The organism is Sandaracinaceae bacterium (genome assembly GCA_016706685.1).
Taxonomy (GTDB): Bacteria; Myxococcota_A; Polyangia; order Polyangiales; family Houyiibacteriaceae; genus JADJJE01.
The window spans coordinates 114,429-172,099 of record JADJJE010000016.1 but is presented as its reverse complement, the minus strand read 5'-3'; the positions used below and the strand labels follow the sequence as shown (position 1 = coordinate 172,099).

Below are 57,671 nucleotides of genomic sequence, written 5' to 3'. Positions count from 1 at the left end.
AAAGGTCATGTGCGTCATTGGTCTGTTCCCGGTGCCGCGAATCGTGCGAGACGGCCCCTCGGGCGCGGTCACGCAAGGTGCGTGCCAGGGTTGCTGGCACAAGGTGGCACTGGCGTCCCCAGCCCCGGTGGTCGGAGCGACACGCCGTGCCCCGGCGTGTCCAGGAAGCGCAGCAGCGCCCCCTCGCTGGTGTAGCCGCCCTCGAAGGGGTCGCTGGCCAACAGGAACGCGGTGTCGAGGTCGGCGAAGTCCACGCCGCCGAGGGCGCAGACAACGTGGCCCATGGCGGTCATGCCGAGGCGGGTCTCCACCATGCCGCCGCACATGATGGCGAGGCCGGCTTCGCGGGCGCGTTGACCGATGCGCAGGGCGGCGAGGGGGCCGCCGCACTTGACCAGCTTGAGGTTCACGCCGCTGGCGGCGCGGGCGTCGATCACGCGCTCGAGCTCGGTCAGGGTGCGCACGGACTCGTCGGCCACCACGGGGACGCGGGTGCTGGCGGTGACCCGCGCCATGCCGCTGAGGTCGTCGCGGCCGCAGGGCTGCTCGAAGCACTCGAGCTGGAGCTCGTGGGCGTGGCATGCGTCCAGCACCCGCAGGGCTTGGTCGGCGCTGAAACCCGCGTTGGCGTCGAGGCGAAAGCGCGCGCTGGGGACGGCGTGGGCGATGAGCGCGAGGGCGCGCAGGTCGTCGTCGATGGCCTTGCCGATCTTGACCTTGAAGATGTTGAAGCCTTGCGCCGAGTAGCCGCGCGCGAGCGCCGCCATGTGCGCGGGGTCGGCGATGGGCAGGGTCATGTCGGTGATCACGTCCCGTGGCGGGGCGCCCGTGAGCCACGTGCACAGCGGTTGGCTGGCCAGCTGGGCTGCGGCGTCCAGGAGCGCGCACTCCATGCCCGCACGCGCCACGGGCTGGCCCTCGAAGCACTCGTCCAGCAGGCCCTGCACCTCATCGGGCGTGTCCAGACGGCCCAGCTCCACGTCCGTCATGCGTGCGCTGGCGATGCGCAGCTGGGCCAGCAGCTCGGGCTGGTCCTCGGCGGTCACGGGCGGCAGCGCGGCCGCTTCACCCAGGCCCACCGCGCGGCGGCCATGCGCGTCCACCAGCGTGGCCTGCACGAGCGCGGCGCGCGTTGTGTCGATACGCCCCGTGGCAATTACGAAGGGCTCGATCAACGGCACGCTCAGGGGCGAGATGGACAGGTGCTGGATGCGCATTCGGAGGAGTATAGAGAACCCGGCACGCGCACGCGCTTCGACGCGGTCTGGAGCGAGACCGTCAGACCTCGCGCTCACGCATCGCGGCCGCGATCACGTCCTCGTCCACATCCCCTTCGCTGCCAGCTTCGAGCGCGATGCGCACCCGCGGGGCGTGCTTCGGCTACCGGGCGGACAGCGCCGCGGCCGGTCCCGCTCATCCCACGCCCTCCGGCCCCACGCTCAGGCTCACCCCGGGCGGCAGGCTGGCGCGGACGGCGTCGACGAAGCGCGTGAGGGTGGGCGTCTCCACCAGCAGGATGTCGACGGTGTCGATGCCCACGTTCGCAGCGCGCTGGATGGCCACGGCCGCCGCACGCAGCGAGCCGAGCGCCGTGAGGCCCAACGCCACCCGCAGCCGTTGCTGTGGCTCGAAACCCTGGTTGATGGTCGCGAGCTCGCTCAGCGCGCGGCGCGTCTCGTGCGCGGAGTTGAACGCCGCGGCGGTGGTCAAGATGGCCAGGTCCGTGATGCCGGCGCGGCGCAGCACCGCACCGTCGCCGAGCCGAAGGCTGGAGGTCATGAACCAGGTCGTGGGGGGCGCGGACGTCAGCGGTTCCCCCGCGTCCCTCGACTCGGCGACCGGAAGCTCGCCGGGAGAGCGGGCCGCCACGATGCGCTGGCCCGTGGCCTGGCTGGCGCCCCTGCGCCACGGCTCCACACGGGCGAGCGGCGGCTCGATCCCACTCCCACCGCGCACTTCCCAGTAGGCGTTCCAGGCGCCGCCGCAGCGGGTGCGGAGGGCACACCCGCGGCATGGCTCGCCGTGGCGCTTGTTCTGGCGGTTGTCCACGCCGAACGCCTGCTGCGAGCGCTGCTCGAGGGCTTCCACGGCCTCCACGCTGCGCTCGGCGGACTCTTCCCAACCCACGCACAGCGGGAGCCCGCAGTACGGGTTCAGCAGACGAATCCCGTTGGCGTTCGCGCGCTCCTGGGCGAGGACCACCTGCCCCTTGAGGACCCGGTAGTCTGGGAGCAGGTCGGGGTTGTCCTTGGCTCGACCGTGTGGCTGCACCGCGGAGAGCGAGATGGCCCGGACGCGGGGCAGACGCTGGGCGACGAAGGCCACGTAGTCGGCCACGAGCTCCTGCGTGACGTGAGCGGTGACCGGGTTCAGCGTCACCGCGATGCCCGCGTCCAGCAGTGCATCCATGCCACGCAGGCAGTCGGCATAAGCGCCCTCGAGCCCGGCGAGTCCGTCGTGGAGGGCTGGCACGTGCGACAGGAACGACACGAAAGCGGAGGTCACCCCCGCACGGGCCAAGGCCTGTGCGTAGTCGTCATCGAGCAGGACGGCGTTGGTCTGCAGCTCCACGAAGGGAACGCCCGCCGCGCGCGCACGCGCCACGACATCCAGTAAGCGCTCACGCAGGAGCGTGGGCTCACCGCCCGAGATGGTCAGCGTCTGCTCGCCCGACGCGATGAACGCGTCCAGTTCGGCAGCGAGGGCCGCCAGGCTGGGCGTCACGGGCCGGAAGTCCTCCACGGGCACGTTGCAGAAGACGCAGCGCTCGTTGCAGGCCATGGTGAGGCGCAGCAGCCCCTTCGTGTGGTGGCCCGCCTCGCCCTGCGCACCGGCGGCCGGTCCATCCGATTCGTCCTGGATGACCGGGAGTGGGCGTGACACGCAGGAAGTCTATCTCAGGGAAGGGACACCGCAAAGCCATGAACACCGGCGGCCGGGTTCAGCGCTCGTCGATGGTGAATTCGAAGCTCTGGTCGGGCGCGAACAAGAAGCGGTCGTGCAGCGGCGAGTATCCGTGCACGCGCACCGTGTGCCCGTCCGGCAAGAGCTCGAGCAGCCGCAGGTTGGCCTCGCCGCCCTGCTGCACCATCTGCCAGTTCACCAGCATCTGGTGGCAGCGCGTGCCCATGTCGGTCTCGCTCACCAGGTAGCCGGTGCCATCGCCCAGCACGTGCCCGTTGAGCGTCATCACGAACCGGTGGCGCCGGATGAGCCGCTGCCAGATCTGCTCGCCGTCGTTCACGCCCCCGCGCGTGCTGTAGTTGTGCGGGTTGTAGCTCTGCGAGTGCAGCAGGTCGGTGTGATCGTACCGCCTGTCGTTGTTGTTCAGGAACGCGTGCGTCACCAGGATGCCCAGGTGGTCGGGGTGCGCCTCCATCACCTCGTCGGCCCAGGCCAGCACCTCGTCGCGCGGGCCCCACTCGAGCGCCAGGATGATGAAGCGCCGCCCCCACGCTTCGATGGTGTGGAAGGTGTTGTCCATGCGCCCCGGCTCGAACGCGCCGCCGAAGCCGGGCACCTGCGAGAGCGGCTCGTACTCGAAGTAGTCGTTCAGCAGCGTGTCGCGCGTGGAGGCGTCGCCCGACGGGCCGTAGTCGTGGTTGCCGGGCACCATCACGTACGGCATCACGCCGTCCAGCAGACCCATGGCGTTGCGCGCGCGCTGCCACTCCATCGGCGTGTTGTTGTTCACGATGTCGCCCAGGTGCAGCGCCATGCGGATGTTCAGCGGCTCGGCGTTCTGCGCCAGCCACGCCGTCTGCGCCACGAACAGCCCCGGATAGCGCACCGAGTACACCTGCGTGTCGGGCAGCACGGCGATCATCTCGGAGCCCTCCGTGAAGCGCTGCTCGGCGCCCGAGAAGGTGGGCGAGAGCGACACGGTGTCGCGCGCGCAGACGTCGCGGGTGTGGGTGCGCAGCGCGTCGAAGAAGGCGTCCGACACCTGCGCCGCCGCGGCATCCCCCGGCTGGTCGAGCGGCAGCGCGCTCAGCAGGATGCGGCCCTGGCCGTAGGCGCCCTCCAGCAACAGGCCGCGGCGCGCGTCGGCGTCCTCGGCCAGCAGCACCTGGAAGCCGGCCTGCTGCACGAACGCGCCGGGCAGCCCGTGCTCACCGCGCCACGAGAGCAGCCCCTTCGGGCGGTTGCCGAGCAGCGCGTGCTCGTCCTCCACCACGCGGATCTCGCTCACCACGCGGGCGTCACGCTGCGCCGAGTGGGTGGTGGGCAGGAAGCGCGGCGCGGGCTCGTCGGCTGCCGTCTGGGCCAGCTGCACCAGCACGTTGGCGCGGTCCACGAAGTGGTACAGGTGGCTGCGATACTGCTCCATGTAGGCCGCGTATTCGGGGTGCCGCGCGGCGCCGCTGCCGATCACGATGAGCCCGTGCAGGCCGCTCGGCGAGCGGTCGAGCGGCAGCGGCTCCACGGCGAAGCCCAGGCGCGCCAGCCGCAGCGCGAAGGGCGACGCGTCCAGCATGGGGTCGCGCGGATCCAGCACGTACGCCACGGGGTGGTCGCTGCAGGCCACCCGCGTAACGGGAGCGAGGGTGGTGCCGCCCGCGGCGCCGGCGCCTTGCAGTGGGGCGCACTGGGCGACGGTGATCAGGATGAGCGCGGCGCTGGCGACACGGAGCCATGGACGCTGCTGCGCTCGGTGACGTGTGTCTCGGACTTGGTCCATGCGCGCAAGGTTGCGCGCGCCGTGTGCCAGCCCGACGACAGGCGTGTCAGCCTTTCGAAACCGTTTGGGATCAAGCCGGTGTGCTGAATGTGACGCCACGCCACAATCACGCCGATGGTGGCCACGATGAGCCCGAGCGAGGCTAGCGTGGCGGCCTCGATGCCGAGCGTGCCGCGGCCCAGCGCGTGCACCATGCCCGGCACGGGGAACGAACCGTACAGCAGCAGCAGGTGCGCCACGTAGGCCAGCAGCGAGTGCCGCGCCAAGATGGCCAGCGCCCGGTCCAACTTCCCGGGACGGCTGGCCAGCACGCTCGCGAGCGCGAGGAAGAGCGCCACGCCCCCCGCACGGAACACCGTGTAGAGCGGGCTCGAGTGCCAGAAGTCGTGCTCGCCATACGGGTTCACGCGCGCGCGGTAGAGCGCATAGGTCACGCCGCAGGCCAGCGCGCCGGCCATGGCCCAACGCGGACCGCTGCGCAGCCAGCGCCCGCCGCGAGCGGAGGTGCAGGCCACCGACAGCGTCAGCGCACCCAGCACGAACGCGGCCCATGGGAACGCTGGGAACTGTGAGCGCGAGCGGCCGTTGAGGAACGCCAGGACGCCGGGCGCATCGAGCGAAGCGGGCGCGACGTTCCACGCGAAGGGCGCCACCAGCATGACCACCAGGCCCAGCACGAGCGCACCGAGCGCGTGCGCCCGCGGGCTGTGGAACACGCGCGTGCCGAGCTGCGCGAAGAACAGCGTCACCCCGATGAGCTGCAGCGGGCCCACCGCCAGGATGGTGCGCCACACGTCGGGTGACGGCGAAACCAACGCCCGCAGCGAGTGCCCCGGCAGCTGGAGCGCATACCCCAGCAGCACGATCAGCGCGCGCAGCGCCGCAGCCGCGCGCGGTGCTCGGTGCCGCTGGCGCGGAACGCCTCCCAGCGCGGATACGTGGTGATGCCGAACGCCAAGCCTGCGCCCATCAGGAACATGGGCGCCGTGAGCCCGTGCACCAGCTTGTGCATCCGGTACCACGTGCCGCTCGTGGCGGCCGGGTCCAGCAACTCGAAGAAGGCGTGCCCCTGGATCATGAGCAGCACGGCCAGCGCACGCAGTCGGTCGAGCGCCACGAAGCGCCCGGAGGGGGAGTCGGACATGCGCGGGAGAGTCGCGCGCGCGCCGTCCGCAGCAAGCGCCAAGGGAGCAACAATCCCCCTACGAACAAGTGTCGATCGCGCTCGTCACGGTCGCGCCATCGGTGCGTTTCGCCGATGTGACGAGGCCGGAAGCAACGTCACATCGGTGCGCCATGGGTCACTCGAAGAAGTCGCAGCGCGCCCCGGAGGCCTCGTTCGCGTTGTTGTTCTCGTCGCACTCGTTGACGACGTCGTCGACGGCGCCCGCGTCGTCGAAGTCCACGATGACGCGATAGTCTTGGTCGACCTCGAGCGCGGGCGCGTCGAACGTGACCACCTCGGACTGGCCCGGCAATAGCGGCATGGTGGTGGCCGCCGTGCCCAAGAGCGTGACCGTGCCGCCCGTGGTGCGCTCGAAGCGGACCGGCACCCCCATGTACACGCCCAGCGCGCCCAGGTTGGTGACGCGCGCGCGCAGCTGGTGGGTGTCCGGGCACGAGGCCAGCCCCACGGAGAGGTCCACCGCCACGTCGGGCGCGTTGAACACGCCGTCGCCCTGGACGTTCTGGCGCGCGTTGTTCAGCCTCGGCTGCAACCAGTTCGGCAGCTCGTCGAGGGGCACGTTGCCCGCCGAGCTGGCGTTGGTCACGTGATAGGCGTGCTGCGTCCAGACCCGGCGGGTGGGGACCCAAGCGTCGTTCGTGTCGCCATACATGAAGAGACCACGGCGTGTGGGCACCCCCGCGCCGCAGTTCCCGGCCGCGCCGGCGTCGTTGGCCACCAAGAGGATCTCGGAGTTGCCGTCGCCATCGGCGTCTACCACCAGCGGGTACTCGTGGATGGTCGCCGACGTGCTGGGCTCCTGCAGCTGCAGCACGCCGTTGGTCCCGGAGTACACGCGCAAGAAGCACTCGTCGGCGTACACCACCTCGGCGGCGCCGTCGCCCTCGAAGTCGAACACGGACGACCCGGTGGAGTTCGAGGAGGTGTCCTGCGTGGTGCTGGACCACCGCACGTAGAGCGCACCGGGTGCAGGCGCCGGGTCGCCGTTGGGGTAGACGAGATCCTCGCCGGGTCGGTACACGTCGTACACCGAGTAGCTGAAGCCACCGGCGACGCCGATCTCCGCGCGACCGTCACCGTCGAAGTCCGCGATGGTGGGTGGCCCGCCGCGGTTGGTGCTGGCCCCGCCGGGGATGTTGAGCGGCGTGGAGCACTGGCCAGCCGCCACGCACCAGAGGTCGCCGGTCTGGCCGTTCAGCAGGATGACCTGGCGGCTCGCTACCAGCACCACTTCGGGCGTGCCGTCGCCATCCAAGTCCGCCACCGCGGGATACCCGTCGTTCCCGGCAGCCACCCAAAACGGCGTGACGGTGGCCGACGCGAGCACGCCCGTGGACGCCGGGGTCCACGCAACCTGATACGCGTTCCGACCCGAGATCAGCTCGGGCGTGCCGTCCGCGTCGAGGTCGGCGACCACCGCGATGCCGCCGCTGTAGCCCGAGTTGGTGCCGAAGTTGGCGCCGCTGCCGTTGGTCCCGGCGTCCCAGATCAAGCGCCCGTCGTGGTCGAAGATCATGGCGCCCACGACCACCTCGGCCATGGGGTCGTCGTCGAAGTTGGCGAGGGTCACGGCGCCGTTGGCGTCCGCCGCAGCAGCGATCCCGTACGGCGTCGGGGAGTCGCCCGGCGTCGCCTGCGTGAAGGACGTCCAGTGCAGCTCGACGCCCCCCTGGTCATCGAGACCGATGGCGACGACCAGCGAGCGCGAACTCGCGGAGCGCGCGATGTACACGATGTCCGGCCTGGCGTCGCCGCTCACGTCGCCCACGGCGATCGAGGTGCGCCCATGGCTCCCGTAGGTGAGCGGTGGGTTGTGTGGGATGGGAGCCACTTCCTCGAGGAACGTTGCGCCGGGTGACGCGCCATCGAGCACGACGATGCGACCACCCTGAAAGCTCGCGCCGTCCATCTGGGTCGTGCTGACGACGATCTCGGGCGTTCCGTCGGCGTCGAGGTCGGCCACGACCGGAATGGAGATGACTTGCTGGGTCTCCCAACTGCGCTCGATGACCGGGTCGAGGATGCCGAAGGTGGGCGTGTACACACAGGTGGGGCCGCCCACCGGCTGTGGGAGGCAGCGTCCGATGGTGGGCTCGCAGAACTCGCCCGGCTCACAGTCGTAGGAGTCGCCGCAGGTCACGGTGGGGGACGCGCACGCGTTGGACAGGCACACCTGTCCCGAGCCGCAGCACACCGAGGAGTCAGCGCCGCAGCGCACCCCGGTGGCACATGTGGGCAAGCAGGCGCCGCCGATGCACTCGTTCCCGGCAGCGCAGCACATGACGGGGGTGCCGCAGAGCGTCCCACCCGCGCAATTGAGGCCTGTGTCGCGCTGCATGCCCGTGTCCAGCCCGTTGCCGGTGTCGGTGGTCATGGACCCATCGGTCACGGCCCCGTCCGAGTCGGACCCCCGTCACGCGGCCGGGTGGGGCCCGAGTCGCTGCTGCACGCGGCCACGAGACAAGGGAGAGCGAAGAGCAGCGCGAGGAGTGTGTGTTTCATAGTCGTCCCGTTCGTGAGCACGAGAGGACTGTATCAGCCTAGGACCGCCAAGTGCCCAGCAGGTGACAGCGTGCCCCGGCCTCAGCCGAACTCCACTCTGTACACGCAGTAGTCCGCGCCCTCGCGTCGGCAGGCGCCGGGCTCGTGGTGCACCCGCGCGCGCGGGTCGAAGCGCCGCGCCATGGCCGTGACGATGCCCTCGTCGAAGGAGCACGGATACGGGTTCTCGCAGCGGCTGGTGATGACCCGCTGTCCCGGCAGGTGCTCGAAGCCGTAGTTCCCGATGCCATCCAGCATCTTGCCCGTGGTGGGGTCGAACATGACCTTCCCGCCTTTGCGGTGGTTCATGTGGTAGGCGAAGTTGATGGACTTCACGGCCGAGGGCACGTCCACCACCCAGTCCGGGAACTTCGCGTTCGCGGGGATCTTCACGCCGATGTCGTAGAGCACGGCCTGCCCCACCTGCTTCGCGATCTCCTGGAACGTGCTGAGCCACGCCTGCTGCGAGTACCAGCCGTCGAGTGCGATGCGGTACATGCCGAGCCCGTCGCGCGTGCCCACCCCCGCGTTGACCAGCAGGTTCTCCGCCACGCGGCGGAAGCTGCCGAAACCGTCGATGACGGAGAACACCGTCTGACCGTTGACCTGGATGTCCGGTTCGAATGCTTTGTACTCCATGGGAGCCACCTCTCCGTTGGATGATGTTCTTCCCACGATAGCCATCACCCCTGTGGGTGTCTCCTGAACAGAGCGAATTATCTCACTAGGAGGTCACGTCTGAAAGCCGTGATCCGGGCCTTCGGTGGCGGGTGCCCGTGAGCGCTCGAACTCGGCGATGACCTGGGCTCCGAAGAGCAAGATCACTGCGGCGATTTCGAAGCTGAGCAGCGCGACCACGCTGGTCGCGAGGGAGCCGTAGACCACGTTGACCATGGACAGCGTCGCGAAGTACCAGACCAGGACGTGGCGGCAGAGCTCCCACAGCAGCGTGGCTGTCACGCCGCCGATCAGGGCGTGGCGAAACGCGATGCGCCCCACCGGCATCACCAGGTAGATGGCCGTGAAGATGCACACCAGCCCCGACACCCCGAGGGTGTAGAGCAGGGCGTGGCTCAGCCCGCTGAGGCTGAACGGCACACCGAACAGCGTGACGGTACGCCGCCCCACCGCCTGCAGCGCGCCGCTGATGAAGGTGATCAGCACCAACCCGGCGCCCAACAGGGAGATGAACGCAAAAGGGATGACAGCCGATATGGCGAAGTGGCGCCGCTTGACCGCGACCCGGTGAAAGAAGATCACCGACATGGCGTTCTCCAACACCGTGAACGCCGTGGCGCTGAAGAAGAGCAGCACCAGGAAGCCAACGCCGCCCACCACGTCGCGCGCGTCGAGCACCGCGCCCACCTGCTGGCTGAGATCGTCGGCGTGTGCGGGGAGCACCAGCTCGAGGTTCTCCCTCAGGGTCGCCAAGAGGGTCTGTGGGTCCACGACATGGGACAGCGCCACCAGCAGGAGCGCCAAGAGCGGCACCACCGCCAGCAGCGTGTAATACGCCACCGCCCCCGCCAAGAGCATGCCCTGGTTGCGGCGAAAGCCGTGGAACACATTCGCAAGAAACGTCAGGACGCCGCGTGAACTCACCACGCGGGGCAGCATACGCCTCGCGCAGCGCAGCCGTCGAACCGACTCCCGCCCTCGTCGCGTCTGGCACCCCAGCTCCACGGCTGATCCGTCCCGAGCGTGGCATCAGGTTACCACGCGCTCCAACCGCGATTCTAGTCTGGTTCGGGGTCCGATCTGCGGTCCAGACTGGAGTGTGATGGACGCATCCCACGCTCTCGACGAAGCGCGATTCGGCCGCCTCGACGCGCTGGTCGAACGAATCACGCGGCGCCTTCCCGGACCAGACCCCGCGGTGTTCGCGTACATCCGCGTGCAGGGCGAGCGCTCATCACGCGACATCTTCTTCGGGCCACGCGCATCCACGGACGCAGAGCCGTTCGTGCTCGACGCGCGCACGGCGCCGCTCGCTCGACTGCTGTACGACCTCTCCCCTGGGGAGGAGTACGAGCTCGACGTCGACGGGCGCGAGGTGTCCGGTGTGCTCCTGGAGCGTGCACGCTTGGTTCTGGATGGCACCCGGTTGGTCGCGATCGAAGAAGACGACTGCGTCCTTCGCCGCAGCGAGCTCGGAGCGATCACGCGTGAACCGCTTCGTTCGTTTGCGCTGGCTCCGCCGAGAACGACTCCGGTGGGAGGGTTTGGCGAAGGCGTGGTCCTGGACCCGATCCAGCGCGGGGCTGCGGCTGCGCCGGCCGGCGAGCCCATGCTGGTCACGGGCGAAGCGGGAGCCGGTAAGACCACGGTCGCCCTCGCGCGGCTCGTCCACCTGGCGCGCGCCACCACGCCGTTTCGCGGGCTCTACGTCGCGCCCACCGAGGCGCTGGCGCGCTTCGTCGGTCTCTCGCTCGATCGCGCGCGCGTCGAGGGCGTGGAGGTCACTTCCTTCGATGCCCTCGCGGTGCGACTGGCGCGCCGCGCGTTCCGGGGGCTCCCGCGCCGCGTCACGAGCGAGGCGCCCGCGGCGGTGATCCGGTTGAAGCGAAGTGACGCGTTGGCGCACGCGCTCGAGAGCTTCGTCGCGGATCGCCCGCGCCTCGTCGACGATGAAGATCGATCCGGGCAGGCCGCGCGCGAGGACCTGCTCTTGCTGTTCGGCGACCGCGACGGGCTCGACGTGGTGCAGGGCCAGAGCAGCCTCGTTCGCCCCTCCGACGTGGAGGCGACCCTCTTGCGCACGCGCGCGCAGTTTCGGCTGCGGGGCGAAGAGGAATTCGCAGACGTCGTGGACGCCGCCAGGTTGAGCGCGCTCGACGCACGCAGCCTCGATGCGGGCACGCCCGACGACCTCGCCGGCAGCATCGACGTGGAGGACATCCCGGTGCTCTTCGAGCTGGCGCGCCTTCGCGGGGTAGCGGAGCGCAAGCGCGTGCCACTGCCGGAGACGTTCGACGCGGTGGTGATCGACGAAGCGCAGGAGCTCGCGGTGCTCGAGCTGCGCCTCCTCCGACGGCTCTTGTCCGAGGGCGGAACCCTGGTGGTCGCGGGGGACGAAGAGCAACGCACGGACGTGGGCGCGGGGTTCCGGTCGTTCGACGTCACGCTCGCGGAGCTCGGTGCGCCCAACGCCGAGCGCGTTCACCTCGAGACCAGCTACCGCTGCCCGCCAGAGCTCACGGACGTCGTGCGAGAGCTGCGCACGACACCGAGCCTGGTCGTCCCGCACGCTTCGAGCACGATCGTCGCGCATGCGTTCCCCAACGAGCTCCACGTCGTGATGGACCTCGCGGCCTCGATCCGTCGAATCCGAGAACACGACGTCCGTGCCACGGTGGCGATCGTGGCGCGCACCGCTTCGACAGCGCGCAGGATCGCAGGCCCGCTCGCCGCGGCGCTTTCCGTCGAGCTGGCCCTCGACGGGAAGTTCGACTTCCGACGAGGGCTGCACGTCACCACCGTCTCGGACGTGCGCGGCCTCGAGTTCGACTACGTGTTCTTGCCCGACGTGGACGCGGCGACCTACCCATCGGACGACGAGTCGCGTCGTGCGCTCTACCTCGCGCTCACTCGAACATGCGCGGCCGTCAGTGTCGCTTGGGTTGGCAGGGCGTCGCCCATGATCCGGAACATCGCCCACCATCTAGGCGGAGAGTCGCGCGCCGCGCCACGGTGACGTCCTTGCGATTCGTCTTCGCGCGGGTACCATGACCGCATGCCAGAGGGACGCGGTGAGGCACAGCATGGTCAGGGTCCGCGCGGGCGGTTCGGCGTGCCGGTGCGCGTGGGGCTCGTCCTCGCGTCGGTGATCGTCAGTGCCCTCCTAGGGCCTGGCGCCCCAGTCCGCGCGGCGGCGCAGTGGCGCGACACGGAGACACCGCCCGGGCAGGCCACCCGGTCCGCGTACTCTCTCACGCGCGACGCCGAGGCTGGGCATGACGAGCCGCTGTGGATGCGTCGCGTCCGCACCTTCCGGCGCTTCGGGGGCGTGCTGCTGGGCGTCGGTGGGTTGCTCATCATCGCGGGCGAGCTGGCCTTTGCGCGGGGTGGGTCCGTCGATGCGGTATTCGCCACCGATGTGGGAGGCAGCGTGATCGGCGCCGTGGGCCTCTTCACGCTGGTGGGCGCCCAGGTGCGTAGGCGTCGCGTTCAGGTCCACCTCGGGCTCCGCGAGCCCATGCCCGAGCGCCGCCGCCGCGGGCGATTCATCGGGGGAGGCGTCCTGCTCGGGCTCGCGGGGGTCGTGGCGGGCGCCACCGTGCTCGCCGTCACCAACGACTCCGGGTGCGGTGACGGCAGCGAATGTGAAGGATCCGTCGCCGTCGTGATCATCCCGTCCGTCCTCGGGTCGGTATTCACCGTGGCTGGCGGCGCGCTGTTCGTCGCGGGTGGGGCGGCCCGCCTCGGAGCACGCAGACGGGTCCGCATCTCGGTCGGTGCCAACCGCGGCGTCCCCACGCTCATGGCGCAGTTCTGATCATGTCGGGAAGACTCACCGCCCAGGCCATCCTCGAGGAATGCTAGAGAATCGCTCCATGACACGTCCGCTTCGCTACCTTCCGCTCGCCCTCCTGGTGCTCTCTGGCTTCGGCTGCGGCTCCGGAAACGACTCGGGCCCCGGCGCTGACGGCGGCGCTGTGTCGCCCTCGGGTGTGCCCCTGCACATCGCGGCGGGCGGCCGCCACACCTGCGTGGTGATGCCGGACAGGACCGTTCGTTGTTGGGGTGCCGGCAACGCCAGTCAGCTCGGCCAAGGCCGCTCGGGAGACCTGTTGGTCGCGACCGCCGTCCCGGGCCTGACCGGCGTGGGCGAGGTCGCCATGGGCTACGAGTTCTCCTGCGCGCGCATGCAGAACGGCGAGGCCAGCTGCTGGGGTGCGAACCCCGGCGGCGCGCTCGGCAACGGCGGGGACGCGATTCAGGTCTCGCCCACACCCCTCATGCTGGACGACGTGGACCGCTTCGGTGCGTTCACGCTCGGCCACTACAGCAGCTGCGCGATCCACGCAGGGGGCACGCTGTCGTGCTGGGGTGACGCCTCGCGCGGACAGCTCGGCACCGGCATCGTGGACATGGAGGACCACCCGCTGCCGCTCGAGGTCCCCATCGGCGGGGCCGAGCACCTCGCGCTCGGCTACTTCCACGTCTGCGTCGCGCTCTCGGCTGGTGGCGTGTCGTGCTTCGGTTCCAACGGCTGGGGCGAGCTCGGCAACGACGACCTCGGCAGCGAGCCCGAGCCCAGCCCCGTCACGGCCGTGGGCATCGAGGACACCCGTCAGCTCGCGGCGGGGCAGCAGTTCACGTGCGCCATCCTCGAAGGCCGCGGCGTCGCCTGCTGGGGCGACAACCGCAACGGACAGCTCGGTGACGGAACCACGACCTTCAGCACCACCCCGAAGACCATCGCGGGGTTCACGGACATCGCGCAGATCGCTGCTGGCCGAAAGCACACCTGCGCGGTCACGCTGGACGGCGAGCTCTACTGCTGGGGTCGCAACGACGAGGGACAGCTCGGCGACGGAACCACCACGGAGCGCCACGTTCCCACCTTGGTGGCCGGCCTGACCGGCGTTCGGCAGGTGGCACTCGGCGACTTGCACAGCTGCGCGGTGCTCGACTCTGGCGCGGTGCGCTGCTTCGGTTCCAACAGCAACGGTCAGCTCGGTGACGGCACCACCAGCGACTCGGACACACCGACCTTCGTCCTCTGGGAGTGAACTCGAGGGACCACGCCGACCTCACGCGCGTCCGGCTCGGTACGGCGGTGAACTCGAAGCTAAACCACTTGCGGCACAGCCCCACATGGGGCTAAACGCGTCTTCATGGCTCACCGCTTCAAGTTCGTGCGCGCCGGGGGATTCGATCAGGTCCAGATCACGACGGGAGCCGACCTCATGGCGCTCTCGGAGCTGGATCAGAAGCTCTGGGTGGCGTTGGCGTGTCCCACCACCGGCATCGAGTTCGACGAGCGCACGCTGCAGCTGCTGGACGTCGACAACGACAAGCGCATCCGGGCGCCCGAGCTGCTCGCCGCGGTGAAGTGGCTGGGGGCCGTCCTCCGGGACCCCGACGTCTTGGTGGAGGGCGCGAGCGAGCTGAAGCTGTCCGCCATCAACGAGAAGGACAACGAGGGCGAGCTCCTGCTCAAGACCGCGAAGACCATCCTGAAGACACTCGGCAAAGACACGGCCGCGGCGCTCTCGGTGGAAGACGCCAGCAAGGCCAGCGGCGCCTTCGACAAAGACCCGTTCAACGGCGATGGCGTGCTGGTGGCGGCGGCCATCGAGGACGAGGCGCTGAAGACCACCTTTGCCGACGTGCTCACGTGCACCGCGACGCCGGACAAGGACAAGAGCGGCGAGGCGGGCGCCACCGAGGCCACTGTCGTCGCGTTCTTCAAGGAGGTTGGGGCGCACGCCGAGTGGCTGGAGCAGGGCAAGACGGAGGCCATCCGTCCGCTGGGGGACGCGACCGAGGCCGCCTACACCGCCCACGAGGCGGTCCGCGCCAAGATCGCCGACTACTTCGCGCGGGTGAAGGTCGCAGCCTACGACGCGCGCGCCCTGCTGGCCGTGAACGGCGAGGAGAAGACCTACCTCGAGCTCGCCGCCAAGGACCTGGACGTGACCGCGGCCGAAGTGGAGAAGCTCCCCTGGCGCAGGTCGTGGTGGACAAGGGGCTGTCGCTCTCGAAGGGCCTCAACCCCGCCTGGAGCGCGCGCATGGCCACGTTCCAGAGTGCGGTTGTGGAGCCGCTGGTGGGCAAGAAGGATGCCCTCAGCGAGGCCGACTTCGCCAGCATCGAGGCCAAGCTCGCGGCGCACAAGGCCTGGTGGTCCGGGAAGGCGGGCGTCCTCGTGGAGAAGCTCGGCGCTGCACGCGTGAGCGAGCTCGCCAGTAGCGACCACGAGCAGCAGCTCCTGGCGCTCGTCGCCAAGGACAAGGAAAAGGAAGCCGAGGCAAAGGCCATCGAGTCGGTCGAGAAGCTGGTGCGCTTCAACCGTGACTTGATGAGCCTGGTGAACAACTTCGTGGCCTTCCGCGACTTCTACTCGCGCAGGGCGCCCGCCATGTTCCAGATCGGCACGCTCTACCTGGACACGCGCGCCTGCGAGCTGTGCGTCAAGGTGGAGAACGCGGCCAAGCATGCCACCATGGCGCCGCTCTCCAACAGCTACCTGCTCTACTGCACGCTGAAGAACGCCAAGGGCGACACCATGGACATCGCCGCAGCCATGACCGCGGGCGACACCGACAACCTCATGGTGGGCCGCAACGGCATCTTCTACGACCGCAAGGGGATGGACTGGGATGCCACGGTCACGAAGGTGGTCGAGAACCCCATCAGTGTCCGACAGGCCTTCTGGACTCCCTACAAGAAGGTCGTCCGCATGGTGGAGGAGCGCATCGCGCGCCGCGCCGCCGACGAAGCCGCCGCGCAGGACGCCACCCTCGCGACCGGCGTCGACCACGCCGCCGTGGTGACCACCGCGAGTGCGCCTTCTGCAGCCGCGCCGGCCGCCGCTCCCGGCGCGACACCACCGCGCCCGCGGGGCTTCGACGTGGGGACGGTCGCCGCGCTCGGTGTCGCTGTGGGCGGCATCACGGCCGCCTTGGGTGCGCTGCTCCAGGCGTTCTTCGGCCTGGGCATCTGGATGCCGCTCGGTGTCGTGGGCCTCGTGCTCTGCATCAGCGGTCCGTCCATGGCGGTGGCCTGGCTGAAGCTCCGTCGGCGCAACCTCGGTCCCATCCTGGACGCCAACGGCTGGGCAGTGAACGCGCAGGCGGTGGTGAACGTGCCGCTGGGCGCGTCGCTCACCAAGCGGGCGGTCCTTCCTGCGGGGGCACAGCGCAACATGCACGACCCCTTCGCGCAGAAGACGCGCCCGTGGGGCGTCTACCTGTTCCTGTTGGCGGTCGTGGCGCTGGCCGTGGCGTGGTACCTGGGCAAGCTCGACGGGTACTTGCCCGGCGTCGCCCAGAGCGCCTCGGTGTTGGGCGACTACGCGCCCGGTGGCCGGGACGAAGCGGCCCCGGAGGGCCGAGAGGCCGCAGCGCCGGAAGCCGCACCCGCCCCAGAGTGACCCGGGGGAGCGGCTCCGCGTCGCCGCTCAGCCCGCGCCGTTGGCTTCCAAGGCGCGGTCGTCGTTGTAGTGGCAGCTCTTGTACTTCTTGCCGCTGCCACAGTGACACGGGTCGTTGCGGCCGAGCTTCGGGCCCTCGCGCTTGACCGTGACGGGCTCCGCCACGGGAGCACCGGGCACCAGCGAGCCGCCTCGCGCCACCACCGCACGCCGCTCCTTGCGGCTGGCCGGGCCGGGCTGCGACATGCGCTGCTGAGGGGGCTGCGAGGCCCGTGCTTGGGCGTCGCTGCCGGCAGCCTCGCCCGCGGGCGCGACCGTGGCGGCGACACCGGCCGCTGCCGCTGCTGCCGCCGCGCTGTGCTGGCCCTGCATGAGCTTCTGGCGGGCCTCCACGGCCAGCCGGCGCTCTTCGGCCAGGCGCTGCAGCTGCGTGTCGTCCAGCTTCACTTCCTGGAACATGGTGCGCAGCAGCTCGCTCTTCATGCTGCGCATCATGGCCATGAACAGGTCGTAGCCCTCGCGCTTGTACTCCTTCTTCGGGTCACGCTGGCCGTAGCCGCGCAGCCCGATGCCGTCGCGCAGGTGGTCCATGGTCTGGAGGTGGTCCATCCACTGCTTGTCGATCTCGCGCAGGTAGATCTCGCGGAAGAAGCGCAGCATGGAGCCGATGCCCCACTGCTTCTGCTTGCGCAGCAGCAGGCCCTCCACGTCCAGGAACATCTTGCGGGCCAGCTCTTGGCGGTCCGCGATGCCGCGGATTCCGGTGGCGTCCAGGTGGAACTGTGCCGAGTACTCCTCGAGCAGCCGGTCCACCTTCCAGTCCTCGTAGTGCTTGCCCTCGGGGCAGTGGCGCTCCACCAGCGTGACCACCAGCTCGTCCACCACGTCGAACAAGCGCTCACGCTGCTCGGTGAGCGAGAACGCCACGGTGTCCAGCAAGCGCTCGTAGGCCTTCTTCGGGTCGTTGGCCAGGTCGTCCACCTGCACCACACAGCCGAAGTTGCGGTACACGTCCTCCGCCACGTAGGCCACGCGCAGGGTGCCGAGCGCGCTCCACTCGGACTTGAACACCTGGTCTTGCCAGGCCAGCCGGTCGGCCTCGGGGGCGTCTTGCGGAGGCGGAGCCAGCGTGGTGGCGTGCACGCGCACCAGCCGCGCCAGCAGCTCTTCCAGCCACTTGCGAATCTCGGGGTCGGCCTCGGTCACGCGCGACGCGGGCTTCACGCCCTTCTTGCGCTCTTCGGCCGTGGGGATGGTCTTGTACTCACCCCGCAGCACCTGCTTGCGCAGCGCATAGAGCGTGGTGCGCTGCTGGTTCATGACGTCGTCGTATTCCAGCAGGTTCTTGCGGATGTCGAAGTTGCGCTCTTCGACCTTCTTCTGCGCGTTCTCCACCGACTTGGTGACCCAGCGGTGCTCGATGGGCACGTCTTCCTCCATGCCCATGCGGTCCATCATGGCCTCCACGCGCTCCCCCGCGAAGATGCGCATGAGGTCGTCTTGCAGCGACAGGTAGAAGCGTGAGGAGCCCGGGTCGCCCTGACGGCCCGAGCGTCCGCGCAGCTGGTTGTCGATGCGGCGCGACTCGTGGCGCTCGGTGCCCACCACGTGCAAGCCACCTGCGGCGAGCGCGCGCTTCTGGTTGTCCTTGCAGATGCCCTCGTAGCGCTTCTTGGCCTCTTCGAGCGCTAGCTGGACGGCCTCGCGGTCCTCACGCTGCTCGGGCGCGAGGTTCTGCATGACGTCCATCTCGGCCAGCATCTCGGGGTTGCCGCCCAGCACGATGTCCGTTCCTCGGCCGGCCATGTTGGTGGCCACGGTGACGGCGCCCGGCACGCCCGCCTGCGCCACCACGTAGGCCTCGCGGTCGTGCTGCTTCGCGTTCAGCACGTTGTGCGGGATGTTGTTGCGCCGCAGCAGGTTGGACACCACGTCCGACTTCTCCACGCTGGTGGTGCCCACGAGCACGGGCTGGCCACGGCCGTGCGCGTCCTTGATCTCCTCCACCACGGCCTTGAACTTCTCGCGCTCCGACTTGTAGACGAGGTCTTCGTGGTCCTGACGCGCGATGGGCTTGTTGGTGGGGATGACCACCACGTCCAGCTTGTAGATGCTGTGGAACTCGGAGGCCTCGGTGTCGGCCGTGCCGGTCATGCCCGAGAGCTTGTTGTAGAGGCGGAACAGGTTCTGGAAGCTGATCGTGGCGAGCGTGCGGTTCTCGTCCTGGATCTCGACGCGCTCCTTGGCTTCCACCGCCTGGTGCAGGCCCTCGGACCAGCGCCGACCGGGCAGGGTGCGGCCCGTGTGCTCGTCGATGATGAGCACCTCGCCGTCCTTCACCATGTAGTGCGTGTCGCGGCTGTAGAGCGTGTTGGCGCGCAGGCACTGCTGCAGGATCTGGAGCGTCTGCAGGTTGGCCGGGTCGTAGAGGTTGGCCTCCGGCACGTTGCGGTAGTCGCCCGTGTGTCCGCCGGCCAAGAGCCCCTGGCTGGCCAGCAGGCGCTGCGCCAGCTCCATGCCCTCTTCCGAGAGCGTCATGGAGCGCGACTTCTCGTCCAGCTCGTAGTGCTCGTCCTTCTTGAAGCGCGGCACCAGCTCCGTGATGAGCGCGTACTTCTCGCTGGCGGTCTCACCGGGTCCGCTGATGATGAGCGGCGTGCGCGCCTCGTCGATGAGGATGGAGTCGACCTCGTCCACGATCGCGTAGTGGAGCTCGCGCTGCACATAGTCGTAGATGGAGAACTTCATGTTGTCGCGCATGTAGTCGAAGCCGAACTCGTTGTTCTGCCCGTACGTGATGTCGCACGCGTAGGCTCGCTTCTTCATGGCGTTGGGCTGGCGCGGCAGGGCCACGCCGGTGGACAGCCCGAGGAACTGGTGCACGCGGCCCATCCACTCGGCGTCGCGCTGGGCGAGGTAGTCGTTCACGGTGACGACGTGCACGCCCTTGCCCTCGAGCGCGTTCAAGTAGCAGGGCAGGGTGGCGACCAGCGTCTTGCCCTCACCGGTGCGCATCTCGGCGATCTTGCCCTGGTGCAGCACCAGCCCGCCGATCATCTGCACGTCGTAGTGGCGCATGCCCAGCACGCGCTTGCTGGCCTCGCGCACGGTGGCGAACGCGGGGATCAAGAGGTCGTCCAGCGGCGCCCCGTTGGCGAGCTTCTGCTTGAAGTCCGCGGTGCGCGCGCGGAGGTCCGCGTCGCTGAGCTTCTGCATCTTGGGCTCGAGCTGACCAATCGCGTTCACGATGGGCTGCAGCTTCTTCACCTCGCGCTCGTGCTTGCTGCCGAGGACCATCTTGAGAGCCCGTGAAAACATCGTGAAAGTCGCTCCAATAGCCAGGAAAGGCTGCAAGCTAAGTCGAGGCCGGGACGGGCGCAAGGGCACGCCCAAACGCGAACGATTCTCGCTACATCCCTCGGCTCAGCACCATCATCGCGACCAGCACGAAGGCGGCCAGCACGGCCAGCGCCGCGAGCCACGTGCCACGGCTGAGACGCCCGCGTGTCTCGTCGCGCTCGCCCTCGGTGGACCCGGCCTCGCGTAGCACGGCGTCTGCCAGGTTGGCTCCTTCGCGCGCGCGGCGCAGCACGATGGATGCGGCGACCAACCCCATGAGGATGATGGCGATGGCCACCACGATGCGGCTCCAGCTGACGCGCTCGTCCACGCCGTAGGCCACTTGCTCGATGCCACTCGACGGGAAGGGCAGGGCGAAGAGGTCGCGCGCATGCTCGTGGGCGAGGAAGCGAAACGACGTGTCGCGGTCCGCCAGCGTGGCGCCAGCGCGCAGCTGCTCCGCGAAGGCGTCGTTGCGCGAGCGCACGCGCGTGTCGCCCGTGAGCGCGAGGAGGCACGCTTCGGCCGTGTCGCCGGCGGGGTAGGCGCACACCACGGCCACGCCCGAGCCCTGTGGATCGAACGCCGAGGATTGCGCCTGGATGTGGTGAACGCCGGGCTCGAGCGGAGGCAGCACCAGCCCGCCCTCGGGCGCGTCGTCGTCGCCAGCGATGGAGGTGGCCACCACCCAGTGGCCGCCACGGTAGACGTTCACGGCGGCTGGGGCCGGCCCACCCACGCCCGTGACCTCGAGGCGCACGGACTCACCCGCTTGGACGACCGCGCGATCCACCCGGGCCGAGAGCCCGCCGGGCGCCATCGGCAGCTGCAGCGCACGCCGGGCGAGCACACGCCCATCGACCGTGGCGCGCAGGGTGACCGTGGCCTCGAGGCGCCGCACCAGCAGCACCAGGCGGGCCACGCCCGTGGTGGGCTCGGCCGGCTCGGCCACCTCCACCCCCTCGGTGGGCTCCACTGAGATCGCCGCGGGGACCTCGCCGCCCACCCAGACGCAAAGCTCGCAGGGCACCTCCGGCACGCACACACCGGCTGGCACGCGTGCGTCCAGCTGAAGCGACGTGGGTGCGCCGGCTTCGGCGCGCAGCGGCCCAGGCTGATACTCCCGAGCGGAAGTGGTCACGCGCTGCGCGACCGCGCTGGGCGGCGGGGTGCGCGTCACCTGCACGCGGCGCTGCACGCGCGCGAGCTCGCCCTCGTCCAGCGTGGCGGCCAGGAAGAGCACGTGCTCGCCCTCCTCCGCGCGGGCAGGGAGGCCGCCTTCGGCGCCGGCCACCTGGGAGGCCGTCAGCGGCGCACCCGCCTGTGCAGGCGGCTCGATGGCTTGCGACGACAGCGCGATGGGGCGTGAGCCGATGCTCGGGAGCTCCGCGCCGCGGATGCCCTCGAACACGAACGCACGCACCGGAATCGGTGACCCTGGCGACACGTGCGTGGGCGCGTACACGCGCAGGTCCACGTCGCTGGCACCGCGCTCGTACAACAGCACGCCGATGAAGAGCACGGCCACCAGCACTGGCAGCACCACGCGCAGCAACCAGTCCGAGGCGCCCCAGAGCTCCTTGGGCGGCGACTCGGGCTCTTGCTCTTCTCCGGCGGGGCTGGGTTCCATGGTAGACAACTCGGGCATCGTACCGTAGACCGGGGTGAGTCACCGTGCCGAACCGCAACACCGAAGAGCTGAAGGATCGCCTGATCGAGTACATGGACCGCGAGGGCCTGCGCAGCACGGCTCAGCGGCGCCTCGTCTCGGACATCTTCTTCAAGAGCGTTGGCCACCTCAGCATCGAGGACATGCTCGAGAAGGTGCGCGCCATCGACCAAGGTGTGGGGTACGCCACGGTCTACCGCACGCTCAAGCTGTTGAAGGACAGCGGCCTCGCCTTCGAGCGCCACTTCGGCGACGGCATCTCACGCTACGAAGTGGCCGACGAGGGCGAGCACCACGACCACCTGATCTGCCAGACCTGCAACAAGATCGTGGAGTTCGAGGACGACGAGATCGAGCGCCTGCAGGAGGCGCTGGCGCGCAGCTACGGCTTCGAGCTGCGGCGCCACAAGCACGAGCTCTACGGGATCTGCGCGGACTGCAGGGCCAAGTAACTTCTGGCGACTTGGTGGGTGGCGCGGTGCGAGGTGATCGTGAGGCCGGGGCGGGGCAGGGGTCGCGGCGGGCACGGACGCGCTGGCGCGTCCTGTCGGGACTCCCTGGAAAAGCGCACTTCGCTTCGCTCCGTTTCTTTTCCGGGTCCCCCCACGCCCTTGCTGACCCCAGCCCCGCCCCGGCTGCTGCGAGCGCTTGGACTGCGCAGCTGAGCTCGGCGAAGCGCTACTTGGCCCTGCAGTGACCGCTTCGATGGAGGGCGCGCCGAGTCGGACTGGGATCCGAACGAGACGCGCTGGGCGCTCTCGCGGGTGCCAAACCTGCCCCGTCAGACTCTCCAGCACGGTTCAATGCTGTCAGGCACGCTGCGCTCGGAGCTCAACGCGGCTGAGACACATGCGTGTACGGTGCATTCCGAAGGCGGCTGCCTATGGAAGTGGTCGACAGTCTGCGTAGGCCGCGATGTCATCGACGGACTCGAGGTCGAACAGCCGGTTGGGGAGATTGGCCAGCCAACTGTCGACGGCGGCGCATCCCACGGAGTATCGCGCGGGATCACAGCCGTTGGCCTCGACGCATTCTAGACTGCGCTGCTCATTGAGGCCTGTTCGAAGCATCGATGCTACTGCAGAAGGTGAATACACGGACACCGAAGCACACTCCGGCATCACCGTTCTGTAGCCACCTGGGTAGCCGTGACACACCCACTCTTCGTCGTCCGCGATCGCCGTCAGCTCCACGATCCGCGCGGCAGCCTCCTGAATCGTAAGGCTTCCGGGATCGGGAGCCGCGTCGACGGCCTCGAAGAACACCGGAGGCAACGGCGCCGCCGTGTCGACGCCGCTCTCGGACATCGGGTCGGTGGGCTCGTCGACGCACGCAAGCACGAAGAGGAACCCGGTAGTGAAGGACGCTCGTCGTCTCAGGCGCACAGGGGACTCCCACTCTCTGAGGCGGCACCGCTCGGCCGAATCAGCCCCAGTACACTACCCCACGGAGCACCTGTGTTCACGAACGATGAGGCCCTCGTGCAGGTCCCACCCGCCAGATCCAGCGCACCCCCGTCCGTCGAGCCCAGCCGCGCCTCCGGATCCCGACGCGGTCCACGTCGGGCACAGCCGATGCCCCCTGCATGCGCCCGAGACGCGAGCAGCAGCCGGGGCGGGGTGGGGGTCAGCAAGGGCGTGGGGGGACCCGGAAATCAAACGCAGCGCGCAGCGAAGTGCCGATTTCCAGGGAGTCCCGACAGGACGCGCCAGCGCGTCCGTGCCCGCCGCGACCCCCACCCCGCCCCGGCGGATCGATCGCCTGGCAAGACGGACAGCCGGGGCATTGCGCTTTGCTCTGGGTACCGTGAACATGAGGGCATGACTTTGGCTTCGCTTGTTGGTCGCCGCGCCGGGCTCGGGCTCGTGTGGGGCAGTCTCGCTCTCTCGGCGGTGGGGCTCCTGGCCGCACCGGCGCGCGCACACACTTCGTTCCTGGAGGTCACGCGGGACGCTGGCGTAACGGTGCTGTCGTGCACCGAGGCCATCGAGTGCCAGGGGACGATCGACTGCGACGGCTTGACGTGCGCCGCCGTCAACGGCGGCCTGTCGGTGTGCATCGAGCCGCCCCGTCAGCTGCCCTTCGAGATCTTCTGCTGCGACACAGACGACGATTGCCCGGTCCGCGATAACGCGTCGCCGCGGAACTGCAGCCCCGTGTTGGGGGACATCCGAGTCTGCACGTGGTCGTCGACGGTGCCGCGCGCCTACAACTTCTGCACCCCCAACACCACGCCCACGTTCCAGTCCGTGCTCGGGTGCTTCAACACCAGCGTGTCGGGGCGGCTGAGCCTGGCGGCGGGCGACTGTGACGGCGACGGCATCAGCAACGCCAACGACGGCGAGGAGTGCTCGCGGCCCATCGAGCCGCCCGTCGACGGCGGCGTCATCCCCATTGGGGACCTGGGCGTGGACGAAGACCTGGGCACCGACGACGGTGGATCCACCACCGTGGACCAGGGCCCGGCCGTGGACCTGGGCGGCGGCGTCAACCCCGGCGTCGGGTTCCAAGGCGGTGGCGGCTGCTCCGCGGGTGCGCTCCGAGGCACCCCCGGTGCGGCGCTGCTGATGGTCTTCGGGGCGCTGCTGCTCGCTCGTCGCCGGCGCTCGCGCTAGATCCCGGCCATGTACGTCGAGCACTTCCCCGTGGCCCCGCTGGGCTGCAACTGCGTCATCGTGGGTGACCTCGAGCGAGGCGAGGCCATCGTGTGTGACCCGGGCGGCGAGGCGGACAAGATCCTCGCGCGGCTCGCGGCCAAGGGGCTGCGCTGCGTGGCCATCATCCACACGCACGCGCACTTCGACCACTGTGGGGCCACGCACCTGGTCCAGGCGGCCACCTCGGCGCCCACCATGCTGCACGAGGGTGACCTCTTCCTGTACAACGACCTGCAGATGCAGCTGAACGCGTTCGGCGTGCCGATGAAGGCGCCCAAGCTGCCCGAGGTGGACCGCTTCCTGAAGGACCAGGACAGCGTTCATGCCGGCACCGTGGAGGCCGGTGTGCTGCACACGCCGGGTCACACGCCCGGCAGCCTGTGCTTCCTGGTGGAGGGCGAGACCCCGCTCCTGCTCGCGGGCGACACGCTCTTCCGCGGAGGCATCGGCCGCACGGATCTCTGGGGTGGTGACGGGCGCCTGATCCTGAAGTCCATCGAAGACAAGCTGCTGACGCTGCCGGACGACACGCTGGTCATCGCGGGGCACGGCCCGGTCACGCGCATCGGCGACGAGCGGCGGCACAACCCTTTCCTCTAACGGCGCGACCGACGGAACGAAGAAGGCCGCCCCGAAGGACGGCCTCTCCACGAAAGCAGCGCCGGGCCTCAGAGCCCGAGGCGAAGCTGTAGGTCGCTCGCTTCGGTGCCCTCGGCGGGCTCCTCTTCGTCCAGCTCCTCGTCGCCCCAGTCGTCGTTCAGGTCGGAGTCGTCCAGGTCGAGGTCTTCGTCGTCCAGGTCTTCGTCCTCGTCCGCGGCGCCAGCGTCGGCGATGGCCACCACAGCCGCGTCGGCCGCAGGGGGCGTGGTGCCCGTGGTGTCCGTGATGACGGCTTCGTCGCCGGTCGCGGTCGTGCTCGCGGGAGCCGCGATGTTCGGCGCGATGACCAACGCCACCACGCTCATGAGCTTCACCAGGATGTTCAGCGAGGGGCCCGCCGTGTCCTTGAAGGGGTCGCCCACGGTGTCACCCACCACGGCCGCGTTGTGTGCAGGGGAGCCCTTCGGGTGGACGGTGCCGTTCTTCATCTTGTAGCCGCCGCCCTCGAAAGACTTCTTGGCGTTGTCCCACGCGCCGCCCGCGTTGGACATGAAGATGGCCATGCACACGCCCGAGACGGTGACGCCAGCGAGCAGACCGCCCAGCGCCTCGGCACCCACGCCGGGGCCGATCAGGTTGCCGCCAAAGCCCACCACCACCGGGGTCACGATGGCCAGGGCGCCGGGGGCCTGCATGCGCTTGAGCGAGGCCTTGGTGCTGATGTCCACGCACTTGGCGGTGTCGGGCTTGGCCGTGCCCTCGAGCAGGCCCGGGATCTCCCGGAACTGACGGCGCACTTCCTCGATCATCTCCATGGCGGCCTCGCCCACGGCGCTCATGGCCATGGCCGAGAAGAGGAACGGCAGCATGCCGCCCACGAAGAGGCCGGCCATGACCACCGGCTTGGTGATGTCGATGCCGTCGATGCCAGAGGTCTGGGCAAAGGCCGCGAAGAGCGCGAGGGCCGTCATGGCCGCCGACCCGATGGCGAAGCCCTTGCCGATGGCCGCGGTGGTGTTGCCCACGGCGTCCAGCTTGTCGGTGCGCTCGCGCACCTCGGGGGCCTGGTGGCTCATCTCGGCGATGCCGCCGGCGTTGTCGGCCACGGGGCCGTAGGCGTCCACCGCGAGCTGGATGCCCGTGGTGGAGAGCATGCCCAGCGCCGCGATGGCCACGCCGTAGAGGCCGGCGAAGTGGTCCGCCAGGATGACGCCCGCGCCGATCAGGATGACGGGCCACGCGGTGGAGCTCATGCCCACGGCGAGGCCGGTGATGATGGTGGTGGCGGGGCCGGTCTTGGTCTGCTCCGCGATGCTGTCCACGGGCGGCTTGTCCATGGAGCAGTAGTAGGAGGTGATCATGCCGATAGCGACGCCGACGAGCAGCCCGACGACCGTGGCGATGCCCACGTCCATGAACGTGACCGTCTGGCCGGCGATGATGGCGCCGCCCACGGGCCACATGTACTTGGCGATGCCGAAGGTGGCCACGGCCATGACACCGGCCGCTCCGAAGGCGCCCGCGTCGAGCGCGTGCTGGGGGTTACCACCCTCCTTGGTCTTCACCACGAAGGTGCCCAGGATGGAGCAGATGATGCCGGCAGCGGCGAGCACGAGCGGGAGCAGCACGGGGCTGGTGTCCACGGTCTCGGCCGTGACCACGTCGAAGCCGAGGCCCAGCACCATGGCGCCGATGATGGCGCCCACGTAGCTCTCGAACAGGTCGGCGCCCATGCCGGCCACGTCACCCACGTTGTCGCCAACGTTGTCAGCGATGACGGCGGGGTTGCGTGGGTCGTCCTCGGGCAGGCCCTCTTCGATCTTGCCCACGAGGTCGGCGCCGACGTCAGCCGCCTTGGTGTAGATGCCGCCGCCCACGCGCGCGAAGAGCGCGATGGTGGAGGCGCCCATCGAGAAGCCGGTGAGCACGCTCATGGCCAACGGGAGGGGGAACATCTTGGTGAAGGCGATGAAGAGGACGGCCATGCCGATGAGCGCCAGACCGACCACGGTCATACCCATGACGGAGCCGCCCTTGAAGGCCACGTTGAGTGCCTGCGGGAGCCCGAGGCGCGCGGCCGCGGTGGTGCGCACGTTGGCGTAGGTGGCCACACGCATGCCGGCCCAGCCCGCGATGGCGGAGAGCCCAGCACCCACCACGAAGGCAGCGGCGATCAGCGGGCTCTGGCCCGGCGACATGTTGATGGCGGCGAGCAGCGCGGCCACGCACACCACGAACACGGCGAGCACACGGTACTCGGCCTTGATGAAGGCCATGGCGCCGGTCTGGATCTGCTCGGCGATGTCGCGCATCGACTGGTCGCCGGCATCCTGCTTCTTGACCCAGCTGGTCCAGTACACCGCATAGATGAGCGCGGCGACTCCAGCGGCCGGGGCCGTATAGATGAGTTGTTCCATTTTACCTGTTCCCGTAAGGGGTTCGGGGTGAGGAGAACGGGGCCGGATGGCACCCGCAGACGCGACCGGCTTATGACGCATTCCGACCATGCGTCAAATGTAGGTGTCCGCGAATGGTGAGGGGTGCCGCCCAGGGACGTGCGTCAGCTGCGCGCCGCGAGGAGAGCCTCACGCGCCGCGCCCACGTCCGCCATGCTCTGCACCGAGATGGCCGTGGCGTTCTTGTCGATGCGCTTCAGCAGCCCGCTCAGCACCTTGCCTGGGCCGACCTCCACGAACACGCTGACACCGGCCGCGATCATCGCCACCACCGCCTCGTCCCAGCGCACGGCCCGGCTGACCTGCCGCACCAAGGCATCGCGCGCCGCCGCCCCTGCCGTGACGGGGGCCGCGTCTACATTCACGTACACGGGCACACGCGGGTCGGCAAAGGTGAGCGCGTCCAGCAGCGGCGCCAGGCGCTCCTCCGCGGGCCGCATCAAGCTCGAGTGGAACGGCGCGCTCACCGGGAGCGCCATGACGCGGGCCTTCTCGGCGGTCAGGGCTTCGCTCGCGCGCTGGACGCCCTCGACGCTGCCCGCAATGACGATCTGTCCGGGCGAGTTGAAGTTCACGGGCTCCACCACCGCGTCGATGCCGGCACACACGCGCTCCACCAGCTCGCGCTCCGCTTTGAGCACAGCGGCCATGGCGCCGGTTCCCACGGGCACGGCCTCCTGCATGAAGAGCCCCCGCTGCCGCACCACGCGCACCGCGTCGTCGAAGCGCAGCGTGCCGGCAGCCACGTGAGCGGAGTACTCTCCCAGCGAGTGTCCAGCCATGACGTCCACGGGCAGCGGGCCGGCTTCTTCGAGCGCTCGCAGCAGCGCGATGGACGTGGTCAAGATGGCGGGCTGCGTGTTGGCCGTGAGCGACAGCGCGTCCGCCGGTCCCTCGAAGCACAGGCCGCTCAGTGACTCGCCCAGCGCAGCGTCGGCTGCTTCGAACACCAACCGTGCCGCCGGCGACGCATCGAAGGCGTCGCGCCCCATACCGACGGACTGACTCCCTTGCCCCGGAAACACCCACGCGATCTTGGACATGCCCTGCGATAGCACACGTCGCCGAGACGCGAGAAGTCCGCGTACGAACGTTGCCCCGCGCGCGCTCGCTGCACTACTATGCCGCCCGTGGTTGATGAAGCCGATCTCGTGATCGAACCCAGCGGGGTCGTGCGCAGCTCCGCGACCGGTGGCCCAGCCCTCAAGCGCTTCGCCGGCTCGTACAATCTGGCCGTGGCGTCGCCCGGGCTGCTCCTGTTCGGGGACGCATCGCTCGGCGTGGAGGCGCGCCCGCGTGTCCTGATGGCAGGCGAGATCGTCACGCGCATGACCGTCATGGAGGTCATCAACGTCATCGCCACCGCCAACTGGCGCGGGGAGCTGTTGGTGGCCACGCCCACCTGGGAGCGGCGCCTGCTGTTCGACCAGGGCGCCCTCAAGGGAGCGGCCAGCTCCTCCAGCGACGACCGTCTGGGCGAGGTCATCTTCCGCGCGGGTGGCATCTCCCGGCGTGACCTCGAGCGGGTGCTGCAGGACCTCTCCCCGGAAGAACGCTTCGGCGAGACCCTGGTGGCGCGCGGCATCATCGACTCGGCGCAGCTCTTCCAGTTCCTGCAGAAGCAGTCGGTGGAGGTCTTCCACGGCGCGCTGCTGGCCGGTGAGGGGCACTACGTGTTCCACCTGCCCACGGACGCAGAGGAGCCGCTGGGCATCCAGATGCACATGCAGATCCACGGGCTGCTCATGGAGGGCGTGCAGCGCATCGACGAGATGGCGCTGTTCCGTGAGCGCATCCCCAGCAACCAGATGTGCCCGGTCCCGGTGCCGGACGCGCCGCCGCCCAAGAAGCTGGACCAGGCCGCCGAGGCGCTCATGGCCGTGTGCGACGGGCGGCGCACCATCGACGAGCTGGCCCGCATGACCGGGCACGGCGAGTTCGCCACCACCAAGGCCGTCTATCACTTGCTGCAAGCGAAGATGATCACGCTGCGGCGCGCCTCCAACATCGACACGGACACCGTGAAGCGGCTGGTCGCGGCGTTCAACGAGGTCATGCAAGACATCTTCATCGCGGTGGCCACCTACGGCGGGGTGGCGCAGACGCGCCAGACGTTGGACGCGTGGATCGACGGCAGCGGCTACGGGCCCTTCTTCGGTGAGGGCATGGACGACTTCGGCTGCGTGGACGCCAGCGTCATCACCCAGGCCCTCATGGGCGTGGAGCAAGACAGCCCGGTGGACGCGCTGCACCAGGCCCTGCACGAGCTGGCCGCGTTCGCGCTGTTCTCTGCCACCACCACGCTGCCTCGGGACCAAGAGCTGACCCTGGCGCGCGACGTCAACCGGCGGCTGAAGCAGATCCGCATCGAGTAGCCCGTTTGCTGCCGTGCATTGACACGCACGCTCGGGAGGCTTAGCCATGCGGAATGGTCGAACCAAGCGTCTTGGAGCAGCGGCTCCGTGAGAAACTGAGCGGTGTCACCCACGTCGAGGTCAAGGACATGACCGGGACCAAGGACCACTTCGAGGCCGTCATCGTGGCCAGCGCGTTCGCCGGGCAGTCCCGCGTGAAGCAGCACCAGCTGGTCTACGGCGCCCTCGGCGAGCTGATGGACGGCCCCGTCCACGCGCTCACCTTCAAGACCCTCACGCCCGAAGCGTGGGAAGCGCAGGGAGGCTGACATGAGCACGCTGACACCCGAGCTCAAGGAGCGCCTCGAGGGCCTGGTCACCCAAGCGCCCGTCGTGCTGTTCATGAAGGGCACCAAGAACTTCCCGCAGTGCGGCTTCTCCGCCACCGTGGTGGAGGTGCTCAAGCGCGCCGGCGTCACGGACTTCGCCACCGTGAACATCCTGGCCGACGCCGAGGTGCGGCAGGGCATGAAGGACTTCAGCAACTGGCCCACGTTCCCACAGCTGTTCGTGCGCGGCGAGCTGGTGGGCGGCTGCGACATCGTGCGGGAGGCGTACGAGTCGGGCGAGCTGCAGAAGCTCCTCGCGGGCTGAGAGGCCTCTCCCCTGCGCCGCTACTTGCGGCGCGTGAGCGGGAGCGCCTCGGCTTCGGTGCGCAGCGCGCTCGCGATTTGGCCGGCCCGCAGCGCGTCGCGCGCGTCGATCACGCTGCGGCTCAGCACGTCGGCGTCGGTGGCCTCGGGGGTCAGCCGCAGGATGTTCGACAAGGCGCGGCACATCTGGCGCGTGCTGGTGTAGCGGTCACGCGGCGAGCGCGCCAGCGCGTAGGCCAGCACGTCGTCGAAGGCACGCGGGACTTCTGGGCGCTCGGCACACACCGAGGGGATGACCGCGGCCTGGATGGCGCGCACCACGTCCACCGGACCGTCGCCGTGGAAGAGCTTGCGGCCCATCAGCGACTCCCAGAGCAGCACTCCGAGACCGAACAGATCCGACTGCGGGGAGGGGTCTCCGCCCTCCGTGAGCTCGGGCGCCAGGTACGAGACCTTGCCCTTCACGATGTGCTCGCGCGTGATGCGCGCGCGGTCCGTGGCGCGCGCCAGCCCGAAGTCCGTGAGCTTCACGTACCCGAACTGGCTGATGAGCACGTTCTGCGGCGTGACGTCGCGGTGATAGATGGGGGAGAGCCCGCCCTGCTCGTTGTGGTTCTCATGGGCGGCGCCGAGGCCCTTCGAGACCTCGATGCCCACGGCGGCGACCAGGTGCCATGGCGTGCGCTGACCGCGCAGGCGGTGGCCCTCGCACCAGTCCAAGAGGTTCACGCCCGGCACCCACTCCATCACCAGGTAGAAGTGCCCGGCGTCGTCGCGATCGAAGTCGTGGATCTGCACCACGTTGGGGTGGTGGATGGTGGCCGAGACGCGCGCTTCCTCGACGAACATCTCCAGGAACTCGGCGTTGTCGGCGAAGCCTTCGAGGATGCGCTTCACCGCCACCGGGCGGCGAAAGCCCTCGGCGCCGAGCGTGTAGCCCCGGTAGACGTGCGCCATCCCTCCCTCGCCCGCGAGTTCCACGAGCTCGTACTTGGAGTTCAGGATGCCCAACATGTGGGCGAAGGTAGCAGGGGTCCCGCCAAGATGCACCTGAGCGGATTTGTGCACCCTGGCCGCTGCACATTTGTTGACTGGTCTCGCTCGACGGGGGCAAGACCATCCCATGGGTGCCTCACTCTCGCCTCTTGGGCCGCTGCGCCTCGCGCTCCCTCTGCGTCGCCGTGTTCGCGGAGGGGTGCTCCTGCTCGCGCTCGTGGTCGTGGGCGGCGGCGCCTTCCAGTTCTACGCGCAGCGCAGAACAGCAGAGGGTGAGGAGCACCTCGGAGGCGCGCGCGCACGCCTCGAGGCCAGTATCGTGGAGGCTCCGGGCCTCGATCGACTGGCGGCCAGCAGCGCGCTGTCACACCTCGTGCGGGCGCGCGAGCGGGGCATCCACAACGTCGAGTCCGAGGCGCTCCTCGTCCGGGCCAGCGTGCTGGTCGCGCTGCAAGGCGGGGACCTGCCCAGCGCGCAGCGCACGCTCGCAGCTGCGGTGGAGCTGCACGGCTGGGACGCGGAGACGCACCTGCTGGCCGCCGAGATCGCGCGTCGTGGGGTTCGCCTGACTGAGGCCGAACAGCACGTGGCGCACACGCTGCGGTTGGTGCCCCAGCACGCACGCGGGCTGATGGCGGCCGCCTCGCTGGCGCTCGAGGTGGGTGACCCGCAGGCGAGCGAGCGCTACGCGCGCGCCCTGGTGCGACGCGAACCCGAGGCGAGCCGCGCCCATGCCGTGCTGGGTGAGGCGCTCGAGCAGCAGCGGCGCTTCGAGGGGGCCGAGCACGCCTACCGTGAGGCGCTGCGCTTGAACCAGCGGGACGCCGTGGGACACATGGACCTCGCGCGTGTGCTGAGGGTGCGCGGGGATCTGGCCGGTGCCGAGGCATCGTACAGCCAAGCGCTCGAGCTCGCGCCCACGGACCCAGCGGCCTTCCTCGGCCGTGGGCTGGCGCGGATGGAGCAAGGGCAGGGCCCCGGCGCTGCGAGCGACCTCGAGCGCGCTCGTCAGCTGGCTCCGCGTGATGCTTCCGTGTGGGTTGCGCTCGGCGACCTGCGCCGCGCCACGAGTGACCTCGACGCGGCGGTCGAGGCCTACCGGCACGCGCTCACGCTCGACCCGGGGCTCGTGATGGTAGAGGTGCGCCTCGGCAACACGCACGTGGCGCGCGGGCAGCTGCACCAAGCGCTCGGCGCGTTCGAGGGCGCCATCGAGCGGGCCCCACAGCAGTCGGAGGCCCACAACGGTCGTGGGGTGGCGCTCATGTATCTGGGGCGTGAGGCAGAGGCCCGAGCGTCGTTCGAGCGCGCGGCGGAGCTCTCACCGAGCGACCCCCACCCCCTCTTGAACCTGGGCATCCTCGGCGAGCGCAGCGGGCATCGAGACGAGGCCGAGCGCGCGTTCCAGGCGGCGCTCGACCGGGACCCCAGCTCCGAGGACGCCCTCGAGCGGCTGCTGGCCCTCCGAGCGGGTTGATGATGGCCCGGGCCGGTGTGCGCATCCGAGCCCTCGGTGGGGTGCTGCCCGTGATCCTCGGACTGGCCAGCGCAGCTTCTCTCGCGTGCAGCGAGCGAGGGCGCGCCGCTGCCCCCCCACCCGTGGATGCGCCGCCGCACGCACGGCATGAGCCCCCGCGCCCAGGTCGCACCGATTCGCCTGCTGCGCCCCGTCGACCCGCGCGCACCGTAGTGTGGGTCGCTGGCGACATCCTCATCTCGGAGGGCATCCGCCGCATCATCGAGGGCGAGGTCGCGCTCGGCGGCACCGAGGCCGACGCCTACACGCGCATCCTCGAGCCCGTGGGCGCGTGGTTCGCGCGCGAGCCCGAGGCCTTCGTCTTCGCCAACCTCGAGAGCCCCGTGGCCCGCCGCCGCAACGAGATCGACCGCAGCACCTGGGGTGGCGAGACGCTCGTGGCCATCCCCTTGAACATGCCGGCCTACACGCTCGCGGGGCTGCGTCGCATCGGCGTGGACGGCCTGATGCTCAGCAACAACCACGCGCTCGACCAAGGCGAAGAGGGCTTGGTGGAGACGCTCGCGGCGGCGCGTGCAGCGGGCTTCGTGACCAGCGGCGCGGGGCACTACCCGCACACGTCGTGGCCGGTGACCGTGGGGGACGACGGCGCACGCGTGACGCTGGTGCCCTTCTACGATGGCCATCCGCGCGGCGCGCTCGAGCCAGGGACGCCTGCCCTGGCCGACCTGCACGCGCCCACCATCGCGCAGTTCGCGGCCCTGCGGCCCGACACCGAGCTGTTGGTGCCCGTCATCCACGTGCTGGGTGAGGCCGTGGACCTCCCCAAGCCGCGCTGGCGCGAGTGGGCGAGACAGCTGGCCGACGCGGGCGCAGACGTGATCGTGGTGCACGGGACGCACGTGCCGCTGCCCGTGGAGCTGTTGGTAGTGGGTGAGCGCCGCGTGCCCATCGTGTGGGGCCTCGGCAACTTCGTGTCGGACATGGCGCGCCAGGCTACGCCACGGCGGCCGTATTTCCGGGGCATGCCGAAGGACGAGAACCCCATGCTGCGCGAGGGCCTGCTGCTGCGCATCGAGCTGGTGGAGGGGCGCCCCGTGCAGCTGCAGTTCCTGCCCACGTGGATGAACGACGACCGCTACGTTCGGTTCTGGGGCGGCTTCGAGCGCCAACCTCGCTTCCGCCTGCTGCCGCTGGCCGGGTGTGGGCCTCCCATTCAACCTCCCGAGGACTGGCCCGAGGCGCTGCGCGGCGAGATGATGACCTGGATCACCGAGCGCCGAGACCATCTGGTGTCGCACGTGGGGCTGGACCTCGAGGGCTGCCGTCCTGGCGAGCCCGCGCTGCTCACGGCTCGCGCGCTAGGGTCGTCTGCCGCGGCGCGGTGATTCACTCACGAAGGGCGCCGACTTTGGTACGCTCCCCCGGATGCGCACCCTCAAGGATCTCCACGAGTACGCCGACGACCACCTCTATGCGGGCCGCTACGCCGAGGCCCTGCACGGCTACGCCGCCGAGGTGCAGCTCAACCCCGCCAGCCTCGATGGGCGCCTGCGCATCGCGGACTGCTTGCTGGCCCTGGGCGAGCCGCAGGCCGCAGCCATGGTCTACACCAAGCTCGCGCAGTACGCGGCCCACGCCGGCTATCCGCTGCGCGCGCTGGTGGCGCTGAAGGTGCTGCAGGCGCTCGAGCCGCAGCTCGGTCAGCTGCTTGCGGGGGTGGCCACGCTCTACGCCAAAGACTCTCCGAAGCTCGGCCGCGGCGTGCGCCTCTCGCTGGGCGACCCGGACGCGCTCCTTCCCGATGGCCTGCGCTTCGACACCCCGCCGCCGCTCGCCGAGCTGGCCACGCACGCGGCGCGCAACGCCATGGACACCTCGCGCATCGCGGCCTTCCCCGAGAAGGTCACGCCCATCCCCGTCTTCAGCGAGCTGCCGGCCGACAACTTCGCGGCCGTGCTGGGCGCGCTTCGGTTGGTGCGGGCGCGCCCCGGCCAGGTGATCATCGAGCAGGGCAGCGTGGGCACGTCGTTCTTCGTGCTGGCTCGCGGCGAGGTGCAGGTGCAGCGCACGCGCGACGACGGGGCCGTCCAGCGGCTCGCCAAGCTGCACGACGGATCCATCTTCGGTGAGATGGCGCTGGTGTCCGCGCAGCCGCGCAGCGCCACGGTGGTGGCCCTCGACGACTGCGACCTGCTCGAGTTCCCGCGCGAGGCGCTGGTGGCCGCGTCGTCCCAGGTGGGCGCCATCGCCACGGCCCTCGAGAAGTTCACGCGCGAGCGTCTGCTCAACAACCTGCTGGCCACGTCGCCGCTGTTCCGGCCGCTGGACACCAAGCAGCGCCTGGATCTGGTGCGTGGCTTCGCGGCGCACGACCTGGCCCCCGGCACCACCATCATTCGCGAGGGCGAACAGGGCCGTGGTCTCTTCTTGCTGCTCAGCGGCGAGGCCGACGTGTCCAAGGTGGACGGTAGCGAGCGGGTGCTCTTGGCCACCCTCAAGCCCGGCGATGTGTTCGGTGAGATCGCCCTGATTCACAACGAGCCCACCACCGCCACCGTGACCACGGCGATGCAGGCCACGGTGCTGTTCCTTTCGCGGGAGCGCTTCGCGGTGCTGGTGAACGCCGTGAAGGAGATTCGCGAGTACATCGAGCAGCTGGGCGAAGAGCGCCTCATGGACACTCAGCTCACGCTCGACGGCGGCGACATCGACGACGACATGCTGATGCTCTGAGGGCTGCTATATGCGGCCGGATGGCGAACTCCCCTGATGAAAGCGCCGCGCGCCTCGCGGTCGCGGCGGCCTCCCCCGATGCCGCCAACCGCCGTGCGCGCGCCGAGTGGCTGGCGCTCTACGCGAGCGACGCCGAGGTGCACGACCCGGTCGGGACGCCGGCGTGCCGCAAGGACGCGAAGACGCGGCCCGACACGGGCAAGAACGACCTAGAGCTGTTCTACGACACGTTCATCGACGGGATGAAGGCACTCCTCGTGGACGTGAAGCTGGACGTGGTGGTGGGCGATGTGGTGGCGCGCGACGTGACCCTGCGGCCCACCATGGCGTTCGGCGTGCGCTCCGAGATCCCCACGCGCCTGCTCTACGAGCTGGGCCGCGACGACGGGAAGCTGGTGGTGAAGCGCCTGGGTGCCTACTGGGACGCGTCGCAGGCCACGCAGCGCACCATGAGCGCGGGGCTGCGCGGCAAGGCCTCCATGATGGTCTCGAGCGTGCGCATGGCGCGCTTCCTGGGTCGCGCCTGGATGCAACGCTACGTGGCCGGCACCAAGCGGGGTGCGCGGCGGCCGGGGCGTGAGGCCACGCTGGCCTTCTCGAACGCGCTGCGCGGGAACGATCTCGCGGCGGCCCGAGACCTCACCACCGCAGACATGAGGGTGCGCGTGTGCGAGGGCGCGCCCATGGACCTCACGGCGTTCGTGGCTCGCGGGCACGAGCTGGTGCTGAGCGAGCCCATCGCCTCCGGCGACGTGGTCACGGCCCGCTGCAGCGCCAGAGACGGTGGCCGCAAGGTGGAGGGCATCGCGTTCGCCACGTTCGACCGCGAGACCCGCAAGCTGAGCGACCTGCGCCTGCTCTGGGAGTGAGGGCGTTGCGGGGGCCCATGGCGCCGACTACCGTGTGGGCGTGGCGTCTTCGCTCGATTCCTCGGTCCGTCTGCGTATCGCGCTCGGTGTGCTGCTGGCGCTGGGGGCCCTCGGGCTCTCGGTAGCGGCTCGGCTCGGCTCCCCCGGCCGCGCGGCGGACGCCACGCCGGTCCATGATCTCGACGCTACGCGCTCGGAGACTGTGGGAGCATCGGGTGCCTTGCTGCTGGACCTCGACGACGACCTGAGCGACGACCAGCGCGCCGCCTTGGCGCAGGCCATCGACGACGCGGTGGCGCCCTTCGACTGGCCGGACGGAACGCTGGGGGTGGAGCTGAGCGCGGCTGGCAGGCTCTACCGCCTGAACATCCCCGAGAGCGAACTCGCCGACCTGCGGCGCAGCCTGAGCGGGCAGGGCGCGGTGGAGTCCCTCGAGCGCGAACACACGCTGGGCCTGCCGGTGGACCCGCGCGCCATCGACTTCACGCCCAACGACGCGAGCGACTCCCCCGAGGCACCCGCCCCGGACACCGTTGCGCCTGCGCGGGGCGCCTTCCGCCCGAACGACCCGTACTACCGGCACCAATGGCACCTCGACCAGGTGCAGATGCCGCATGCGTGGCTGCGCACGCGGGGCCGCGGCGTGGTGGTGGCCGTCATCGACACGGGCGTGCTCTACCGCGACCACGAGCGTGGCCGCCGCGCACCCGACCTGGCTGGCACCCGCTTCGCAGCGGGCTGGGACTTCGTGGATGGCGACGCCACCCCGGATGACGAGCACGGCCATGGCACCCACGTGGCGGGGACCATCGCGCAGTCCACCCACAACGCCATCGGCGTGGCCGGCGTGGCCCCCGACGCCACCATCATGCCCATCCGCGTGCTCGATGCGCGTGGGGCAGGGCGCTCGGGCGACATCGCGGCGGCCATTCGCTGGGCGGCCGACCACGGCGCCGACGTCATCAACATGAGCCTCGGCGGGGGCCTGCCCTCGCGGGCCATGGCGTCGGCCATCGAGTACGCCCACGACAAGGGCGTGGTGGTCGTGGCAGCAGCCGGGAACACCGGACGCGGCCGCGTGGAGTACCCAGCCGCGTACGAGCACGTCATCGCCGTGGGCGCGGTCCGCATGGACGGCACGCGCGCCTACTACTCCTCGTACGGCGACGCCCTCGACCTGATGGCGCCCGGCGGCGATCTGCGCGTGGACCAGAACGGCGACGGCATGCCCGACGGCGTCGTGCAGAACACCATGGTGCGGGGCGACCCCATGCAGCACGACTACCTGGGCTTCCAGGGCACCTCGATGGCCGCGCCGCATGTGGCGGGGGTGGTGGCCCTGCTGCGCGCCGAGGGGCTGCGTGACCCGGACGCCATCGAGCGTGTGCTGCGCGAGAGCGCCCGCGAGGTGGGGCCCAACAGCGACTTCGGCGCGGGCATCCTGCAGGCCGACGCGGCCCTTCAACGCCAAGGCAGCAGCCGCTCGCTGGGAGGCGCTTCGGCCGCCTCGGTGGCCCTGCTCACTCTCTATGGAGGCGCGGCGCGCCGGCGTCGCAAGCTGGCACTGGGTCCGCTCGCCGCCGCGTTCGGTGCGTTCACGTTCGGTGGCGGGCTCTCAGCGGCCTTCTCGTGGTGGCCCACCACGGCCAGCGTCAGCGCCTTCTCCGGGCCGCACGCCTTCGCGCTGCTGGGGGACGTGGGGGCGCTGCTGGGGCTGACGGCTGCGCTTCCGCTCCTGGCCTACGCCGCCTTGGCCCACGTGCGGCGCCTCTCCCCGTGGCTCAGCGTTCTTGCGTTCGGGGTGGCGGGTGGCCTGGTGTTCGAAGCGCTGGTCCCCACCGTGCGCCTGGCTTTGCTCCCCGAGCTGGTGGCGGGGCCGTGGCTGCTCGCGAACGCGGCGATCTGCGCCTGGCTCGGCTGGGCCGCTGCGCAGAGCGACGCGCGCTGACGGCTGCGCAGGACCACGACATTCGTGTCATGGGCGGCCCCTCATCGCTGCGTGCCGTGTCGCGCCCGTGCCTTCCATGCTGCCAACCGCGTTGTCTCGCGAATAGCGAAGCATTGCGGAAAGGCACTTGAAACATGTGGCCGCATGCGGCCTGAGCCTCTTCCTCCGCGCTGCCCGCGCGCCTGGCACTCATGTTGCACACTCACAGGGTCTTGCTTTAGGAACCAGACCGCGCGCTTCCCTTGCCCGGCATTGTGCGGTCTGGTTCCGACCTTGATTAGCTTGAGTGACTTGTCGAGTGACTTAGCGACCTTGGGTAGGGCGTAGATTTCGGGGGCGGCGTTCGTGGCTCAGAGCTGCGGACGCCGGACCTGTTTAACCAGCGTAGCAGCGCGATGGGGTGTCGTCACCAGTGAGTCACACTACGTAAGTGGGACGCCGGACGGCTCCGTTACATTCCCGCTCCGAAGAAATCCTCAGCGCGGGACGAGCCACTCCTCCAGCACACGCAGCTGGTCGGGGCGGTTTCCCTTGGCCGCAGTGTCGTCCAGCAGCGCGAGCACGTGAGCGGCGAGCGCCATCGCCGCGCGTCGGCCGCGCTGCGGGTCGTCTTCGGCGAGCGCCTCGGCGATGGTGCGCAGCGCCGCGTTCCCGCCGGCCAGCACCACCTGATCGACAGTCGGATCGACGGCCAGCATGGGTTCGCGTCGCCGTGAGCTAATCCCCACGCGGATGGGCCCCCGCGCACCCAACTCCGCCGTGGCGGCCAGCAGCTCTCTGAGCTCCTCCACCAGCTTGGCCAGCGGGTGGGGCATGGGTAGCGCCGTCGGGGCATGTGCCGCAGCCACGAACGGCTCCGGGTCAGGCAGCTGGACCGGAGGCTGCGCCCGCCAGCGACGCACACGGCGCACGCGGGCCCCCAGCTCGCCCGCGATGACGCGGCTGAGCAGCGAGTCGTCCACCACCAGGTTGGGGTCCGCCCCGTGTGCGTCGGGGCCGTCTGGCTCCACCGAGTAGACCGTGCGGGTGCCGGCCAGCAGTTCACGCGCGGCGCGCAGCGTGATGGGCAGCGGTCGGAAGCACGGCAGCATCAGCTCGTCATTCACCGCGTGGGCAGGCGGCAGCGAGCCCCGCAAGGCCCCGAGCACCACGTGCGCCTGCGCAAACTCCAGCTCGTCGGCCGACCACCCTGCCGTGTCCCTCGCCCACGAGGGCGCGAGCTCGGGGTCCACGAGCGGCACGCCGGCCAGCGCGTTGGCGAGGTCCAGCAGCAGCTCGCCATAGGCGGCCCGGGCGATGGCCAGCGTCTCTGGCATGCCGACGTCTCCCCGCGACCCACGCGCGGGCCCGAGGCACACGAACACCTCGCCACGCAGCGGGAGGTCGCGCAGGAGCTCTTGTTGATGTCGCATCACCACGAGTTCGCCCGCGGTCAGCGGGTCGCCGAGCCCGATGACGCCCACACCCATCGTCCCGCTCGGCAGCTTCAGGTCCACGTGGCGCGTGCCGAAGTCGTCGCCGGGGTCGAAGCGCTTGCGCAGCGCGGCGCGGGTGGCGGCCGCGACCTGCCACAGCAGGGCGTCCCAGCGCGCGTCTTTCTTCGGCTCGTCGTAGCGCACGTTGGGCGTGAGGGTGGGGTCGTCCACCACGACCAGGGCGGGCCAGTCGGACGGACATGGGAACGCTCCCAGCGGGTGGAGCTCGTGATGCACGAACAGGCCCAAGAGCGACGAAGACCCGGGGGTCAGGACCACGAGCGAGCCGCGGGCCGTGTGCTCCGCGCTCGGCTCGAGCTCGGCGTACGCCAGCAGCGCTGTCTTCGGCTGCTTCGACAGGATGGCCAGCGTGTCGCGTGCGTCGAGGCTCTTGGTCTTCGGCCGGTTCTTGTTGGCGATGCGGACGGCTTGCACGGCGAGCGCCTCGGTGGCGTCCTCGAGCGCCAGCTGCGTGCCGAGCGTCTTCGCCTCGCCCGGGGTGAGGCGGATGGCCACGCGCCCCACTTCGTCCGGTACGACTTGGCTCGAGAGCTCGGTGGTGAACCACGCCGGGCCCTGGCTGGCTTCGGCCGCGCGCAGCTCGGCCAGGCTGGTCCAGCCGCCCGAGGTGGTTTCCAGGAGCGGCAGCTCTTCCACGAGCGCGTCTTCGATCACCTTCTGGCCCAGCCAGGCGAACCGCGTGGCGCGCCGAAGCTGAGTGGTTGCCTCTCCCTGTTCGAACGCGCGCTGCACGAGCCGGTTCGCCAGGCGCTGCACGCGCTGGGTGAGCATGGTCAGCTTGCGCTTGTCCACGCTCGCGGGCTTGCCCTCCGGGAGGTAGCCGCTGGCTTCGAAGGCCAGCTCCACGGGCGGGAACACCGCGAGCGCCTGCGAGCCGACACGCTGGCCCTGCACGTGGAGGTAGGCGGTGCTGGGGTTCGAGCCTTGGGCGTCGAGCGCCAGCCGCGCCTCGCCGAGGCCCAGGCTCGTGAGCAGCCGGGCGTCGTCTTTCAGCAGCTTGGCGATGGCGATGGCATCGGGCCGCCCTAGGCGCGGCAGCTCGCTCTCGCCCTGCTCCACGCGCCTGCGTGACTGCAGCTGCTGCACCGCGTGGGTGGTGTCGGTGAGCGGGCCAACGTCCACGAGCGCAGCGAAGCGCGCGAGCGCGCTGTTGGCGATGGGCGCTGTGGCGGAAACGACGGGGTGGTCTTGCTGGACCTTGCGCTCGCCCTTGCGGGCCTCGAGCCAGGTGCCTTGGAACACGGCCGCTTGGATGCGACCTTTACGCTTGGCCTCCAGCAACGACACGGCAGGACCCTGGATGCTGGGCCATGCGCGGGCGTGGCTCAGGGCTTCGCGCACGCGTGCGTCACCCTTGCGCCCGCCGCGCTGGCCAGCCCAGGCTTTCACCAGCGCTTCCCCTCGTGCCGAATGGAGCTCGCTGGGGCGGTCCGTCGCGATGGCGACCAGCACCGCCTCGAGCTCATCGCGCAGGAGGGTGGCGAGCGCCGAGCGACCGGCGTCGGCGAGCCCGTCCCACGCCGCGTCCACCAGGGACGGGTGCATGTCCAGCTGCCCGGAGAACGGCAGCTCGAGGGGAGCAGGCACCTCACAGAGGGGCCTGCCCGACACCGTCAGCGCGATCGTGAAGGGGGGCGTACTCGGCACCCGCACCACCCCGGTGATCTCGCGCCGCTGCACGCCACGCTGGAAGGGGTCCGTGGGGTCCAACACGGGGGCGGGCACGGGCGACCTGCTCATCACGCGCTCCCGCTGCGCTGCGCCTCCCGCTTGGCGTGCGAACTCGTGCTGCACCTCGGTCCCGTCACGGAGCTCGCGCCCGAGGACCGTCTTCACCCATGAACTCCAAGCGCTGTCCAGCACCACCGGCTGGAACTCCGGGTGGTCGAACGTAATGCGTGCTCCCGGCGGGAGCGCCCACGCGGTCTGCTTCGCGCGCAGCGTGGCCAGCGAGATCGAGCCTCCGCGCGCGGTGGGCAGCTGCAGCGCGTCGGACAGGTGGCGATACTCGCGGTCGAAGTGCTTGCGGAAGGGACGCGGCGCCAGTGCCATGGCGCGGCACAGCTGGCGCGCCACGTCGGTGGGCTGCCGGACGCGCAGCTCGGGCGGAGGCTCGCCACGGGCCCCGGCGATCAGCGCGCCGAGCAGGGCACGCTCCCACTCGCCGAGCAGCTCGTGGAGGTTGGGGCGCAGCACGACCTTCCCGGTGGCCGCGTCCACGATCACTCGCGCGTCGTCGATGTGCACCGTGGCCGGCAAGATGTTCGGGCTGAGCGCGGTCCGCTCGAGCTCCACCGCGTCGCGGTAGAGCGACCAGACACTCTCCACGTCGCCCCAGCCGATCTCGCCGACGAAGCCCTCGCCGCGCACGCGCAGCACGGCGTCGGCTTCGATGTGCGGGACCCACGGGCCAGAGCGTGATGAGGGGTCCAAGCGGGCAGCAGGGACGCCCGCGATGGCCGCCAGCACCGCAGCGCTGTCCGCGTCTGCCACGGCGAGTGGGAACGGGCCCGGGGACTGCCTGCCGCGCGCCACGCGGTAGAGCAGCGCCTTGGTCACGCGCGCGCGGGCCACGACATCCAGCGCCGACTCCATGCGGTGCTCGCCATCCGGGTGCAGCACCGGGATGCAGCGCACTTGCGCGAGGGGCGAGGCCTCGCAGTGCGGGCGCTCACCGGCACGCGTCTGCGCACGGGCGTGGGCGGCCTGCAGCGCGCGCAGGTGCTCGGGCGTCGGCCCGCTGGCCGGCGGCGCTCCGCGCAGCACCCGCGCGCCACTCACGTCGACGGCGTTGCCCAGCAGCAGCCCTGCAGCAAGCTCTGCGGCCACCAGAACAGCGCGCTCCACCGCGCGCACCACCTCGCGGCGCACGTCGTGGTCTCCGAGACCCCGGTAGTCCGGGAGCGGGATGAGCCGAGGGCATGCGACCACCGCCACGTAGCTGCACGGCGCGGGCATCAGCAGCTCTTCGATGGGCCGGGACGCGTGCAGAAAGGTGATGCGCCCGCGCGGTGTCCCTGACGTGGCGTACAGCGCCACCTCGCCCTCGATGTCCTTGGGTGGCAGCGGCTCGTGGGCCAGGAAGGAGTCTTTTCGCGCTGCGCGCACGGGGACCACCACCCATGCGTCGTCATCCGTGGACGGAACCGTGGGTGTGGTGGTGGCGCCGGTCAGGAACACGGCCTTCGCGCGCACCTCCTCCGCGGCCTGCTCCAGCAGCTTGTTCACCCGCTCGGCGTCGTACGTTCCGTCGGGGACCAGCACGCTGGCCGCGTCGCCGGGCGGAATGAACGGCATCTTGTGCAGGCTGTCCCCGTAGAGCTCGGCCGAGAGCGGCACCTGCCCGCGGTAGACCATCCCGTCGCTCTCCGCGAAGTCGAGCACGCTCGCGGGAGCTCCCACCGCGTCGCGCAGCAGGGGCAGCGCCATCAGCGGCTGCAGCTCGGCGGGCATCGTCTCCTCGTCGAAGCGCCACGGCTTCCCGCGGACGTATGCCGCGATGAGGTGCAGCACGCTCTTGCGCAGGCGGTGGTGCCGCGCCGCAGGGGCCGTGCGCGTGACCCCGGGCTGCTGCGCCAGCTCGCTGGTCTCACCCAGCAGCAGCCGGTGGGTCTCCTCGAGCAGCCGCGGGACACGCTCGGCCGCGACGTCGAGCGCCGTGCGGAGCGAGTCGTCCATGCGCACGGCCGAGCGCGATGCGTTGGTGGGCAGCGCGTGCCGGTCGAGGAACAGGCGGATGGGCACGCTGACGCGAGGGTCCCTCCACGGGTTCGGGAGGGGCAACGGCGCGCGCGAGAGGATCACGCCGCGCTCGGCGAAGTCCACCCAGGCCGGCTGGTTGCCCGCGGCGGTGGAGTCGGCGTCCACCAGCGCGACGAAGCCCTCGAGGCCAGCGGCCAGCGGGATGCGCAAGAGGTCGTTGGGAGAGTCGTCCCGGTCCAGCACGTCGTCGCCGATGTGCAGCGGAACCGGCACGTCGTCGGCGCACTCCCGCACCAGGCGCAGCTCATCGGGCTCGGCGCGCCCCAGGAAGCGACGGAAGGAGTCGAACCCCGTGCGGCGCCGCATGGTCACGCGCATCCCCGGCCGCGCGCCGGCGTCGGCGGGGGCCACGCGCTCGGCCGCCAGGTGGGTCAGGCCTGCGCCCGTCTCCTGCAAGGTCTCGCCAGGTCCCGGCGGGTCGAGCAGGTCGCTGGTGTAGCGCACGCGGGTGCGCTGCCCGTCGGCGTCCGTCCGCTCGAGGTCCACGCGGCGCGGCATGAGCCCGAGCGCGGTGTTGAGCCCGATGGCCAGCCTGCGGATGGCGCCGTCGCGGCGGGACTCGCCGGGGTTCACCAGCTCGTCCAGCACGGTGCGCATGGTCTCATCGTCCAGGAGCCCGCCCTCCCACGAGATGGAGATGTCGCTGGCGTCGCCCGCCACCGTGAGCCGCGTGGCCCCGAGCGTGATGGCGGCGCGCAGCACCTCGAGCACCCAGCTCGCGGGCTCGGCCAGCTGGTACTCGCGCAGCTTTTGCACCGCGCGCGCGGTGTCCACGCGGAGGTGCCCCGTGGACACTTTGCGGCCGGGGCCTGCGACCCGGCGCGTGCTCACGGGGCCTCCTGGGTGTCGGGCGTGTTGGGCACGTCGCCCAGCAGCTCTGCCAGGGTGTTCGTGAGCAGCCGTTCGCTGCGCGCCGGCGTGAGCGCTTCGTGTGACCGCAGGATGGCGCGCGTCAGCATGTCGGCCGCGAAGTCGGGGGCGTCCACGCCATGGCGCCGCGCCGCGATCACCAGCGGGTGGCTCACGTTGAGGATCAGCGGCACCCGAAAGAAAGGCAGCAGCGTGAACGGGTTCGTGGGCCGGCCGCGAGAGTCGGGCTGCCCAATGCACAGGCTGTTGGCGTGGGCCCCGCGGATCTTCCCGAGCTGCACGTCACGTGGGTCGCGGTACGCGTCGCTCAGCGCCTGGGTCACGCGCGCCAGCAGACGTTCGTCGCTCGACCCGCGCTCGGGAGGGGTGAGCTCCACCGCGGACAGCGCCTCGCTCCAGCTCTCGTCCAGTCGGATGCCCCGGCTGTGCAGGCGGCGCGCGTAGGCGTCGGGGATGGCGCCGAGATCGATGAGCAGCTCGCCGCGCTTCGCGAGCAGCAGCGTGAGGTCCGTCTCCCCGCGAGCGCCGCGCAGCGGCTCGCTTCGGTTGGCGGCGGGCACGTAGGCATGCTCCCCGGACGGCGCGCCCTGCGGACTGCTCGCCACGCGTGGATGCAGCAGACGCAGCGGCAGCCCCACGGGGTCGAGCGGGCTGTGCGCCACCGCCGTGGCGAGCTGGTGGTAGTCCGTCGCGCTCTGGGTGGCAGTGTGCAGCGCGTCGTGCACGGCGCGGCGGAGGGCGGTGTCCACCACGCTGCGTGCACGCTCGAGGGCGCGGTGGAAGCGCTGGTCACGCCGCACGTTGTCGCGGCTCAGCGTGTGCTCCAGCTCGAGTCTTGCACCTTCAGCACCAGACCCGGGAAGCCCAGCGGCTCCTCCGTCTCGGTCAGCAGCAGCCCGCGGTTGTAGAACGCGGCGCGTTGCCCTTCGCTGCCCCGGAGGCCGGCCAAGACGATGGTGTGGCCGTCGGAGCTGGCCACCCGAACGGAGCACAGCACGCCGTCCAGCTGCAGCTCGCGGTCGATGCGCTCCACCCCCCCGTCGCCGAAGGCACTCTCGTCCACCCGCAGCCGGATGGGGATCTGGGCGTGCTCGCACCAGCGCTGCAGCGACACGCGCGAGCGCTGCACATGCTCCTTGATCCGCGCGTCGGCCTTCTGCTTCGGGATGGGGACCACCAGCGTGACGGTGGTGCCCGACGCTGCGGGCGGGTGCTCGAACAGCTCGTAGGAGTGGTCGGCGTAGAGGTGCAGCGTGTGGCCCTTGCCTGCGCGCGTGGACTGCACCTTCACGACGGATGGCTTGATGGCCAGCACGGAGACGAAGCCGATGCCGAACTTGCCGATCTTCCCCTCGACGCCCTCCTTGCCGGAGCGGAACAGCACCAGCAGCTTGTTCTCGAGGATGTCGCGGTCCATCCCCTCGCCGGCGTCGCTCACCGAGAACAGCAGCGCACCCTCGGCGTCGCGCGCGATGTCCACGCGGATGTCCGTGCTGCCGGCGTCGATGGCGTTCTGCACCAGCTCCCGGAAGAAGGCGTAGGGGTCGGCGAACTGGCGCACCAGGTCGCCGACGATGCCCGCCTGCTCTTCTTCGGGGGGGCGCTCGTCGACGTCTCTCTGACGATAGGGCACGTGCGGAGGTTACCCGAACGTGCTCCGATCCTCACTCCTCGAAGACGACCTTCTTCTTGCTGCCGTACCAGGAATCCAACTTCGGGTCGTAGGTGTCCTCGATCACGTTGCGCTTGATCTTCATGGTGGGCGTCAAGAAGCCGTTCTCGATCTGCCAGTCGTCCTTCACCACCACGAAGAACTGCATCTCCTCGTAGTTCTCGATCTTCGAGTTGACGCTGTCCAGCAGCTCCTCGAGCTCCGCCGTGACGGCCGCCTTCACGGCGGGGTCAGCCAGCTTCGCCTTCTTGTCGGGCGCCAGCATGATGGACGCGTAGGCGGACGGCCGCCCGGAGCCACTCACGCAGCTGACTTCCACGTTGGGGTTCGTGTTGATCAGGTTCTCGATGGGCGCGGGCGCCACGTACTTGCCCTTCGACGTCTTGAAGAGCTCCTTCACGCGGCCCGTGATCTTCAGGCGGCGCAGCTCGTCCTCTTCGCCGCGGTCGCCGGTCTTCAGGAAGCCGTCGGCCGTGAACGACTCGCGCGTGCGCTCGTCGTCCAGGTAGTAGCCCAGCATGTCGGCCGGGCTCTTCACCAGGATCTCGCCCTCTTCGCTGATGCGCACCTCGCAGCCCGGATCGGGCTCACCCACGTAGCCCGGGCGCACGCGGCCAGGACGCGCCATGTGCGAGTAGCAGAAGTTCTCGCTCATGCCGTAGCCCTCGAGCAGCTCGAGGCCCAGGCTGCGGTACCAGCCCACGAGCTCCGGCGGGATGGGCGCCGAGCCGCTGATGGCGAGGCGCGTGTCCTGCAGGCCGAGGCCCGTGAGCACCTTCTTGCGCACGATGCCGTTGAGGATGGGGATCTTCAGGAAGAGCCCCAGCTTCTTGGGCGGCATCTTCGAGAACACGCCGAGCTGGAACTTGAGCCACAGGCGCGGGACGCTCTGGAAGAGCGTGGGGCGCGCGCGCTTGATGTCCTCCACGAAGGTGTCGAGCGAGTCGGCGAAGAAGACCTGGCCGCCCGAGAAGATGCTCAGGCACTCGATGGCGGCGCGCTCGAAGACGTGCGCCAGCGGCAGGTAGCTGATGAACCGGTCGCTCTGGTTCACGCTGAACATCTTGACGAAGTTGCTGGCCGCGACGCTCATGGTGCCGAAGCTGTGCATCACGCCCTTGGGCTGCCCGGTGGAGCCCGACGTGTAGACGATGATGGCGAGGTCCCCCGCGGGGCGCGTGGGGTTCCCGGCGATGGGCTCGTGCTCCTTGATGAGCTTGTCCCAGGTTGGGAAGTCGTTCGGCGGGCTGAGCGGGTAGCTCACGCAGGGCAGGCCAGCGGGCACACCCGGCTTCATGCCGTCCCAGCCGTCCAGCTTGCCCACGAACAGCAGCTTCACGTCCGAGTGCTGCAAGCAGTAGCCCACCGTGTCGGCGGCCAGCGTCGGGTACAGCGCCACGGACACGTGACCGGCCATCCAGATGGCCAGGTCGCTCATGATGAAGTGCGCGCAGTTCTTCGAGAGGATGCCGATGCGCGAGCCGGCCGGGAGGTTCTGCGCCGCGATGTAGGACGCCATGCGCCGCGCCTCGTCCATCGTGCGCTTCCACGTGAACTCTTGGACGGGAGCCGCGCCACACGGCTGCGTCATGTAGAGCTGGTTCGGAGCGGTCTTTTCCCAGTGGTAGACGCGGTCGAGCAGGAGCTGTGATTCACTCATCGTTTGGCCTCCGCCTGCATGAGGCAGGCCGGGGGATGTTGCCGGCCAACCCGCCTGGGTGCAAGTGTGGGTGGCGTGATCGTGGGGAGGGCGACGGGCACCCGTCTGCGGGGGGCGGTCGCGCAGGCGCTCCCTCTGGTGACCTCCCCATTTCGCGCGTCCTCCTGCGGACGCTTGAAATAGGGCCCCCCCAAGCCCCGCTGCCCAGGGCGCCCGTCGCTCTCCTCGGTGACGCGTCGGCCGGGCATCCGGGGGGCGCGACGTCGGCGCCATCTGGGCCTGCCGGGGGCTCGACTGGGTCGGTCGGAGCGCGACTGGGTCGTTCGGGGCGCGACTGGGTCCGCCAGTCCGGGACTCATGGAAACGATGGGGCGCGCCGGAGCGCGGATGGGGGTGGAGCGCGCAAGAGGTGCGCGGGGGAGGGCGGGTTCGCGCGCGGCGAACTCGCGAAACGCCACGTTTTCGGCCTGGAATGGGCTTTGCACCACGCCGGGCGATGAACGCCGGTGCGATGATGAGCGCTCAGGCGGCAGGTCCGAAGGGCTCGCCTGCGGCGGGCTCTTGGTTGATGCCTCGGGAGCACGGGGCGTATGCGCTGGTGTTGGCGCCGCTGCTCACCGCGTTCTGCCGGGGGGACGGGTCACTCGTGGGCGTGGGGTTTGCCGTGGCGGCGGTGGCGCTGTTCTTGGCGCACGAGCCGGCGCTGGTGTTGCTGGCGCAGCGTGGCGGGCGGGCGCGGCGGGAACTCGGGGGGCGCGCGTGGCTGGCGCTGCTGGCTCGTGGCGGGCTGGCGCTGGTCGCGGGAGGGTACGCGTTGGTGCACGCCGACGCGGTCACGCGCTGGAGCGTGCTGGGGCCTGCGGCGCTCGGGCTGGGGTTGGTGGCGCTCTCCGTGCGGGGGCTCGAGAAGAGCGGGGTGGGCACGCTGCTGCTGGCGCTGAGCGCGGCGGCGGGTGGGGTGCCGGTCATGTTGGCCAACGGGTGGGCGGTGCGCGACGCCGTGCTGACCGCGGGGGTGTTCGCGGCGGTGGGGACGGCGTCCATGCTCACCGTGCGGGAGCTCATCCCCAAGCGGCAGCGGGAGGCTGGGCTGGCCGTCTACGTGGGCTGGCTGACGGTGCTCGTGGCGCTCGTGCTGGTGGGCGCGGCGGCGCTGCGGGGGGACGTCCCGGCGTACTTCGCGTGGGCGTTCGCGCCCACGCTGGGCGTGGCGGCGGTGCTGCTGCGCGTGCGCCCGCACCCGCGCCACCTGCGGGTGGTGGGCTGGTCGCTCGCTGCGGCCAAGGTGGCCACGTTCGCGGTGCTGGCGTTCGCTTGAGGGCCCGCGCTCGAGGGGCGCGAGGGCCCGTGCGCGTCAGGGCTGCGGGCGGCGGTTGATGGGCGGCGGCGGCAGCGCGAAGGGCGCGAAGCGCTGGCGGTCCTTCGACTGCAGCTCCAGGTTGGACATGAGCGCGCTGGGGGCCACCGTGGACACGGGGATCATCCCGGACTCGGCGCCGCAGTAGGCGTTGTCCACCGTCACGTCGTCGCCCAGGGCCACCAGCGAGTCCAGCGCCGACAGCGGGGTGCCCACGAAGTCCACACCCCGGCACAGCTCGCGCTGCCCGTCCGGCGTGACACGCTCGGCGTGCATGATCTCGCCCTTGAACGCCTGGAAGTCGTAGCTGCGCGTGTCGGTCTCGCCGCCCAGCGTGGCCAGCACGTGGATGCCGTAGGGCAGCTTTCGCCTCCGAATCTCCTCCAAGAACGTGGCGAACAGCGTGTCCGGGTCTTGCGGAGCGCGGCTCGTGACGATGAGGTTGCCCATGCGCGAGATGGGCCGCTCGTGGCGCGCCGCGCGGGCGTGGCCGTTGAGCTCGCGCTGGCCGGGGATGGGCGTGCGCGTGGTCAGGAAGCCCTGCAGGACGCCGCGCTCCACCAGCGTGGCGCGCTGGGCGGGCACGCCCTCGTCGTCGTAGCGGAAGCTGCCGATCAGGCTCTTGCCGCGGAAGCGCTTGAGCGTGGGGTCGTCGATGATGTCCACGAAGGGGGGCGCGATGGGCTTGCCGCGCAGGTTGGCGAACGTGGCCCCTTCATCCGAGGACAGCAGGCGCGAGCCCTCGAGGCGGTGTCCGATGACCTCGTGGAAGAAGAGCCCCGCCGGCACGGGCGCCAGCAACACCGGCCCCGTGTACGACGGCAGGTGCGGCGCTACCGCGATCTTGCGCAGCAGGGCGATGCGCTCGCGGACCAGCGCCAGGATGCCCTGCTCGTCGGGCAGCTCGTCGGCCTCGCCAGTCACGAAGCTGACCTCTTGCTCCACGCGATAGCCGCCCGGCGCCAGCATCCAGAAGGTGGCGTGCAGGTCGTAGACCACGCGCTGCTCGGCGATGTCGGCGCCCTCGGTGGACACGAAGCGCTGCTGCCGGTGCCAGGCCGACAGCTCGATCTCGGACACCTGGATGTCGGGGCTGTTGCGCAGCAAGGACGACGCGCGCTTCAACACGTGCCGCCAGCGCTCCACGTCCAGCTCGGGATAGCGCTCGAGCCGGCTGTAGCGTTCGCCCTCCATGCGCCGCCGCGCCGGGAGCTTGCGGGCCTCGTCCACGTAGTGGACCTCGTCGCTCTTGCGCGCGTAGTACTGCACCGCCGCCTCGCGGTAGCGCGCTTCGGTCAGGCGCCAGAGGGCCACGCGGTAGGCATCTTCCGACACCTCCGTGGGCATCTCGATGTAGCGCATGCTCTCGTCGTCGGTGGCGTTGTCCTCGAGGCCGCCCTGCGCCACCTGGTCGTAGCGGTAGCTCCCCACGCGCACGTCGCAGAACACGTGGGTGCGCGTGTCCACGCGGTGCTCGGCGATGGCCCCGAGGCGCGCGCGCACGGTCTCGCGGCGCTCGTTGCGCAGCAGATACGACAGAAAGCAGACCTTCGGGTGGCCGGGGCGCGAGAGGAGCTCTTTACTGCGCGAGAGCTCCTCCGAGAGGTAGCGGCCGAGCGTGGTCAGCTCGCGCGGCGTGTAGAGCCCACCAAAGCGGTCGTAGAGACCCGGGCTGGGCCGAGACGAAGGGGTCACCATAGGCGGCGGACGCTAGCAGACCGGCGCCCCGCTGTCGCACGGCCGTCACGCGAGGCCCAGATGCGCCCCAGCCGGGAGCGTGTGCATCGGCACGGGCCAAGGGGTATGGTCCGAGCCGTGCTGACCCCCGACATCCCCTTCCTCGGCAACCTCGCGCTCTGCCTGATCCTGGTCAGCGCCGCCTACACCCTGGCGATGAGCCTCGGGGCTGCCAGCGGGCGCCTGCACTTGCTGGTCGCCGCCCGCGCCGGCACCTACGCCACCTGCGCCTTCGTGCTCATGGCCGTGGCGGTGCTGGGCTACGCCTTCCAGACCCACGACTTCCGCATCACGTACATCGCGCGCTACAGCGACCGCAGCATGCCCTGGACGTACCTGGTGACGTCTCTCTGGGGCGGCCAAGACGGATCGCTGCTGTGGTGGACGTTCCTGCTCTCGGGCTACACGGCCGCCCTCACCGTGTGGATGCGCGGCCGCTACGTGGAGCTGCAGCCCTACGTGCTGGCCACGCTGATGGGCATCTTCCTGTTCTTCGGCGTGCTCATGCTGTTCCCCGCCAACCCGTTCGCCACGTACCTGGACGGCGGCCCGCCGGACGGCGAGGGCCTGAACCCGCTGCTGCAGAACTACTGGATGGCCATCCACCCGCCCTCGCTCTACATGGGCTTCGTGGGCTGGTCGGTGCCCTTCGCCATCGTGTTCGCGGCGCTGCTCTCGGGCCGGTTGGACAACGAGTGGGTCCACATGGCGCGGCCTTGGGCCATGGTCACCTGGGCTTTCCTCTCGCTGGGCCTCCTGCTGGGCTGCCTTTGGAGCTACGAGGAGCTGGGCTGGGGTGGGTATTGGGCCTGGGACCCGGTCGAGAATGCCTCCTTCATGCCGTGGCTCACGGGCACGGCCTACCTGCACAGCGCGCTCATCCAGGAGCGCCGCAGCATGCTCAAGGTCTGGAACGTCTTCCTGCTGTGCCTGACGTTCTTCATGACCATCTTCGGCACGTTCCTCACGCGCTCGGGGCTCATCGCCAGCGTGCACGCGTTCGCGCAGAGCGACATCGGCGAGTACTTCGTGTGGTTCATGGTGTTCCTCGGCGTGGTCATCACCGCCGCCATCCTGTACCGCCTGCCCAAGCTGGTGGGCACGCACCGCATCGAGTCCATGCTCAGCCGCGAGTTCGCCTTCCTGGTGAACAACTGGATCCTGCTCGGCATGATGGTGGGGGTGTTGGGCGCCACGCTCTGGCCCAAGATCTCGGACTGGATGTACGGCGAGGAGGCCACCGTGGGGCCGCCCTTCTTCAACGAGTGGATGACGCCGCTGGGGCTCGCGCTGCTGTTCCTGGCCGGCCTCGGTCCGCTCATCGCGTGGCGCAAGGCCAGCGGCAAGAGCCTGCTCATGTCGCTGCGCGTGCCCTTCGCCGCCGCGTTCGTGGCGGCTGGCCTGCACGTGGCCTTCGGAGGCGCGCTCGGGCGGCCGGCCATCGTGGAGGGCGAGACCATCTACAGCGGCGGCCTCGGTGCCATCATGGGCGCATTCCACAACGCGGCCCCGCTGGTCTCCAGCTTCACCTGCGCGTTCGTGTCGGCCAGCATCCTGCAAGAGTTCGCGCGCGGCGCGGCGGTGCGCATGCGCAAGGGCGAGGGCGTGGTCAGCGCCGTGCTCAAGCTGGTGGCGCGCGCACGCAGGCGCTACGGCGGGTACATCGTGCACCTCGGGGTGGTCTTCATGTTCGTGGGCTTCACCGGCGCCGCGTACGACCGCACGGAGGAGTCGGCCATGTTGCCCGGCGCGTCCATGAGCCTCGGCGAGTACGACCTGCGCTACGACGGCCCGCGCCGCGAGGTGGACCCCACCAAGCAGATGATCTTCACGGACATGACGCTGACGCGCAGCGGGGCCCGTTCCGGCCAGCGCGTCAGCCCGGCCAAGTTCATCTATCGCCTGCGCCCCGAGATGCCCACTACGGAAGTGGCCATCCACAGCCGCCCCAGCGAAGACCTCTACGTCATCATGGCCACGGTGGACCCCATGACCCGGCGTGCCACGTTCCAGGTGAAGGTGCGCCCGCTGGTCTGGTGGATCTGGTTCGGCGGCATGCTGGTGCTGCTGGGCTGCGTCATCTCGCTGTGGCCCAAGACGTCGGACCTGCTGGGGACTGCAGAGGCACGCACCAGCGGACCGCGCGGCAAGCTGGCCCGGCTCGCCACGGCGGCGTTCGTGGCGCTGCTGCTCGCGCTCATCGCGTCTTTGCCCGCGTGGGCCTCGGCGCAGTCCGGGAGCAGCAGCTCGCACGCCGGCACCGTGGTCATCCACGACCACGAGGAGCGTCAGCTGTTCAGCACGCTCTTGTGCGACTGCGGCAGCTGCGAGCGCTTGGCCCTCGACACCTGCGCCTGCACCTGGGCGGAAGACAAGCGCGCCGAGCTGCGCGCCCGCATGGCGGCCGGTGAGTCCAACGACACGCTCATTCGCAGCTACCGCGCGCAGTACGGCAACGCGGCCATCAGCATCCCGTCGGACGAGGGCAGCCGGAAGGTGCTGTGGGTGGCCCCGCTGCTCGCCCTGGTGCTGGGCGGCGGCGGCGTCATCGTCATCGGGCGGCGCTGGCAGGCGGCTCACGCGGTGGCTGCGGCCGCCCGCGCCGCCGCCCCCCACGTGGACCAAACGCCTGCGGACGTGGGCTACGAGAGCGCGCTCGACGACGAGCTGCGCCGCTTCGAGGACGAGTCATGAGCGCGGTCATCCCCGGGTTCTTCATGGTGCTGGGCGCAGCCGGCTTGCTGCTGGCGCTGTACTTCGTGTGGCAGAGCGTGCGCGCTGCGCTCGGCGTGGTGCAGCTGGGCGGGGCCGAGAGCCTCGATCGCGAGCGCGCGCGCCTGCTGGAGCGCAAGGCGGCCCTGCTGGACGGCCTCGCCGACCTGCGCTTCGAGCACGACGCGGGCAAGATCGATGCGGCGGACTTCGCCGTGGTGGACGCCCAGCTGCGCGAAGAGGCCAAGGACGTGCTCAAGGCCCTCGACGAAGAGCTCGAGCCCTACCGCGGGCAGGCCGACGCCGTGATCGAGGCGTACCTCGCCGGGAGCTCGCTCGAGTCCATGGCGCCTGCCGAGCTGCTGGCCGCGCAGACCAAGCGGCGCGCCTCCGCCCCCGAGGGAACAGCGAGCGCGGCCGACGGCGCCGTGACCGCGGCCCCCGCGCCTCGCCGCCGCCGGCGCGGGAAGCCGAGCGCCTCGGACAGCGGCTCGCGGGACAACCACTTGCTGTGCCCGCAGTGCATGGCGCCCAACGTGCCGGACGCCGAGTTCTGCTGCGAGTGCTCCGCGCGCGTGGCGCCGCTCGAGTGCGCGGCCTGTCACACCGTCAACGACGCCGACGCCACGTTCTGCAAGAAGTGCGGCGGCGCGCTGGTCGAGGAGCCCTCGGAGCCGGGGAAGAAGTCATGAAGCAGGTTCGCCGTTGGGCGTTGGTCCTCTCGCTGGTGGGCGCCTCCTCGTCCATTGCAGCGCGTGCGCAGGAAGAGCTTGCCCCCGAGCCAGCGCAGGAGGCCCCACGTGGGCCCGCCGACGTGCTGACGGGGCCGGGCTCCAACCCGCGGGCCACCGTGGCGGGGGCCACCCAGGCGCCCAGCATCGGCATGCGGCAGCTCGCGGGCGAGGCCATCCCGCTGGCCGTCTCCGGCATGATGGAGTCCGTGGCCCCCGGCAGCATCGAGGTGCACGTGCGGGACTTCCGCAACCAGCCTGCCGTGGGCGCGCTCTTGCGTCTTGGCGTCATGACGCAGGAGCAGGCGCGCTCCTCGCGCGAGGCGCGCACCGACGCCAACGGCATGGCGGTGTTTCGCGGCCTCCCCACCGGTGAGGACCAGGCCTACCGGGTGAACCTCGTGGACGAGGGCGCCACCACCAGCACCACGCCCTTCCGGCTGCCGGCCGAGGCGGGCTACCGCGTGGAGGTCATGCAGCTGCCGGTCACGCCGGACACGCGCTTCCTCTTCGTGTGGCAGTACGACACCAGCGTGGAGTTCACCAACGGCAAGCTGCACCTCGTGCAGCAGGTGCAGCTGGTCAACGGGGGCGACGCCATCATCCGGCTGCCCGAGGAGGGCCTGCGCTTCTCACTGCCCGAAGGCTTCCAGAGCTTCCAGTCGCAGCCCATGATGACCGACCAGCGCATCGTCCCGGACGACGACGGCTTCGTGCTGCAGGGCTCGCTCCCGCCCGGAGGGCAGGCGCTGCTCTACGGCTTCGACATCCCCATCACCCCCGGCACCATGCGGCTCGCCACTGGCCTGCCGCTGCGCGTGCGTACGGTGCAGGTGGTCTCGGAGGAGGCCGCCGGCGTGCGCCTCAGCGTGGCTGGGCTGCCCGCCCCGCGCGTCCACGAGTCCCCCACGCGCATGCTGGTCACCGGCATTCAGCGCGACGCCACCGAGGGCCCGCTGGGCGACCTCGTGATCACCCTGGACGACATCCCTGGTCCGGGTCCGGCGCGGCTCATCGCCGTGGGCATCGCGGTGTTGTTGCTGCTCCTCGGGGGCTTCATGCTGATGCGCCGCAAGGACCCGCAGGCGCTGCTGGACACGGCGCGGCAAGCTCAGCGCGACGAGCTGCTTGAGCAGCTCGCGGTGCTCGAGTCGCAGCACGCCGCCGGCGACGTGGGCCCCGAGTTCTACGCCCGGGAGCGGTCCTCGCTGCGGGACGCGCTGGCCGCATGGATCAAGGCTTCGAGCGACACCCGCACCGCAGGCGCCCACTCGTCGCCCCGCTGACGCCTAGCGCCCCACGCGTCACTCGCCGACGGGCAGCACGTTTCGGACGTGGACGTCTTGAGCGAGCATCCAGTCCACGACGAACGTGTCGCCGTTCGAGTCCACCGTGTAGAAGCCATCGCCGGCTGCGCCGTTCACCACGAGCAAGTCGTCGTAGAAGATGGTGTAGATAATCGGATCGGTGTCCGGGTGGTCCAGCGTGAAGGTCAGCATCTCGCTGGTGGGGCCGTTGCCGCCGAGGTCCACCATGGTGTGCTGGTTGCCGTCCATCTGGATGTCGGTCAGGTCGCGCAGCGCCCGGTAGGTGAGGTCGCTGCCGATGCGCAGGCCGCCCGTCACGGCCACGGTGTACTCGCCCGACACGATGCCCACGAAGTCTTTGGGCTCCACGTACATGGTCATGCCGGTGGCGCCGAAGCCCTGCACGCGCGTCTGGCTCATGTAGAACATGATGTTGACCAGGCGGAAGATGTCCTCGGCGCCCGCTTGGGTGTCGGGCTCGAGGCGCCGGATGACCTCCGGGAGGCTGGTCAGGTTGCGGCCGTCACCACCGAGCGCGAGGGTGAGCTGCTCCCCGTCGCGTCCGAGTACGAGGCTCTGCATCAGCGGCGTGTCGAGGTCCATGCGACGGGCGCCCTCGCGCTGCAGCGGTCCACGGTCCGGCTGGAAGAGGAAGCGATAGGTGGCGAAGATCACGGTCTCGCCCACGCCAGCGGCGTCGACCGAGAACGTGCCGGTCTCCATCTCCACCGAGCTGTCTTGGTTCACGATGGCGCGGACGTAGCAGCCGCCCGACGCACCCATGCCGGCCTCGTCCGTGCCGAGCACGAATAGCTCGGTGGTCTCCTCGAGCGAGCGCAGCCACGTGGAGGTGTCAGCGCCGCACATGGTGAGCGTGTCGTTGGCGCGCGCGAGGTCGTGCACGCCGGACTTGTCGCAGGCCACCAGCAAGAGCAGCCCCGCCACGATGGCGCAGTGACGCAGCGCTGCGCGCCGCAGCGTGGGTGTGTTCATGGCGGTCGACGCGGTCCATCAGAAGTGCGTCCCGAGGGAGACGGCGAAGGTGACTGGGAACAAGATTATGACGCGGTTGACATGCTTGATCAGGTCGATCGGGTCGATGGCGGCCGAGATCGACCCCCCCACGTGCACGTGCGGGTGAAAGTCGTAGCGCAGGCGCGCTTGGGCCCCGACGCCGAAGGTGACCGCCTCGACCGGCGCGAACTGCGCGTCGTTGAGGCGGAACACCTGGAGGTGGACGCCGATCCCCGTGTAGAGGTGCAGCTTCTCGGCCAGCTCGTGGTGCAGGCCGATCATCACCGAGCCGTCCAGGCCCCAGCGCTGATCGTACTCGTTCCGCAGTGAGCCGCGGAAGTCGTCCACGCTGCCCGGCTGCGCCGCGCGCGCGGGGAAGTAGGCGGCGCCGTGGAGCATGAGCCCCCAACGCCGTCCCACCCAGTAGTCGAACGTGATCGCTGGCGCGTGCAGCGAGTAGACGTCCCCGTCTTCGGTGCGGAAGCGGACGGTGTGGAAACCGAACCCGGCGTCGTGGGAGGGAGCGTTTATGCGGCGCGAAGCCCCCTCGGTCTCGGCCGTGGCGTCGTCATAGGTCCCATTGGCTGGGGCCTGATCTTCGGCAACCGTTGGATCGGCGGCCTGGGCTCGGGCGCTGCCGTGGAGCAGTGACAATACGGCAACGCATGTCGCCAGGAGGGGGGGGAGTAGGCGCATGAACATCCTCGAACAGCTTATAACGTCATCATCATCGGTGGCGCAACGCTTGACGGCTTACAGCGAAACCTCAGGTAGTGGAAGATTCATTACGGAGATGCCATCACCATGCGCACGCTCGTACTCGACCAAGGCTACCAACCCCACCGCATCGTCTCGTGGCAGAAGGGCATCGCGCTCTTCTTCCGCGGCAAGGTCGACGTCCTCGAAGAGTACGAGGACGAGGTCCACACCGTGAGCAGCGCCTACCGGCTCCCGGCCGTGGTGCGCTTGCGCGTCCCCGTGCCGTTTCGCGTCCAGCGCATCCGCTTCTCGCGGCTCAACGTGCTGCGCCGCGACGGCTTCGCCTGCCAGTACTGCGGGCAGGAGGGCGGCAGCAAGGACCTGACCATCG

41 protein-coding genes (1 of these 41 only partly in view) are annotated in these 57,671 nt (G+C 70.1%); 20 read left to right on the top strand and 21 right to left on the bottom strand.

What is annotated here, in order from left to right:
* Positions 1 to 68: 68 nt before the first annotated feature.
* The 8 genes from IPI43_20795 to IPI43_20760 form a co-directional block, all read right to left on the bottom strand.
* Positions 69 to 1,217, bottom strand: a complete 1,149-nt coding sequence (locus IPI43_20795) for a dipeptide epimerase (protein ID MBK7776543.1) — start codon at positions 1,215 to 1,217, stop codon at positions 69 to 71.
* 196 nt (positions 1,218 to 1,413) lie between these two features.
* On the bottom strand, positions 1,414 to 2,883 hold the full coding sequence (locus IPI43_20790; protein MBK7776542.1) for a radical SAM protein: 1,470 nt from the start codon (positions 2,881 to 2,883) through the stop codon (positions 1,414 to 1,416).
* A gap of 58 nt (positions 2,884 to 2,941) precedes the next feature.
* A complete protein-coding gene (locus IPI43_20785; GenBank protein MBK7776541.1) occupies positions 2,942 to 4,681 on the bottom strand; it encodes a metallophosphoesterase in 1,740 nt (579 codons plus the stop codon).
* Positions 4,603 to 5,544 carry a hypothetical protein gene (locus tag IPI43_20780; protein ID MBK7776540.1) on the bottom strand — a complete coding sequence of 314 codons (942 nt, stop codon included), beginning with the start codon at positions 5,542 to 5,544 and terminating at the stop codon, positions 4,603 to 4,605. Before IPI43_20780 ends, IPI43_20785 begins: the two co-directional genes overlap by 79 nt.
* 2 nt (positions 5,545 to 5,546) lie before the next feature.
* Positions 5,547 to 5,825 (bottom strand): DUF1624 domain-containing protein, encoded by a 279-nt coding sequence (locus IPI43_20775; protein MBK7776539.1) that lies wholly within the window; start codon positions 5,823 to 5,825, stop codon positions 5,547 to 5,549.
* 157 nt (positions 5,826 to 5,982) lie between these two features.
* Positions 5,983 to 8,241: a hypothetical protein gene (locus IPI43_20770; protein ID MBK7776538.1), complete on the bottom strand. Its 2,259-nt coding sequence runs from the start codon at positions 8,239 to 8,241 to the stop codon at positions 5,983 to 5,985.
* Positions 8,242 to 8,450: 209 nt separating this feature from the next.
* Positions 8,451 to 9,047 (bottom strand): hypothetical protein, encoded by a 597-nt coding sequence (locus tag IPI43_20765; protein ID MBK7776537.1) that lies wholly within the window; start codon positions 9,045 to 9,047, stop codon positions 8,451 to 8,453.
* A gap of 93 nt (positions 9,048 to 9,140) precedes the next feature.
* Positions 9,141 to 10,025, bottom strand: a complete 885-nt coding sequence (locus IPI43_20760) for a YihY/virulence factor BrkB family protein (protein MBK7776536.1) — start codon at positions 10,023 to 10,025, stop codon at positions 9,141 to 9,143.
* A gap of 163 nt (positions 10,026 to 10,188) precedes the next feature.
* Here IPI43_20760 and IPI43_20755 point away from each other — a divergent pair, with 163 nt between their 5' ends.
* From IPI43_20755 to IPI43_20740, 4 genes are all read left to right on the top strand, one after another.
* Positions 10,189 to 12,102 (top strand): AAA family ATPase, encoded by a 1,914-nt coding sequence (locus IPI43_20755; GenBank protein MBK7776535.1) that lies wholly within the window; start codon positions 10,189 to 10,191, stop codon positions 12,100 to 12,102.
* A gap of 39 nt (positions 12,103 to 12,141) precedes the next feature.
* Positions 12,142 to 12,903, top strand: coding sequence for a hypothetical protein (locus IPI43_20750; GenBank protein ID MBK7776534.1), 762 nt, complete (start codon positions 12,142 to 12,144; stop codon positions 12,901 to 12,903).
* A gap of 58 nt (positions 12,904 to 12,961) precedes the next feature.
* Entirely contained in the window at positions 12,962 to 14,143 is a 1,182-nt protein-coding gene (locus tag IPI43_20745) for a hypothetical protein (protein ID MBK7776533.1), read from the top strand.
* A gap of 1,004 nt (positions 14,144 to 15,147) precedes the next feature.
* Positions 15,148 to 16,509 (top strand): hypothetical protein, encoded by a 1,362-nt coding sequence (locus IPI43_20740; GenBank protein ID MBK7776532.1) that lies wholly within the window; start codon positions 15,148 to 15,150, stop codon positions 16,507 to 16,509.
* A 27-nt stretch (positions 16,510 to 16,536) separates the two neighbouring features.
* On the opposite strand, the gene secA is transcribed toward IPI43_20740, so the two are convergent.
* Positions 16,537 to 19,827 carry a preprotein translocase subunit SecA gene (gene secA, locus IPI43_20735; GenBank protein MBK7776531.1) on the bottom strand — a complete coding sequence of 1,097 codons (3,291 nt, stop codon included), beginning with the start codon at positions 19,825 to 19,827 and terminating at the stop codon, positions 16,537 to 16,539.
* A gap of 91 nt (positions 19,828 to 19,918) precedes the next feature.
* Complete coding sequence (locus IPI43_20730; GenBank protein ID MBK7776530.1) at positions 19,919 to 21,478, bottom strand: hypothetical protein; 1,560 nt, start codon at positions 21,476 to 21,478, stop codon at positions 19,919 to 19,921.
* Positions 21,479 to 21,570: 92 nt separating this feature from the next.
* On the opposite strand from IPI43_20730, the gene IPI43_20725 reads away from it, so the two are divergent.
* A complete protein-coding gene (locus IPI43_20725) occupies positions 21,571 to 21,969 on the top strand; it encodes a transcriptional repressor (GenBank protein MBK7776529.1) in 399 nt (132 codons plus the stop codon).
* Positions 21,970 to 22,398: 429 nt separating this feature from the next.
* Here IPI43_20725 and IPI43_20720 read toward each other — a convergent pair whose 3' ends face one another.
* The gene (locus tag IPI43_20720) at positions 22,399 to 22,857 is read right to left on the bottom strand and encodes a hypothetical protein (protein MBK7776528.1); all 459 of its coding nucleotides are present in this window, start codon (positions 22,855 to 22,857) and stop codon (positions 22,399 to 22,401) included.
* A 480-nt stretch (positions 22,858 to 23,337) separates the two neighbouring features.
* On the opposite strand from IPI43_20720, the gene IPI43_20715 reads away from it, so the two are divergent.
* Positions 23,338 to 24,132 carry a hypothetical protein gene (locus IPI43_20715; protein ID MBK7776527.1) on the top strand — a complete coding sequence of 265 codons (795 nt, stop codon included), beginning with the start codon at positions 23,338 to 23,340 and terminating at the stop codon, positions 24,130 to 24,132.
* A 9-nt stretch (positions 24,133 to 24,141) separates the two neighbouring features.
* A complete protein-coding gene (locus tag IPI43_20710; protein ID MBK7776526.1) occupies positions 24,142 to 24,774 on the top strand; it encodes an MBL fold metallo-hydrolase in 633 nt (210 codons plus the stop codon).
* Positions 24,775 to 24,842: 68 nt separating this feature from the next.
* Here IPI43_20710 and IPI43_20705 read toward each other — a convergent pair whose 3' ends face one another.
* Positions 24,843 to 27,191, bottom strand: coding sequence for a sodium-translocating pyrophosphatase (locus IPI43_20705; GenBank protein MBK7776525.1), 2,349 nt, complete (start codon positions 27,189 to 27,191; stop codon positions 24,843 to 24,845).
* 143 nt (positions 27,192 to 27,334) lie between these two features.
* Positions 27,335 to 28,273 carry an ACP S-malonyltransferase gene (gene fabD, locus IPI43_20700; GenBank protein ID MBK7776524.1) on the bottom strand — a complete coding sequence of 313 codons (939 nt, stop codon included), beginning with the start codon at positions 28,271 to 28,273 and terminating at the stop codon, positions 27,335 to 27,337.
* An 87-nt stretch (positions 28,274 to 28,360) separates the two neighbouring features.
* Between fabD and IPI43_20695 the strand changes: the two genes are divergently transcribed.
* Genes IPI43_20695 through grxD form a run of 3 tightly spaced genes read left to right on the top strand, consistent with a single transcriptional unit; the run spans position 28,361 to position 30,238 of the window.
* Positions 28,361 to 29,605, top strand: a complete 1,245-nt coding sequence (locus IPI43_20695; GenBank protein MBK7776523.1) for a DUF4388 domain-containing protein — start codon at positions 28,361 to 28,363, stop codon at positions 29,603 to 29,605.
* Positions 29,606 to 29,658: 53 nt separating this feature from the next.
* Complete coding sequence (locus IPI43_20690) at positions 29,659 to 29,913, top strand: BolA family transcriptional regulator (GenBank protein MBK7776522.1); 255 nt, start codon at positions 29,659 to 29,661, stop codon at positions 29,911 to 29,913.
* Position 29,914: 1 nt separating this feature from the next.
* Complete coding sequence (gene grxD / locus IPI43_20685; GenBank protein ID MBK7776521.1) at positions 29,915 to 30,238, top strand: Grx4 family monothiol glutaredoxin; 324 nt, start codon at positions 29,915 to 29,917, stop codon at positions 30,236 to 30,238.
* Positions 30,239 to 30,258: 20 nt separating this feature from the next.
* Here grxD and IPI43_20680 read toward each other — a convergent pair whose 3' ends face one another.
* Positions 30,259 to 31,251, bottom strand: coding sequence for a serine/threonine protein kinase (locus IPI43_20680; protein ID MBK7776520.1), 993 nt, complete (start codon positions 31,249 to 31,251; stop codon positions 30,259 to 30,261).
* Between the two features lie 109 nt (positions 31,252 to 31,360).
* Here IPI43_20680 and IPI43_20675 point away from each other — a divergent pair, with 109 nt between their 5' ends.
* The 5 genes from IPI43_20675 (at position 31,361) to IPI43_20655 (ending at position 38,263) form a co-directional block, all read left to right on the top strand.
* Positions 31,361 to 32,710 (top strand): tetratricopeptide repeat protein, encoded by a 1,350-nt coding sequence (locus tag IPI43_20675; GenBank protein ID MBK7776519.1) that lies wholly within the window; start codon positions 31,361 to 31,363, stop codon positions 32,708 to 32,710.
* 212 nt (positions 32,711 to 32,922) lie between these two features.
* Positions 32,923 to 34,098: a CapA family protein gene (locus IPI43_20670; protein MBK7776518.1), complete on the top strand. Its 1,176-nt coding sequence runs from the start codon at positions 32,923 to 32,925 to the stop codon at positions 34,096 to 34,098.
* A 40-nt stretch (positions 34,099 to 34,138) separates the two neighbouring features.
* Positions 34,139 to 35,446: a cyclic nucleotide-binding domain-containing protein gene (locus IPI43_20665; protein MBK7776517.1), complete on the top strand. Its 1,308-nt coding sequence runs from the start codon at positions 34,139 to 34,141 to the stop codon at positions 35,444 to 35,446.
* A gap of 20 nt (positions 35,447 to 35,466) precedes the next feature.
* The gene (locus tag IPI43_20660) at positions 35,467 to 36,315 is read left to right on the top strand and encodes a hypothetical protein (GenBank protein MBK7776516.1); all 849 of its coding nucleotides are present in this window, start codon (positions 35,467 to 35,469) and stop codon (positions 36,313 to 36,315) included.
* A gap of 40 nt (positions 36,316 to 36,355) precedes the next feature.
* Entirely contained in the window at positions 36,356 to 38,263 is a 1,908-nt protein-coding gene (locus tag IPI43_20655; protein MBK7776515.1) for a peptidase S8, read from the top strand.
* 476 nt (positions 38,264 to 38,739) lie between these two features.
* On the opposite strand, the gene IPI43_20650 is transcribed toward IPI43_20655, so the two are convergent.
* From IPI43_20650 to IPI43_20635, 4 genes are read right to left on the bottom strand one after another with little or no spacing between them, the layout of a single operon-like run.
* A complete protein-coding gene (locus tag IPI43_20650) occupies positions 38,740 to 44,352 on the bottom strand; it encodes a hypothetical protein (GenBank protein ID MBK7776514.1) in 5,613 nt (1,870 codons plus the stop codon).
* The gene (locus IPI43_20645) at positions 44,349 to 45,191 is read right to left on the bottom strand and encodes a hypothetical protein (GenBank protein ID MBK7776513.1); all 843 of its coding nucleotides are present in this window, start codon (positions 45,189 to 45,191) and stop codon (positions 44,349 to 44,351) included. Before IPI43_20645 ends, IPI43_20650 begins: the two co-directional genes overlap by 4 nt.
* 11 nt (positions 45,192 to 45,202) lie before the next feature.
* The gene (locus IPI43_20640) at positions 45,203 to 46,024 is read right to left on the bottom strand and encodes an ATP-binding protein (protein ID MBK7776512.1); all 822 of its coding nucleotides are present in this window, start codon (positions 46,022 to 46,024) and stop codon (positions 45,203 to 45,205) included.
* Positions 46,025 to 46,055: 31 nt separating this feature from the next.
* The gene (locus IPI43_20635; protein ID MBK7776511.1) at positions 46,056 to 47,723 is read right to left on the bottom strand and encodes an AMP-binding protein; all 1,668 of its coding nucleotides are present in this window, start codon (positions 47,721 to 47,723) and stop codon (positions 46,056 to 46,058) included.
* Positions 47,724 to 48,291: 568 nt separating this feature from the next.
* Between IPI43_20635 and IPI43_20630 the strand changes: the two genes are divergently transcribed.
* Positions 48,292 to 49,041, top strand: coding sequence for a YwiC-like family protein (locus IPI43_20630; GenBank protein MBK7776510.1), 750 nt, complete (start codon positions 48,292 to 48,294; stop codon positions 49,039 to 49,041).
* A 36-nt stretch (positions 49,042 to 49,077) separates the two neighbouring features.
* Here IPI43_20630 and IPI43_20625 read toward each other — a convergent pair whose 3' ends face one another.
* Positions 49,078 to 50,778, bottom strand: a complete 1,701-nt coding sequence (locus IPI43_20625; GenBank protein MBK7776509.1) for a TldD/PmbA family protein — start codon at positions 50,776 to 50,778, stop codon at positions 49,078 to 49,080.
* Positions 50,779 to 50,895: 117 nt separating this feature from the next.
* On the opposite strand from IPI43_20625, the gene ccsA reads away from it, so the two are divergent.
* The 3 genes from ccsA to IPI43_20610 are packed head-to-tail and all read left to right on the top strand — an operon-like array spanning position 50,896 to position 55,546.
* Positions 50,896 to 53,511, top strand: coding sequence for a cytochrome c biogenesis protein CcsA (gene ccsA / locus IPI43_20620; protein ID MBK7776508.1), 2,616 nt, complete (start codon positions 50,896 to 50,898; stop codon positions 53,509 to 53,511).
* A complete protein-coding gene (locus IPI43_20615; GenBank protein MBK7776507.1) occupies positions 53,508 to 54,221 on the top strand; it encodes a zinc ribbon domain-containing protein in 714 nt (237 codons plus the stop codon). The genes ccsA and IPI43_20615 overlap by 4 nt, the downstream gene beginning before the upstream one ends.
* Complete coding sequence (locus IPI43_20610; protein MBK7776506.1) at positions 54,218 to 55,546, top strand: carboxypeptidase regulatory-like domain-containing protein; 1,329 nt, start codon at positions 54,218 to 54,220, stop codon at positions 55,544 to 55,546. Before IPI43_20615 ends, IPI43_20610 begins: the two co-directional genes overlap by 4 nt.
* Before the next feature lie 18 nt (positions 55,547 to 55,564).
* Here the strand turns inward: IPI43_20610 and IPI43_20605 are convergent, their stop codons facing one another.
* Entirely contained in the window at positions 55,565 to 56,560 is a 996-nt protein-coding gene (locus IPI43_20605; protein MBK7776505.1) for a hypothetical protein, read from the bottom strand.
* An 18-nt stretch (positions 56,561 to 56,578) separates the two neighbouring features.
* Positions 56,579 to 57,235, bottom strand: a complete 657-nt coding sequence (locus IPI43_20600; GenBank protein MBK7776504.1) for a hypothetical protein — start codon at positions 57,233 to 57,235, stop codon at positions 56,579 to 56,581.
* A 150-nt stretch (positions 57,236 to 57,385) separates the two neighbouring features.
* Here IPI43_20600 and IPI43_20595 point away from each other — a divergent pair, with 150 nt between their 5' ends.
* Positions 57,386 to 57,671 carry the 5' portion of an HNH endonuclease gene (locus tag IPI43_20595; protein ID MBK7776503.1) on the top strand. Its footprint extends 233 nt past the window's final position, so the window shows 286 of its 519 coding nt (coding positions 1-286); it begins with the start codon at positions 57,386 to 57,388; its stop codon lies off the right edge, out of view.

Coding starts and splice junctions, on each gene's coding strand:
- IPI43_20775 (MBK7776539.1), bottom strand. CDS start 5,825: ATGTCCGACTCCCCCTCCGGGCGCTTCGTGGCGCTCGACCGACTGCGT.
- IPI43_20705 (MBK7776525.1), bottom strand. CDS start 27,191: ATGGAACAACTCATCTATACGGCCCCGGCCGCTGGAGTCGCCGCGCTC.
- IPI43_20610 (MBK7776506.1), top strand. CDS start 54,218: ATGAAGCAGGTTCGCCGTTGGGCGTTGGTCCTCTCGCTGGTGGGCGCC.
- IPI43_20785 (MBK7776541.1), bottom strand. CDS start 4,681: ATGGACCAAGTCCGAGACACACGTCACCGAGCGCAGCAGCGTCCATGG.
- IPI43_20765 (MBK7776537.1), bottom strand. CDS start 9,047: ATGGAGTACAAAGCATTCGAACCGGACATCCAGGTCAACGGTCAGACG.
- IPI43_20715 (MBK7776527.1), top strand. CDS start 23,338: ATGACTTTGGCTTCGCTTGTTGGTCGCCGCGCCGGGCTCGGGCTCGTG.
- IPI43_20615 (MBK7776507.1), top strand. CDS start 53,508: ATGAGCGCGGTCATCCCCGGGTTCTTCATGGTGCTGGGCGCAGCCGGC.
- IPI43_20755 (MBK7776535.1), top strand. CDS start 10,189: ATGGACGCATCCCACGCTCTCGACGAAGCGCGATTCGGCCGCCTCGAC.
- IPI43_20605 (MBK7776505.1), bottom strand. CDS start 56,560: ATGAACACACCCACGCTGCGGCGCGCAGCGCTGCGTCACTGCGCCATC.
- grxD (MBK7776521.1), top strand. CDS start 29,915: ATGAGCACGCTGACACCCGAGCTCAAGGAGCGCCTCGAGGGCCTGGTC.
- fabD (MBK7776524.1), bottom strand. CDS start 28,273: ATGTCCAAGATCGCGTGGGTGTTTCCGGGGCAAGGGAGTCAGTCCGTC.
- secA (MBK7776531.1), bottom strand. CDS start 19,827: ATGTTTTCACGGGCTCTCAAGATGGTCCTCGGCAGCAAGCACGAGCGC.
- IPI43_20625 (MBK7776509.1), bottom strand. CDS start 50,778: ATGGTGACCCCTTCGTCTCGGCCCAGCCCGGGTCTCTACGACCGCTTT.
- IPI43_20710 (MBK7776526.1), top strand. CDS start 24,142: ATGTACGTCGAGCACTTCCCCGTGGCCCCGCTGGGCTGCAACTGCGTC.
- IPI43_20750 (MBK7776534.1), top strand. CDS start 12,142: ATGCCAGAGGGACGCGGTGAGGCACAGCATGGTCAGGGTCCGCGCGGG.
- IPI43_20770 (MBK7776538.1), bottom strand. CDS start 8,241: ATGACCACCGACACCGGCAACGGGCTGGACACGGGCATGCAGCGCGAC.
- IPI43_20730 (MBK7776530.1), bottom strand. CDS start 21,478: ATGGAACCCAGCCCCGCCGGAGAAGAGCAAGAGCCCGAGTCGCCGCCC.
- IPI43_20635 (MBK7776511.1), bottom strand. CDS start 47,723: ATGAGTGAATCACAGCTCCTGCTCGACCGCGTCTACCACTGGGAAAAG.
- IPI43_20680 (MBK7776520.1), bottom strand. CDS start 31,251: ATGTTGGGCATCCTGAACTCCAAGTACGAGCTCGTGGAACTCGCGGGC.
- IPI43_20660 (MBK7776516.1), top strand. CDS start 35,467: ATGGCGAACTCCCCTGATGAAAGCGCCGCGCGCCTCGCGGTCGCGGCG.
- IPI43_20795 (MBK7776543.1), bottom strand. CDS start 1,217: ATGCGCATCCAGCACCTGTCCATCTCGCCCCTGAGCGTGCCGTTGATC.
- IPI43_20760 (MBK7776536.1), bottom strand. CDS start 10,025: ATGCTGCCCCGCGTGGTGAGTTCACGCGGCGTCCTGACGTTTCTTGCG.
- IPI43_20690 (MBK7776522.1), top strand. CDS start 29,659: ATGGTCGAACCAAGCGTCTTGGAGCAGCGGCTCCGTGAGAAACTGAGC.
- IPI43_20675 (MBK7776519.1), top strand. CDS start 31,361: ATGGGTGCCTCACTCTCGCCTCTTGGGCCGCTGCGCCTCGCGCTCCCT.
- IPI43_20665 (MBK7776517.1), top strand. CDS start 34,139: ATGCGCACCCTCAAGGATCTCCACGAGTACGCCGACGACCACCTCTAT.
- IPI43_20630 (MBK7776510.1), top strand. CDS start 48,292: ATGCCTCGGGAGCACGGGGCGTATGCGCTGGTGTTGGCGCCGCTGCTC.
- IPI43_20745 (MBK7776533.1), top strand. CDS start 12,962: ATGACACGTCCGCTTCGCTACCTTCCGCTCGCCCTCCTGGTGCTCTCT.
- IPI43_20740 (MBK7776532.1), top strand. CDS start 15,148: ATGGCCACGTTCCAGAGTGCGGTTGTGGAGCCGCTGGTGGGCAAGAAG.
- IPI43_20725 (MBK7776529.1), top strand. CDS start 21,571: ATGGACCGCGAGGGCCTGCGCAGCACGGCTCAGCGGCGCCTCGTCTCG.